Source organism: Candidatus Delongbacteria bacterium (assembly GCA_041675285.1).
Lineage (GTDB): Bacteria > CAIWAD01 > CAIWAD01 > CAIWAD01 > CAIWAD01 > CAIWAD01.
The window spans coordinates 114,014-171,684 of record JBAYTZ010000002.1 but is presented as its reverse complement, the minus strand read 5'-3'; the positions used below and the strand labels follow the sequence as shown (position 1 = coordinate 171,684).

At 69.6% G+C, this 57,671-nt stretch carries 48 protein-coding genes and 1 pseudogene (2 of these 49 running past the window's edge); 42 read left to right on the top strand and 7 right to left on the bottom strand.

Annotation, left to right across the window (positions count from 1 at the left end):
• The 35 genes and pseudogenes from WC326_02485 to WC326_02315 form a co-directional block, all read left to right on the top strand.
• On the top strand, positions 1-335 hold the 3' portion of the coding sequence (locus tag WC326_02485; GenBank protein MFA7329918.1) for a hypothetical protein. 271 nt of this gene lie to the left of the window's left edge; 335 of the gene's 606 nt are visible here — the last part of the coding sequence; its start codon lies off the left edge, out of view; its stop codon occupies positions 333-335.
• 8 nt (positions 336-343) lie between these two features.
• The gene (locus WC326_02480; GenBank protein ID MFA7329917.1) at positions 344-1,660 is read left to right on the top strand and encodes a PhoH family protein; all 1,317 of its coding nucleotides are present in this window, start codon (positions 344-346) and stop codon (positions 1,658-1,660) included.
• A gap of 20 nt (positions 1,661-1,680) precedes the next feature.
• Positions 1,681-3,225 (top strand): peptidylprolyl isomerase, encoded by a 1,545-nt coding sequence (locus WC326_02475; protein ID MFA7329916.1) that lies wholly within the window; start codon positions 1,681-1,683, stop codon positions 3,223-3,225.
• A 161-nt stretch (positions 3,226-3,386) separates the two neighbouring features.
• A pseudogene (locus WC326_02470) lies at positions 3,387-4,565 on the top strand (acetate kinase).
• Positions 4,566-4,798: 233 nt separating this feature from the next.
• On the top strand, positions 4,799-5,314 hold the full coding sequence (locus WC326_02465; GenBank protein ID MFA7329915.1) for a hypothetical protein: 516 nt from the start codon (positions 4,799-4,801) through the stop codon (positions 5,312-5,314).
• Positions 5,314-7,152: a HEAT repeat domain-containing protein gene (locus tag WC326_02460; protein MFA7329914.1), complete on the top strand. Its 1,839-nt coding sequence runs from the start codon at positions 5,314-5,316 to the stop codon at positions 7,150-7,152. Before WC326_02465 ends, WC326_02460 begins: the two co-directional genes overlap by 1 nt.
• A 319-nt stretch (positions 7,153-7,471) precedes the next feature.
• Positions 7,472-10,411 (top strand): T9SS type A sorting domain-containing protein, encoded by a 2,940-nt coding sequence (locus WC326_02455; GenBank protein ID MFA7329913.1) that lies wholly within the window; start codon positions 7,472-7,474, stop codon positions 10,409-10,411.
• A 168-nt stretch (positions 10,412-10,579) separates the two neighbouring features.
• Entirely contained in the window at positions 10,580-11,647 is a 1,068-nt protein-coding gene (gene dprA, locus WC326_02450) for a DNA-processing protein DprA (GenBank protein MFA7329912.1), read from the top strand.
• A 13-nt stretch (positions 11,648-11,660) separates the two neighbouring features.
• Positions 11,661-13,268, top strand: a complete 1,608-nt coding sequence (locus tag WC326_02445) for a S41 family peptidase (GenBank protein ID MFA7329911.1) — start codon at positions 11,661-11,663, stop codon at positions 13,266-13,268.
• 141 nt (positions 13,269-13,409) lie between these two features.
• Positions 13,410-14,021 carry a MotA/TolQ/ExbB proton channel family protein gene (locus WC326_02440; protein MFA7329910.1) on the top strand — a complete coding sequence of 204 codons (612 nt, stop codon included), beginning with the start codon at positions 13,410-13,412 and terminating at the stop codon, positions 14,019-14,021.
• 30 nt (positions 14,022-14,051) lie between these two features.
• A complete protein-coding gene (locus WC326_02435; protein ID MFA7329909.1) occupies positions 14,052-14,486 on the top strand; it encodes a biopolymer transporter ExbD in 435 nt (144 codons plus the stop codon).
• 3 nt (positions 14,487-14,489) lie between these two features.
• Complete coding sequence (locus tag WC326_02430) at positions 14,490-14,918, top strand: biopolymer transporter ExbD (protein ID MFA7329908.1); 429 nt, start codon at positions 14,490-14,492, stop codon at positions 14,916-14,918.
• Between the two features lie 5 nt (positions 14,919-14,923).
• Positions 14,924-15,589 carry an energy transducer TonB gene (locus WC326_02425; GenBank protein MFA7329907.1) on the top strand — a complete coding sequence of 222 codons (666 nt, stop codon included), beginning with the start codon at positions 14,924-14,926 and terminating at the stop codon, positions 15,587-15,589.
• A 190-nt stretch (positions 15,590-15,779) separates the two neighbouring features.
• Positions 15,780-17,918 (top strand): S8 family serine peptidase, encoded by a 2,139-nt coding sequence (locus WC326_02420; protein MFA7329906.1) that lies wholly within the window; start codon positions 15,780-15,782, stop codon positions 17,916-17,918.
• A gap of 135 nt (positions 17,919-18,053) precedes the next feature.
• Positions 18,054-18,422, top strand: coding sequence for an NADH-quinone oxidoreductase subunit A (locus tag WC326_02415; GenBank protein ID MFA7329905.1), 369 nt, complete (start codon positions 18,054-18,056; stop codon positions 18,420-18,422).
• Positions 18,413-18,901: an NADH-quinone oxidoreductase subunit NuoB gene (gene nuoB, locus WC326_02410; protein ID MFA7329904.1), complete on the top strand. Its 489-nt coding sequence runs from the start codon at positions 18,413-18,415 to the stop codon at positions 18,899-18,901. The genes WC326_02415 and nuoB overlap by 10 nt, the downstream gene beginning before the upstream one ends.
• 1 nt (position 18,902) lies before the next feature.
• Positions 18,903-19,472 (top strand): NADH-quinone oxidoreductase subunit C, encoded by a 570-nt coding sequence (locus tag WC326_02405; GenBank protein MFA7329903.1) that lies wholly within the window; start codon positions 18,903-18,905, stop codon positions 19,470-19,472.
• On the top strand, positions 19,465-20,679 hold the full coding sequence (locus WC326_02400) for an NADH-quinone oxidoreductase subunit D (GenBank protein ID MFA7329902.1): 1,215 nt from the start codon (positions 19,465-19,467) through the stop codon (positions 20,677-20,679). Before WC326_02405 ends, WC326_02400 begins: the two co-directional genes overlap by 8 nt.
• A 213-nt stretch (positions 20,680-20,892) precedes the next feature.
• Complete coding sequence (locus WC326_02395) at positions 20,893-22,518, top strand: 2Fe-2S iron-sulfur cluster-binding protein (protein ID MFA7329901.1); 1,626 nt, start codon at positions 20,893-20,895, stop codon at positions 22,516-22,518.
• Positions 22,519-22,584: 66 nt separating this feature from the next.
• Positions 22,585-23,664, top strand: a complete 1,080-nt coding sequence (locus tag WC326_02390; GenBank protein ID MFA7329900.1) for a complex I subunit 1 family protein — start codon at positions 22,585-22,587, stop codon at positions 23,662-23,664.
• Between the two features lie 30 nt (positions 23,665-23,694).
• Positions 23,695-24,384, top strand: coding sequence for a 4Fe-4S binding protein (locus WC326_02385; protein ID MFA7329899.1), 690 nt, complete (start codon positions 23,695-23,697; stop codon positions 24,382-24,384).
• A 38-nt stretch (positions 24,385-24,422) separates the two neighbouring features.
• Positions 24,423-26,006, top strand: a complete 1,584-nt coding sequence (locus WC326_02380; GenBank protein MFA7329898.1) for an N-acetylmuramoyl-L-alanine amidase — start codon at positions 24,423-24,425, stop codon at positions 26,004-26,006.
• On the top strand, positions 26,003-27,286 hold the full coding sequence (locus WC326_02375) for a cyanophycin synthetase (protein MFA7329897.1): 1,284 nt from the start codon (positions 26,003-26,005) through the stop codon (positions 27,284-27,286). The genes WC326_02380 and WC326_02375 overlap by 4 nt, the downstream gene beginning before the upstream one ends.
• A 17-nt stretch (positions 27,287-27,303) precedes the next feature.
• On the top strand, positions 27,304-27,867 hold the full coding sequence (locus WC326_02370) for a manganese efflux pump MntP family protein (protein MFA7329896.1): 564 nt from the start codon (positions 27,304-27,306) through the stop codon (positions 27,865-27,867).
• Positions 27,868-27,976: 109 nt separating this feature from the next.
• Positions 27,977-28,948: a helix-turn-helix domain-containing GNAT family N-acetyltransferase gene (locus tag WC326_02365; protein ID MFA7329895.1), complete on the top strand. Its 972-nt coding sequence runs from the start codon at positions 27,977-27,979 to the stop codon at positions 28,946-28,948.
• A gap of 57 nt (positions 28,949-29,005) precedes the next feature.
• Positions 29,006-29,833, top strand: coding sequence for an orotidine-5'-phosphate decarboxylase (pyrF, locus tag WC326_02360; protein MFA7329894.1), 828 nt, complete (start codon positions 29,006-29,008; stop codon positions 29,831-29,833).
• A complete protein-coding gene (locus tag WC326_02355) occupies positions 29,833-30,516 on the top strand; it encodes a hypothetical protein (GenBank protein MFA7329893.1) in 684 nt (227 codons plus the stop codon). Before pyrF ends, WC326_02355 begins: the two co-directional genes overlap by 1 nt.
• Positions 30,517-30,547: 31 nt before the next feature.
• Positions 30,548-31,129 carry an orotate phosphoribosyltransferase gene (gene pyrE / locus WC326_02350; protein MFA7329892.1) on the top strand — a complete coding sequence of 194 codons (582 nt, stop codon included), beginning with the start codon at positions 30,548-30,550 and terminating at the stop codon, positions 31,127-31,129.
• Positions 31,126-31,923: an MBL fold metallo-hydrolase gene (locus WC326_02345; GenBank protein ID MFA7329891.1), complete on the top strand. Its 798-nt coding sequence runs from the start codon at positions 31,126-31,128 to the stop codon at positions 31,921-31,923. The genes pyrE and WC326_02345 overlap by 4 nt, the downstream gene beginning before the upstream one ends.
• Before the next feature lie 69 nt (positions 31,924-31,992).
• Positions 31,993-32,178 carry a hypothetical protein gene (locus WC326_02340; GenBank protein MFA7329890.1) on the top strand — a complete coding sequence of 62 codons (186 nt, stop codon included), beginning with the start codon at positions 31,993-31,995 and terminating at the stop codon, positions 32,176-32,178.
• Positions 32,179-32,458: 280 nt separating this feature from the next.
• Entirely contained in the window at positions 32,459-32,962 is a 504-nt protein-coding gene (locus tag WC326_02335; protein MFA7329889.1) for a peptidylprolyl isomerase, read from the top strand.
• 188 nt (positions 32,963-33,150) lie between these two features.
• On the top strand, positions 33,151-35,535 hold the full coding sequence (locus WC326_02330) for a M14 family zinc carboxypeptidase (protein MFA7329888.1): 2,385 nt from the start codon (positions 33,151-33,153) through the stop codon (positions 35,533-35,535).
• A gap of 61 nt (positions 35,536-35,596) precedes the next feature.
• Entirely contained in the window at positions 35,597-40,429 is a 4,833-nt protein-coding gene (locus WC326_02325) for a C25 family cysteine peptidase (protein ID MFA7329887.1), read from the top strand.
• A gap of 12 nt (positions 40,430-40,441) precedes the next feature.
• Positions 40,442-41,041, top strand: coding sequence for a hypothetical protein (locus tag WC326_02320; GenBank protein ID MFA7329886.1), 600 nt, complete (start codon positions 40,442-40,444; stop codon positions 41,039-41,041).
• Positions 41,042-41,297: 256 nt separating this feature from the next.
• Positions 41,298-42,425: a poly-gamma-glutamate hydrolase family protein gene (locus WC326_02315; GenBank protein MFA7329885.1), complete on the top strand. Its 1,128-nt coding sequence runs from the start codon at positions 41,298-41,300 to the stop codon at positions 42,423-42,425.
• A 30-nt stretch (positions 42,426-42,455) separates the two neighbouring features.
• On the opposite strand, the gene WC326_02310 is transcribed toward WC326_02315, so the two are convergent.
• From WC326_02310 to WC326_02280, 7 genes are all read right to left on the bottom strand, one after another.
• Positions 42,456-43,658, bottom strand: a complete 1,203-nt coding sequence (locus tag WC326_02310) for a DUF6691 family protein (protein MFA7329884.1) — start codon at positions 43,656-43,658, stop codon at positions 42,456-42,458.
• Positions 43,645-44,181 carry a YeeE/YedE thiosulfate transporter family protein gene (locus tag WC326_02305; protein MFA7329883.1) on the bottom strand — a complete coding sequence of 179 codons (537 nt, stop codon included), beginning with the start codon at positions 44,179-44,181 and terminating at the stop codon, positions 43,645-43,647. The genes WC326_02310 and WC326_02305 overlap by 14 nt, the downstream gene beginning before the upstream one ends.
• The gene (locus tag WC326_02300; GenBank protein ID MFA7329882.1) at positions 44,181-44,900 is read right to left on the bottom strand and encodes a cytochrome b/b6 domain-containing protein; all 720 of its coding nucleotides are present in this window, start codon (positions 44,898-44,900) and stop codon (positions 44,181-44,183) included. Before WC326_02300 ends, WC326_02305 begins: the two co-directional genes overlap by 1 nt.
• On the bottom strand, positions 44,900-46,768 hold the full coding sequence (locus tag WC326_02295; protein ID MFA7329881.1) for a hypothetical protein: 1,869 nt from the start codon (positions 46,766-46,768) through the stop codon (positions 44,900-44,902). The genes WC326_02300 and WC326_02295 overlap by 1 nt, the downstream gene beginning before the upstream one ends.
• Entirely contained in the window at positions 46,765-48,216 is a 1,452-nt protein-coding gene (locus WC326_02290) for a tetrathionate reductase family octaheme c-type cytochrome (protein ID MFA7329880.1), read from the bottom strand. The genes WC326_02295 and WC326_02290 overlap by 4 nt, the downstream gene beginning before the upstream one ends.
• A 300-nt stretch (positions 48,217-48,516) precedes the next feature.
• The gene (locus WC326_02285; protein MFA7329879.1) at positions 48,517-49,884 is read right to left on the bottom strand and encodes an OmpA family protein; all 1,368 of its coding nucleotides are present in this window, start codon (positions 49,882-49,884) and stop codon (positions 48,517-48,519) included.
• A gap of 142 nt (positions 49,885-50,026) precedes the next feature.
• The gene (locus WC326_02280) at positions 50,027-53,110 is read right to left on the bottom strand and encodes a hypothetical protein (GenBank protein ID MFA7329878.1); all 3,084 of its coding nucleotides are present in this window, start codon (positions 53,108-53,110) and stop codon (positions 50,027-50,029) included.
• Positions 53,111-53,352: 242 nt separating this feature from the next.
• Between WC326_02280 and WC326_02275 the strand changes: the two genes are divergently transcribed.
• The 7 genes from WC326_02275 to WC326_02245 form a co-directional block, all read left to right on the top strand.
• Positions 53,353-53,874, top strand: a complete 522-nt coding sequence (locus tag WC326_02275) for a DinB family protein (protein ID MFA7329877.1) — start codon at positions 53,353-53,355, stop codon at positions 53,872-53,874.
• Between the two features lie 271 nt (positions 53,875-54,145).
• Complete coding sequence (locus WC326_02270; GenBank protein ID MFA7329876.1) at positions 54,146-54,799, top strand: hemolysin III family protein; 654 nt, start codon at positions 54,146-54,148, stop codon at positions 54,797-54,799.
• 3 nt (positions 54,800-54,802) lie between these two features.
• Complete coding sequence (locus WC326_02265; GenBank protein ID MFA7329875.1) at positions 54,803-55,444, top strand: trimeric intracellular cation channel family protein; 642 nt, start codon at positions 54,803-54,805, stop codon at positions 55,442-55,444.
• 428 nt (positions 55,445-55,872) lie between these two features.
• Positions 55,873-56,334, top strand: a complete 462-nt coding sequence (locus tag WC326_02260) for a DinB family protein (protein ID MFA7329874.1) — start codon at positions 55,873-55,875, stop codon at positions 56,332-56,334.
• Between the two features lie 130 nt (positions 56,335-56,464).
• The gene (locus WC326_02255) at positions 56,465-56,596 is read left to right on the top strand and encodes a hypothetical protein (GenBank protein MFA7329873.1); all 132 of its coding nucleotides are present in this window, start codon (positions 56,465-56,467) and stop codon (positions 56,594-56,596) included.
• On the top strand, positions 56,593-57,630 hold the full coding sequence (gene add, locus WC326_02250; GenBank protein ID MFA7329872.1) for an adenosine deaminase: 1,038 nt from the start codon (positions 56,593-56,595) through the stop codon (positions 57,628-57,630). Before WC326_02255 ends, add begins: the two co-directional genes overlap by 4 nt.
• Before the next feature lie 18 nt (positions 57,631-57,648).
• Positions 57,649-57,671, top strand: partial view of a PAS domain S-box protein gene (locus tag WC326_02245; protein MFA7329871.1) — the beginning only. Its footprint extends 3,352 nt past the window's final position; the window shows 23 of its 3,375 coding nt (coding positions 1-23); it begins with the start codon at positions 57,649-57,651; its stop codon lies beyond the right edge, outside the window.

The following is a 57,671-nucleotide window of genomic DNA, read 5'->3' as shown; positions in this document are numbered from 1 at the left end:
TCTCCCAGGCCGTGGCCTGGGGCGACGGGGACCTCAACGCCCTGCATCTGCCCTCCAACCGCCTGCTGAACCAGGTGGCGGGCCTGCACTGCGACGTGGCCCTGGACCTCAACGTGGACGAGGACCTGGGCTCCGCCTACGTGGTGGGCATGACCGGCGCGCAGATCCGCATCTCCCTGGGGGCGCGCCAGAACCGGCAGTTCTACAACGTCGAGCTGCGCGTGCCCGTCAACCGGGACGATCTGCGCCAGACCTACCTGGGGCTGACGCGCCAGCTGCACAACACCTTCTTCCGCACCGGCGGCGAAGCACCCACGGAGCTCTCCACCCTGTAGGAGAACGCATGAAACGCACGGTGATCCTCGACACCAACGTGCTGCTTCACAATCCCCTCTCGTTCCACGCCTTCCCGGGCGCCCACTTGGTGATTCCCATCACCGTCATCTCCGAGATCGACAAGTTCAAGAAGGGCGTCACGGAGGTCAGCCGCAACGCGCGCGAGGCCAGCCGCCAGATCGACGAGCTGCGCCGCGAGGGCAACCTGACCCAGGGCGTGAAGATGCCCGAGGGCGGGACGCTGGTGGTGGCGGGCGCGGGGCAGAAACTGGTCTTTCCCGAGGGGCTCAGCCCGTCCGTGGCCGACGACTGCATCCTGGCCATCGCGTTGCAGCACCCGGCCAGCCGGGGCTGGCCCAAGCTCTTCGTCACCATGGACGTCAACATGCGCATCAAGGCCGGCGCCTACGGCCTGGAGGCGACGGGCTACGAGGACCGGCGGGTCCAGACGGACGACCTCTTCCAGGGCTACCACCTGATCCAGGTGCCGGCGGGCTGGGTGGATGAGTTCTTCGCCACGGGCCACCTGGACATGGAGGAGAACTCGGGCCTGCAGCCCAACGAGGGCGTGGTGCTCCAGGACGCCGAGCGTCCGGAGCGCACGGCGCTGGGAGTCTTCCAGTCCCAGCCCAGCCGCCTGCAGCTGCTGCGCATCGACGACACCGGCCTGGGCCTGCGGCCGCGCAACCTGGGCCAGCATTTCGCCCTGCACTTCCTGCTGGACGAGAAGATCCAGCTGGTGACCTTGGCGGGCCGGGCGGGCACGGGCAAGACCCTGCTGGCCCTGGCCGCCGGACTGCGCCAGGTGCTGGACGAGGAGTCCGGCTACCGGCGGATGGTGGTCAGCCGGCCGGTCTTTCCCATGGGCAAGGAGTTGGGCTTCCTGCCGGGCTCGCTGGAGGAGAAACTCAGCCCCTGGATGACGCCCATCCACGACAACCTGGAGCAGCTGCTGGATTCCTTGGCCGCGGGCAAGAAGGGCCAGCGCACCAGCGAGGCCAAACTCCGGCAGTCCGGCGTGCTGGAGGTGGAGCCGCTCTCCTACATCCGCGGCCGCAGCCTGCCCAAGCAGTACTTCATCGTGGACGAGGCCCAGAACCTCACGCCCCACGAGGTGAAAACCATCATCACCCGGGCTGGGCACGGCACCAAGGTCGTGCTCACCGGGGATCCCGAGCAGATCGACAATCCCTACGTGGACGCCATGTCCAACGGCCTGTCTTATGTCATCGACCGCTTCCGTGGCCAGTCCATCAGCGCGCACGCCACCCTGAGCAAGGGCGAGCGCAGCCGGCTGGCTGGCCTGGCGGCCGAATTGCTCTGATGCGCGAAAGGTCCCTCCCCGTGAACCGAATCCTCCTTCCCTTGCTGCTCTGGCTGGGATGTGCCGGCGGCCTGCAGGCCGCCCCGATCTACGTCACGCGCGCCCAGGCCCGGGACTACCTGGCCGCCCAGGGCGTGTCCCCGGACCAGCAGGTCCAGGACGGCGTGCTGCAGGGCTGCCTGCAGGAGATCCAGGAGCACACGCTGCTGGCCCTGGCCTGGGAGCGCAACGGCCGCAAGCTCAACGCCGAGCAGCTGGCCCAGCTGGCCCAGGCGCGGGATGAGATCGCCGTGCAACTCTGCCGGGAGCGCCGCCTGCGCGTGGCGCCGCTGACGCCCAATCAGCTGCAGGACTACGAATTCCTCTCCCGCGCGCTCTACCTCACCAGCCACATCCTGGTGGACGAGAAGGCCCGGGCCGACGAGTTGGCGGCCCGGCTGCAACAGGGCGGGTCCTTCCCGGAGCTGGCCCGGCAATTCTCCAAGGACCAGGGCTCGGCCAGCCAGGGCGGCTCCCTGGGCCTGGTGAAACTGGGCCAGACCGTGATGGAGTTCGAGGAGGCCCTGCTGCGCCTGAAGCCCGGCCAGGTCAGCCCCCCGGTGGAGACGCCCTTCGGCTGGCACCTGATCCGGCTGGACAGCCTGCTGGAGCGGGAGATCGTCTTCACGCCGCAGGAGCTGAGCGAGCAGCGCGAGATCCTGGAGCGGCACGCCCGGCGCCGGGCGGAGCTGGAGGCCCAGCGTCAGCTCTGGCGGCAGCACCGCATCGAGCTGTTCCGCGACAAGGCCCTGGACCACGGCGTGCCCGCCGGCGACCTCGTGGCCCGCACGGCGGACACCACCCTCACCCGCGGCCAACTCGACCAGATGCTGCGCAAGGCCTTCGGCGCCAAGGAGAGCCTGGCCACGGACGGCCTGGGCTGGGACTTCCTGCGCTATTGGGTGGAGCAGGACGCCTGGCTGCGCGAGGCGCGGCACGACGGGACCTGGTCCAGCCAGGAGGTGAACGATCTGGTGGACCTGCGCGAGCGCCTGCTCAAGAGCACGCTCTGCGTGGTCGAGGACATCGTGCCGCTGATGAATCCCGCCGACGAGGACCTCTGGAACTACCTGAGCACGCACGAGCTGGAGTTCCTGGCCGAGCGCGCCTTCGGGGTCTGGATCTTCGAGTTCGCCAGCCGGGAGGCGGCGGAGGCCGCCCGGGCGCTCTCGCGCAAGGAGAAGCTCGATCCGGCCCGCCTGGCCAAGCGGCTGGGGCTGGACCTCCATCCCCAGGAGCTGTCCGCCGAGACCGTGCGCGGCCTGCCCGCCGCGCTGCGCAGCGAACTCATCGACCTGAACACCGACGAGTGGAGCGACATCTTGGACAACGGGCGCAAGGGCGCGGACCGGCGCTGGCTGTTCTACAACCTGGTGGGGCGGCGCATGCCGGACCTGGACGAGAGCGCCTCCCTCAAGCGCGCGGTGCTGGAGAAGGTGCGGACGGCGATGATCGACGCCGAGCTGGGCCGGCTGGTGGACGAGATGAAGCACCGCACGGGCCTGACGGAGGTCCGCTGGAAGTAGCCGCCTGGCGGTTTTCCGACCGCCCCGAGCGCTTTTTCTCGCCCCCGGGCGGCCCTTTTCCCGCGGCCCGCCTTGATCCGGCTTGGCGCGTGTGCAAGATTTCAAGCTGTCATGTTAACCAAATAACGACCTGGGCGGCCGCCCGGGACGAAAGGGCGCAGATGAAGATTCTCGTGCTGAACTGCGGGTCCTCTTCCCTGAAGTTCCAGCTCTTCGACATGCAGGAGGAGAAGGTCCTGCTCAAGGGCCTGGTGGAAAAAATCGGCTCCTCCCGGGCCATGCTGACCTTCAGCGGCCGGCAACCGGCACCCATCCGGGACGTGCTGGAGATCGCCGACCACGAGAAGGCCGTGCGCATCGTGATGGACATCCTGACGCACCCCGACCACGGCGTGATCCGCAGCATCTCCGAAGTGGATGCCGTGGGACACCGCACGGTCCACGGCGGCGAGGAGTTCAGCGACGCCGCCCTGATCACGCCCGAGGTGATCCAGGCCGTGGAGCGCTGCGTGCCTTTCGCGCCCCTGCACAACCCCGCCAACATCACGGGCATCCTGATGGCCCGCAAGTTGATGCCCGACCTGCCCCAGGTGGCCGTCTTCGACACGGCCTTCCACAGCCACATGCCGCGGATCAGCTACCTCTACGGCCTGCCCTTCGAGATGTACGAGAAGCACGGCATCCGCCGCTACGGCTTCCACGGCACCAGCCACGGTTTCGTGGCCCAGAAGGCCGCCGAGGTCCTGGGCAAGCCGCTGGCCAAACTCAAGTTGATCACCTGCCACCTGGGCAACGGCTCGTCCATCGCGGCCATCGACGGCGGCGTCTCCGTGGACACGAGCATGGGCTTCACACCGCTGGAGGGCCTGGTGATGGGCACGCGCTGCGGCGACCTGGATCCCGCGGTGGTGGGCTTCATCCAGGAGCGCGAGCGCCTCTCGCCCCAGGACGTGGACTCGCTGATGAACAAGCGCAGCGGCCTGCTGGGCATCTCCGGCGTCTCCAACGACATGCGCGAGCTGGAGGAGGAGGCCGGGCGCGGCAACGAGCGCGCCCAGCTGGCCCTGGAGATCTTCTGCCTGCGGGTGCGCAAGTACATCGGCGCCTACGCCGCGGAGCTGGGCGGGCTGGACGGCGTGGTCTTCACGGGCGGCATCGGCGAGAACGCCGTGGCCATCCGGGGCCGCATCCTGGAGCACCTGGAACACCTGGGCATCAAGCTCGACCCCGCGGCCAACCAGGCGCGCAAAGGGCTGATCAGCAGCGGACGCGTCAAGGTGCTGGTGGTCCCCACCAATGAGGAGCTGGCCATCGCCCGGGAGACCCGCACGGTCGTCCAGGGTCTGAGCGCCCGATCCGAGGCGTTGAACTCGGCGGACCTGGAGCGCGAGATCGCCGCGCTGGGCGTGGAGGAGCGGCGGGAACTGGTCCTGCTCTGGGCCGAGACGCGTTCCGGCGACCTGGCCACGCTGACGGCCCGCTTCAACAACCGCCTCAAGGTCGCCGTCAACCAGCAGGCCGTGCGCCGGCTGCTGGCCGGCATGGGATTGCTGGAAGCAGAGGAGTGTGCCCGATGAACCGCCCGCAGAACCCCGGCACCCCCGGCCTGCCCGAGACCGGCTGGATCCTGGCCCGCGTCTGGCTGGGCGCCCTGGAGGAGACGGCCCGCGACTTCCATGGCAACTGGCCCAAGATGTTCCTGGACCGGGCCTACGAACACGCCACGGCCAACTGGATCGCACTGATGGAGCAGGAGTACGACTTCGTCTTTCCGCGGCACGGCTCGATGATGGAGGCCCTGCGCGGCTACGTGGACGTCGGCCTGAAGGCGGGCGTGTTCCGCGACTCGTCGGACTTCCGCCTGAAGGAGATCAGCCCCAACAAGGTGGAAGTGACCATCTACCGGGACATCTACTCCCAGACCTACCGCGAGCTGCGCATTCCCGGCCAGTCCGTGCGCGAGATGACCAACGCCCGGCTGGGCGCCTTCCGCGCCGCGGTGAAACTGCTGGCCGGCATCGAGTGCGATTACGAGATCACCGCCATCCACTCCGACGGCGTGGTGGAAGGCTTCATCGAGAGGCTGTGATGAGTCCCAATTCCACAGGCCGTGTGCCGGCCGCGCTGAAGCGTTCCCTGCAGTCCCAGGACTGGCGGGAGCGGCGGCGCGCCGTGCTGGGACTTTCCGACGCGGATTCCGGGTCGGCCGCCCCCCTGCTTGAAGCCACCCTGGGCGATCCCTCCGACGACGTGCGGCACGCCGCCGTGGTGGTGATCGGCCGCCTGCAACTGCGGGGCTTCCACGACGAAGTACTGAAGCCGCGCATCCTGGGCTCCCCGGACGCCAACCTGCGCTGGGCGGCGGTGTCCACCCTGGGCCGGCTGGCCGACACGCGCGACATCATCCCCCTGACCCGCATGCTGCTGGACGAGGACTGGCTGGTGCGCAACGAGGCGCGCAAGGTGCTGGCCGAGGCCGTGGATCGGCTGGGCGAGGACGAGGACGACGGGGATGCGGTGGACACGCTGATCCACCTGCTCTTCCTGGAGAACGAGACCCTCCGGCCGCTGGTGATCCGCAACCTCTGCCGCCACGGCAGCCGGGCCTTGCCCGCCCTGCGCGAGGCTCTGAACGAGCCCTCGCCGGCCATGCTGGCGGGCGTGGTGCGCGTGCTGGGCCTGCTGGGCGACCGCCACAGCCTGGTCCGCCTGATCGAGCTGTCGCGCAGCGACGACCGCCGCGTGCGCCGCGCCGTGGCGGAAGCCCTCGGCCTGCTGGGCGGACGCGACGCCGCGCGGACCCTGGTGCGCATGCTGGCCGTGCAGCAGAACGAGGTCTGCGAGGCTGCCGAACAATCCCTGCTGCAGCTGGGCGCCGAGTCCCTGCCGCCCATTCTCGAGCTGCTGCAGCACGAGGACTGCACGCGCCTGCGCGTGCGCTGCATCCGCGTGCTGGGACACCTGCGCCTGCCCGAGGCCCTGCCGGCCCTGCGGGCGGGTCTGCGCTCCAGCTACTACCGGGTGCGCCAGGCCACCATCCAGGCCCTGGTGGCCTATGGTCCGGCCATCACCGACCAGTTGCTGCCGGGGCTCAAGGTCGCCGCGCCGGATGTCCAGCCCCTGCTGGTCCAGCTGCAGCGCGAGCCCAGCCAGGAAGGCCAGCTGCGCCTGCTGCGCGTGATCGGCGAGACGGGCAACCACGCCGCCGTGCCGTTCATCAAGGATTTGCGCGGCGGGTCCATGGGCGAAGACGGCCTGCTGCTGCGGCGCACGGCCAACCAGGCCCTGTTCCAGCTGGGCTGCGCCTCCTGGGAGCGCTACTGCCTGCTGGCCGTCCTGGGTCAGGTGGCGGGGGTCGAACATGCGGAAGACTTGATTCCGAGTCTGGATCATCCGTCGTATTATGTGCGCAACCGCGCCGTGCGCTCGCTGGCGCGCTTTTCCACGCCCGAGGTGGGCCGGGCCCTGGCCCGCACCGCGGGCAACGATCCGCGCTATTTCGTGCGCCGGACGGCCCTGCAGGTGCTGGGCGGCCTGAATGTGGACAAGGGCCTGCTGTACCGGACGGCCCACGCCGCCCTGCAGGACAACGCGCCGGGCGTCCGGGTGGAGGCGGTGCGCGTCCTGGCCCGGCTGGTGAACGACAAAGCCGTGCCCGCCCTGATCGAGGGCCTGCTGGACGAGGTCTGGAGCGTGCGCGAAGCCTGCGAGACGGCCCTGCGCAACTTCCCGGCCAAGGCCGTCAAGCCGCTGGTGCGCCTGCTGGACGAGGAGCGCGAGTTCATCCGCCTGCGGGCGGCCCGCCTGCTGGGCGAGTTGGGAGACCCGGGGGCCGTGCCGGCCCTCCAGCGTCAATTGAAGAAGGAAGCGCCGGGCACCCGTGTCCACGACGCGCTACTGAGGAGTGTGCATCGATTGCTGGCCTAGGACCTGAAGTCGAACCATTTGGATTCCGAAAAGGGAGAGGACTGCGGCTGTCCGGCCATCCGGCGGGCTTGGACCTGAGGGCCAGCTCCGACGGGCGGCTTGGAGGTCCCGCTGTCAATTCCTACTTCAAACCGGCTTCGGGACGCCGCTCCCGGCGCCGGCGGGGAATGTCCGCAAGTGGAAAGGCTGGGTCTCCATGCACGCAATGCGCACCGCCGGCAGGCTGAGCGGGATGTCCGCGGCTTCACCGGCCACCGCCGATCAACGGATTTCGCACCCTGCCCCGGCGCGACCGCGCGTCGCGTGGCGGGGTTTTTGGTTGCTGGCGGGTCTGCTCTGGCTGGTTTCCATGGCCGGGGCCCAGACCGTCCTGCCCGACACCCTGCGTCCGGCCACGGGCCACGCCTACCGGTTGTCGGAGTTCAGCGGCCCCTTCTGGGTGAACCAGCGCTCCGTCGTGCTGCCCGGCGACACCCTGTTCGCCGGCCCGGGCGACACGCTGCTCTTCAAGGCCGACACCCTGGGCCTGGGTTCCCTGATGATCCAGGGCACGCTGATCGTCGAAGGCAACCAGGACAGCCTGGTGGTCTTCACGGGCCAGCCCGACAGCCAGTTCAGTTGGCCGGGCATCCTGTTCCGTCCGCTGGCCGGGGACTCCAGCACCTCCGTCATCCAGTACGCCCACTTGAACGGCTCCAACACCACGCTCAACAGCAACAAGGTGGCAGCCTGGGGCCAGCCCTATTCGCTTGTCGTCCGGCGAACCTTGATCACCGACGGCAGCTTCGGCGCCGTGCTGTTCGCGCCCTCGTCCACGCGCTTCGAGAACTGCGTGTTCGACGACCAGCGCAACGTGTCGGTCTACGCCTCCAGCTGTCTGGCGGAGGTGGTCAACTGCGTGCTGATGCCCCACGAGGCCTACCCCAGCGCCAAGGCCATCAACTTCTACAACCCGCTGGTGGACCCGGTCTCGGTCGTCCACTACAACCTGTTCTATCCGGGCGTGGGCGCTTGGTGGAGCGAGTTCCTGCTCTCCAACAATACGGGGGACTCGCAGTACACGTATCACCTGCCGGACTCCACCAACCTGGTGGCGGACCCGCTCTTCCTGGCCGATCGGCCCTACCATCCGGATCCGGAGATTTCGCCCTTGGTGGACGGCGGCGACCCCGCCATCCTCGACCCGGACGAAACCGTCTCCGACATCGGCATCTGGTGGGTGCGCGGCATCGAGACGCCCCTGCGCATCCTGAGCGCGCCCTCCCCGTCCACCTGGGTGCAGGGCTACAACTTTCTCGCCCTGTTCGAGATCCAGTCCTATCCGGCGCCCGACTGGAGCCTGGTGGGCGCCCCGGAGGGCATGGCGATCTACACGCTGGGTCGCAGCCGGGCGGCGCTGAGCTGGCCGGTCAGCCAGCAGCAGCTGGGCGTCCACCGTTTCTGGATCCACGGCCAAAACCTGGCCAACGAGATCGTCTACCGCGACAGCCTGGAAGTCAACCTGCTGTTCCTGGAAAACCACCCGCCGCAGCTCAGCCTGGTCTCCCCCTGCGACGGCGGGGACTGCCTGGATCAGCGCGACGTGATCGTGGAGAGCCTGTCCACCGGCACCTCCACCCTGGTGCAGCTGCGCGTGGAGGACCAGGACGCCGCCCTGCTGGGCGGCCTGCAGATCTACCAGCTGGATGTCTGGGTGAACGGCGTGGCGGAGCCCACGCAGTTCGTCAGCCAGTTCCAGCGCGAATTCGTCCTGGACACCACGGCCCTGGTGCTGGATCTGCGCTTCTCCGACGGCGTGGCCCACGACAGCCTGCACTATGTGATCCACCCGCGCTACACGCTGCTCTCCGGCGACGTCTCGGGCGTGATCGGCGCGGCCACGGGCGCTGTCTTCCTGACCGGCCCCCTGCGCGTGCCCGCCGGGCAGACTCTGCGCCTGGAGGCCGGCAGCCAGTTGGTGGCCGGCGATCTGGAGAGTGGGGACTGGCTGCTGGACGTGGAAGGCGAGCTGCTGCTGGAAGGCAGCGCGGAAGCGCCGATCGTCTTCCGCTGCCTGGCCACCCAGCGTTCGGGCCAGGATCTGCGGCCGCCCTTCCTGCGCGTCCAGCAGGGGGGCCGGCTCAGCGGCTTGTCCCACGTGGAGTTCGAGGGTTTCTCCACCGCCGTGCAGTTGGAGCACCTGGACCAGACGGAACCCGTGCCGATCGACAGCTGCTCCTTCACGCGCGTGCGGCTGGGCGTTCTGGCCGTCAACACGCCCGTGGAGATCCGTCACTGCGTGTTCCATCCGCCCGCCGACAGCCTGCAACTGGGCAGCTCGAGCATCTACCTGGCGGGTTCCGCGGGCCACGTGATCCAGAACAATCTGTTCGTCAATCCCATCGTCGGCGTGACCGCGGTGGACGCCGACGCCCGGATTGCCAACAACAGCTTCGTCTGGGTGAAGACCCTCTCCTCGTTCGGCAGCTACCTCTGGCCCACCTACAGCCAACTGGGCTTCGGGCGCGTCCACGCCTTCAATTCCGCCCTGGAGATCCGCAACAACCTGTTCCAGTGGCGCGGCACGCACTACGGCGACTACCTCACGGACTCCCAGCTGGAAGCCTACGCCGCCTCCCCCACCCACGCCATCTGGCTGGATGAGGCCAGCCGGGTGCGCGCCGAGTGGAACTGGTACGACTGCCGCAACGCCTGGCTGCCCGGGGAGGGCGGCTACCAGAACCTCTCCTTCCAGACGGCCATCAACGACAGCACGCTGCTGCTGAGTCACATCCGGGCGGGCGCGGACAGCGCGGGCGTGGACGAGCAAAACGGCTACCGGCTCTTCGCCGACAGCCCGCTCATCGACGCCGGCGATCCCTCCGGCCTCTGGAACGACGCCTTCGACGCCAGCCGCTGCGACATCGGCTGGACGGGCGGTCCGCTGGCGCTGGAAAGCGAGTACACGGCGGTGAACGATCTGCCCGGCGAGGAACCCGGCCTCACGCTGCTGCCCGGGACCTTCCGCCTGAAGCCGGCCTATCCCAATCCTTTCAATCCCTTCTCGCGGCTGGAAGTGGAACTGGACCGGCCGGGCGTGCTGGATTTGCGGATCTACGACCTGCTGGGCCGCCAGGTGGCCGTGCTGGTCCACGATCGGCTGGAACCGGGCGTCTACGGCCTGCAGGTGGACGGCTCCGCCTGGGCCAGCGGATTCTATGTGGCCCGGGCCCGCTTCCAGGGCGAACAGCAGAGCACGCGCCTGCTGCTGGTGAAATAGCCGCGCGACAGTCGTCGAGCATGGGGCCGGCTCCCGCGGGGGCCGGCCTTTTTCGTGTCCCCGGCAAGCGGGCTGGACAGAGGGCGCCGCCGGTGCGCGTGGCGGGCGGCAGGCTGGAACGCGCGGCGGCTGGAGAGGGTTGGGGGGCCTTCTGGAATCGGAGGGCACGTGAGGGCGGAGGAATTGGCGCGGCTGTGCAGCGAAGAATTCACCCGGGGCCGGCGGCCGCGTCCGGGCCAGGGCGCCCTGCCGCTGGCGGGCCCGGGGGCCGCGGATTGGCTGGAGCGGGAACTGGATCCCCGGGGTCCCCGGCGGGCCAACTGGGAGGCGCTGGCCGAGGAACTGGGCCGCGGCTCGCTGGCGCTGGTCCGGCCCGGGGACGCGGCCTACCCGCCCCTGCTGGGCGCCATGGCCGCGCCGCCGGATCCTCTGTTCTGCAAAGGCCGGCTGGAACTGGCGCAGCGCGAGGCCGTGGCCATCGTGGGCACGCGCCGGCCGGACGAGCGCGGGCTGCGCTGGACGGCCCGGGCCGCCGAGGCCCTGGCGCGGCTGGGCCTGGTGGTGGTCTCCGGCGGCGCCGCGGGCATCGACGGCCAGGCCCATCGCCGGGCGGGGTCTGCGCAGACCGTGGCCGTGCTGGGCGCCGGCTTCGACCGGCCCTACCCCGCCGAGCACCGGGAGCTGTTCCGCGAACTGGGGGAGCAGGGGCTGCTGCTGAGCGAGTGGCCGCCCTGGACCGGCCCGGAGACCTGGCGCTTTCCCCGCCGCAACCGCGTGATCGCCGGGCTCTGCCGGGCCGTGCTGGTGGCCCAGGCCCCCGCCCGCTCCGGCGCGCTCTCCACGGCCCACCACGCCGTGGAGGAGGGCCGCGAGGTGCTGGTCTGCCCCGGCCCCTGGGACGAGCCCCTCTACGCCGGCTGCCACAAGCTGATCCGCCAGGGGGCGCGCCTCACCGCCACGCTGGACGACCTGTTGGAAGAACTGTCCGCTCTGCCTCTGATCCTGGCGCCCCTGCCTCCCCGTCTGCCGGAACCCTCCATCGCCCCGTCCGCCGGAGAGGGCGACCGCGAGCTCTGGGAGCTGCTGGAGCGACCCCTCTGTCGGGACGAACTGGGCGCGCGCCTGGGGCTGGCCAGCGGGCCCCTGGCCACCCGGCTGCTGGAGGCCGAGCTGGCCGGCTGGCTGCGCGCCCTGCCCGGCGACCGCTGGGCTCGTTGCAACTGGACGGGGGCCTGAGTAGATTGCCCGCATGAAAAAAATCGGTTCCCTCCTCTGGCTGGTGCCCGGCCTTCTGTTGCTGGGCATGTTGCTGATCCTGAGTCGCCGTGATCCGCACGCCTCCGTGCGCAGCCCCATCGAAGGCCTGGGCAAGCTCAACGCCGTGATGGAGATCATCCGCGATTTCTACGTGGAAGAAGCGGAGATGGACCGCATCGTGGACGGCGCCATCCGCGGCATGCTGGACGAGCTGGATCCGCACTCCAACTACATCCCGGCCTCCGAGCTGCGCGAGATCAACGAGGAATTCCAGGGCGAGTTCGAGGGGATCGGGATCTACTTCCAGATCCGCGACAAGCTGCTTACCGTCGTCTCGGCCATTCCCGGCACGCCCTCCGACCGGCTGGGCCTGAGCCCGGGCGACGTGATCATCGAGATCGACGGCAAGGCCACCTACGGCATCACCAACGAGGACGTGCAACGCAAGCTCAAGGGCAAGGGCGGGACCCAGGTGGCCATCAAGGTGCGCCGGGCCGGGCTGGAGGAGCCCCTGACCTTCCGCATCACGCGGGAGAAGATCCCCATCTACAGTGTGGAGTCCGTCTTCATGCTGAACGGGGAGGTGGGCTACCTGCGGCTGAATCGCTTCATGGCCACCTCGGCGGACGAGATCCGCGAGGCGATGGAGACCCTGAGCAAACAGGGCATGAAGAAGGTCATCCTCGATCTGCGCAACAATTCGGGCGGCTACCTGGAACAGGCCCAGAAGATCGCCGACCTCTTCCTGCCCGGCGGGCTGGTGATCGTCTCCACCGAGGGCCGCCTGCCGGAGTTCGGCAGCGTGCTCAAGTCCACGTCCGAGGACGACCTGCCGCCCCTGCCGCTGATCGTGCTGATCAACCAGGGCTCGGCCTCCGCCAGCGAGATCGTGGCGGGCGCCATCCAGGACCACGACCGCGGGCTGGTCGCCGGCCAGACCAGCTTCGGCAAGGGTCTGGTCCAGCGCCAGCTGGAGATGCGGGACTCCTCGGCCGTGCGGCTGACCATCGCCCGCTACTACACGCCCAGCCACCGGCTGATCCAGCGGCCCTACGACAAGGGCCTGGCCGTCTATTATGAGGAGGCTATGGACGAGGAGGATCCCAACCTCTTCGCGGACACCACGGCCGCCAAGCCGGTTTTCCGCACCCGGGCCGGGCGCAAGGTCTACGGTGGCGGCGGCATCACGCCGGACGTGCGGATCCGCAGCGGGCGCCTGACCCAGTACACCAGCCGGCTGCGCACCCAGCAGTCCTTCTTCGACTTCGCCAACCACGCCGCCACCACCGGGCCTCTGCGGCAGCGCCTGGAAGCCCTGGGGCAGGAGGCCTTCCTGCGCGACTGGCAGCCCGACGAGGCGCTGCTGGCCGAGTTCGTGCGCTTCGTGGGCGACAAAGTCAGCTTCAACGAGGAGCAGTGGCGCCAGGACCTGGTCTGGATCCGCGGCTACCTGAAGCGTGAGGTGGCCCGGGTGGTGTTCGGGCGGGATCCCTCGCTGCGCGTGGACCTGGCCATGGATCCCGCGGTGGCCGAGGCCCTGCTGCTCTTCCCGGAGGCCGAGCGCATCCAGCAGTTGGCCACGCGGAAAGCCGGACGTTGAACCGCGTGCGAGCCCGCTTGGGCAGTGCCCGCGTTGACTTTGGAAAAGGCGTTCAGTAGGTTCGTGCAGCTTTAACAACCTCGTCGGACCGCAGGCCCACGCCCGATCCCGAGGACAACCCTAGGCGGAGGACGCATTCCCATGCTCAAGTACTATGTCGATGGCGGCGTGTTCATGCACCCCATTCTGGTCATCACGATCTTCGCCATCATGATGATCGTGGTCAAGTCGGTGCAGCTCTTCATGGCTTCCCAGAACACCAAGAAGTTCATGGTGCGCATTCAGGAGGCCCTGAAGGAGGGTGGCGCGGAGAAGGCGGCTGAGATTTGCGCCAGCACCCGCGGCCCCGTGGCCTCCATCATGCATGCCGGCCTGATCCGCGTGGACCGGGGCGTGGAAGCCGTGGAGAAGGCCATCGTCAACGCCGCCTCGACGGAGCTGGCCCTGCTGGAGCGCGGCCTGGTCTGGCTGAGCACGGCCATCGGTCTGGCCCCCATGTTCGGCTTCACGGGCACGGTGTCGGGCATGATGAGCGCCTTCGAGGAAATCGCCAAGGCCAACGACATCAGCCCGTCCATCGTGGCCACGGGTATCGCCGAAGCCCTGCTGACGACGATCTTCGGCCTGATCTCGGCCATGATCGCCCAGTTCTTCTTCGCCATTTTCACGGCCAAGATCCAGGCCCTGGTGGTGGACATGGAGGAAGCCTCCGTGCAGCTCGTGGAGAGCCTGATCGAGCAGGAACGCAAGTAGTCCGCTCCGCTCGCCAATTCGAGGTTCACCATGGCGTTAAAACGCGGCACCAAGTACGAGGCCGAGATTCCGACGGCGTCTCTGCCCGACATCATTTTCACCCTCATCATCTTCTTTCTGGTGACCACCACGATCACCTCGGACAAGGGCGTGTCCCTGACGCTGCCTGAGTTCTCCGAGGGCACCGAGACGGTCAAGCTGAAGAAGGACATGGTCCTCAACATCCTCATCGCCGAAACCGGCGACATCATGGTGGACGCGGAGATCCTCGCCAACCGCGGCGAGCTGCTCAACCGCATCCGCACCAGCCTGGAGGAGAAGGGCAAGGACGCCGAGGGCAAGTACATCAAGATCGTCTCCATCAAGACCCAGGGCGGGACTCTCTACGACGACTACATGTTCGTCCTGGACCAGGTGAAGGCCGCCGGCGCCAGCAAGATTTCCATCGCCGAGCCGGAGGAATAGGCCATGCCTCAACTCAAGCGCCCTGCGCCCTACATCACCACCATTCCGTCGGCCTCGCTGCCGGACATCATCTTCACCCTGTTGATCTTCTTCATGGTGGTGACCAGCTTCAAGCAGTTCGACGGCTTGCCCGTCATCGTGCCCGAGGCCAAGACCACGGCCAAGATCGAAGTGGGCAAGCGGGACATCGCCTACGTCTGGATCGACAAGCGCGGGCAGATCGTCCTGGATGACCAGCTCTACAACGAGGAGACTGTGGCCGACCTGGTGCCCATCCTCTACGAGCGCCGGACCGCCAATCCCAAGACCGTGATCAGCCTCAAGGCCGACCGCGACTGCCGCATGAAGATCGTCACCGATGTGCAGCAGCAGTGCCGCAAGGCCTATGCCTTGCGCATCAATTACACGACGCGCTTCAAGGATCAGGGGTGAGTGCCATGTATGCAGAACGCAACCCCGAGATGGACATCCGGCGCAAGCTGCCCATGCTCACGGAGCTGGGGCTGGCCATCGCCATCACCATCTTCCTGCTGATGTTCATCATCTCCAAGCAGCTCTCCACGGATGTCAAGGTGCGGGAGTACGTGCCCGAGGAGATCCAGGTGGAGGAGATCGAGCGTACGGTGCAACAGAAGACCGTGCCCAAGCCCAGCCGTCCCACCTTCACCATCGCCGCGGAGGACGAGGAGGTTTCGGACGACGAGGCCATCGATTTCGCCGACGACGACAACTGGGACATCGCCCCGCCCCCGCCCCCGCCCTCGCCCGCCGGCGCCGGTGAAGGCGAGATCGTGGAGTTCTTCGCCGTGGAGGAGCAGCCCGAGCTGATCGGCGGCACCGCGGCCCTCTACAAGGCCGTCAAGTACCCCGAGATGGCCCAGCGCGCCTCCGTGGAAGGCCTGGCCCAGATCGTCTTCGTGGTGGGTCCGGACGGCAGCCCGCGGGATTTCGTCATCCAGGGCGAGCGTCCGGAAGGCCTGGGTTTCGGCGACGCGGCCATCGAGGCCCTGCGCAAGATGAAGTTCAAGCCGGGCCGCCAGCGTGACAAGGCCGTGGCCGTGCGCATGCAGCAGGTCATCAAGTTCGAGCTGACCGGCAACTGATCCGCTTCTTCGATCATGTGAACGGGTCGCCTTGGCGGCCCGTTTGCGTTTTGCTCGCTTTGGAAAGTGAATAGCGAAGGGCTGCCGGGCTCCGCGCGGTCTTTCCTAGTTTGGGGCCGGTCGAATTGGACATGCCGCGGGCGGACTCTCCGCCGGCAGCCCACACACAGCGTTGCTCGAAAGCCACCACATGCGCATCGGCTTGCTGATCCTCACCATGCTGGCGACTGGCAGCCCTTGGGCGGCCCTGACGCCCACCCTGCGCCAGGGTCCGGAAGCGGAGCGCCTGCGGGCGGAGCGCAGCGGGCCGGCGGGTCTGCTCAATCTGCAGCCCGGCTTGTACATGGCCGGGCTGAACGAACGCGACCGGCCCGTCTACTACGAAGCCCACACCCTGGTGGCGGCGCAGAGCATGCGTCTGGACGAGCTCTGGCCCGGCGGTTCGGCGGGCACGCAGTTGACCGGGGCCGGCATCCAAACCCTGGGCATGTGGGACGCCGGGGCCCCGCGGCCCACCCACCTGGAATACGTCGGCCGCGTGCTGCAGCAGGACGACGCCAGCAGCGTGGCCACCCACTCCACGGCCGTGGCGGGCATCCTGGTGGCGACGGGTCTGGGCGCAGGGGTGCGCGGGATGGCTCCCGCGGCGCAGCTCAAGTGCTGGGACTGGAACGACGACCAGACGGAGATGCAGAACGCGGCCTGGTCCGGGCTGCAGATCTCCAACCACAGCTACGGCGCCGCCGTGGGCTGGGGTCTGGTGGGCTCCACCTGGTACTGGTACGGCGACCCGGCCCTGGACTCGCACGAGGACACGGATTTCGGCTACTACAACTCCACCGCGGCCCTGATGGACGAGCTGACCTGGCTGGAGCCCCATTACTTGATGGTCCGTTCGGCGGGCAACCACCGCCTGGACACCGGTCCCGGTCCGGCCACCCCGCACTTCGTCTTCCAGAACGGCAGCTGGACGCAGAGCTTTGATCCCCGCGATCCCGACGGCGGCGGCACGGGCTTCGACACGCTGCCCCCGGAGGCCGTCTTCAAGAACGGCCTGGTGGTGGGGGCCGTGGAGGATCTGCCCCTGGGCTGGACCAATCCGGAAGGCGTGGTCCTCACCAGCTTCACGTCCTACGGGCCCAGCGACGACGGGCGGATCAAACCCGACCTGGTCTCCAACGGCACCTCGCTGATCACCACCTCCCGGGCGGCGGACTCGGACTACACGGCCTTCTCCGGCACCTCGGCGGCGGCCCCCACCGTGGCGGGCGCGGCGGCCTTGTTGTCCCAGTTGTACGCGCTGGGCCATTCAGGTCCGGCGGGCGCGCCCCAGGCACCCCTCTCGTCCACCCTGCGCGGGCTGCTGCTGCACACGGCCGACGAGGTCGGGCCCGGCGCCGGGCCGGACTACCAGGCCGGCTGGGGCATGGTGAACGCCCGCAGCGCGGCGGATCTCCTGCTGGACGACAACGCGCGCCGGCGGCGGATCCTCCAGGGCCGGCTCTCCGCCAACAGCCAGAAGTGGATCAACATGCGGACCCTGGGCGGCCCTGTGCGGGTCACCCTGGCCTGGACCGACTACCCGGCCGTGCCGCAGCCGCCCGCCCTGGACAACCCCAGCCCGCGGCTGGTCCACGATCTGAACCTCAGCCTGCACTCCCTGACCGGGCCGGAGGAGCGCCTGGCCTGGGCCCTGGACCCGACCCATCCGGATCGCCCCGCCCAGGCCCTCGGCAACCACCTGGACAACGTGGAACGCGTCGACTGGCAGCCCGCCGCCCCGGGCGAGTACTTCCAGCTGCGCATCCAGGCGGACGCGCTGCAGGCGGCCCAGGACTGGTCGCTGCTGTTGACGGGCCTGGAGCCCGTGGCCAAGCTGCGCTTCCAGTCCACGCGCTCGGTGGTGGCGCTGGGGGACACGCTGCTGCTGGAGGTGGAGCTGGACGGCGGTCTGGCGGTGCGCGGCATCGACCTGGACATGAGCTGGCCGGCGGGCGCCCTGCGGCTGATCGCCGCGGAGCCCGGGCCCGTCCTGCAGGACGGCGGTTTCACACCCCAGGTGACCGTGCTGGACGCGCGCCTGGACGGCGCCCACTTGGTGCTGGATCGGGTGGGGGACAGCCAGGGTCTGGATCTGCCCAGCGGAACCGTGGCCCGCCTGAGCGTGGTGGTGCAAACCTTGAGCCTGCTGCCGGTGGATTTCTCCAGCAGCCAGGTGATCAGCGTGACCGGCGACACCAGCCAGGTCGTGGAGTGGGAATCCATCCTGCTCAACGTGGGCAGCGACCCGCCGGACCTGGAACTGCGCCCGGGGGATCTGGCCCCCTGAACGCCGCCGGGCCCCGCCGCGGGGTTCGGCCTTCCGGCCTCAATCCCTATATTTTCCGCCAAAGCTGAGAATCCCTGCATTTCCAGGATCCTTGTGTCACCGGCGCCGGGCCGGCACTGAGCCGACGAGGACAGGATGACCGACTTCAATCCCAACGTGCTGGCCCTGGCCGTGCTCTTCGCCCTGGCCCTGGGCCTGGTGACGGTCATGTACCTGGCCGCCACCTACCTGGGTCCCAAACGCTTCAACCGCCTGAAGCTCCAGCCCTTCGAATGCGGCATGACGCCCGTGGGCAGCCCGCGCGAGGGCGGCCTCAACTCCCGCTTTTACTTGATCGCGATCCTCTTCGTCATCTTCGACATCGAGACCATCTTCCTCTATCCCTGGGCCGTGAGCTACAGCCGGCTGGGGCTCTTCGGGCTGCTGGAGATCCTGGTCTTCGTGGGCGCCCTGGGCGTGGGCCTCATCTACGTGCTGCGGAAAGGAATCGTCGCATGGAACTGAGCCCCGTCCAGCGCAGCCTGGAACTGGCCGAACCCTTCGTCACCACCAAGCTCGACAAGGTGCTGGGCTGGGGACGCAAGTACTCGATCTTCAACTATCCCTTCGTGACGGCCTGCTGCGGGATGGAGTACATGTCCGCCGCCTGCAGCCGCTACGACATGGACCGCTTCGGCGCCGGCCTGCCGCGCTTCAGCCCGCGCCAGAGCGACGTGCTGCTGGTGGTGGGCACCATCACGCACAAGATGGCCCCCGTGCTCAAGCAGGTCTACGACCAGATGTGCGAGCCCAAGTGGGTGGTGGCCTTCGGCGCCTGCACCATCTCCGGGGGACCCTACAACAACTACGCCGTGCTGCAGGGCATCGACCAAATCATTCCCGTGGACATCTACATCCCGGGCTGTCCGCCCCACCCGGAGATCGTGATGGACGGACTGATCAAGCTGCAGGCCAAGATCCAGCACCAGAAGCACGAGGTCTGAGATGAGCGGGACGCGGACGGAGCGGACCTTCCAGGCCACGGGCAGCTGGGCCGGCCCCGAGCTTACGGAGCGGATCAGCGAGCGCTTCGAGAGCGCCGTGCTGGGCTTCAGCGAGGCCTTCGGCGAGCGCGAGGTCACGGTGCGCCGGGAGATCTGGCCCACCCTGGCGCGCTGGCTCAAGGAGGACGAGGGCTTCGAGTACCTGCTGGACCTGACCGCCGTGGACTACCTGGGGCAGCGCCCGGTCCGCTTCGAGGTGGTGGCCCACTTCTACAGCCTGTCCGGCAACCGGCGCCTGCGGGTCTGCGTGCCGCTCCAGGAGGAGCGCGCCGAGCTGCCCACGCTCACCGGCCTCTGGAAGGCCGCCGACTGGTACGAGCGGGAGATCTGGGATCTCTACGGCATCCGCTTCGCGGGCCACCCGGACCTGCGCCGGCTGCTGTTGTACGACGAGTTCAAGGGGCATCCCCTGCGCAAGGACTACAAGATGAAGGCCCGCCAGCCCCTGATCGGGCCGGAGGCCGTGGGTGGCGGTGCGTCCCAGCCGCGGGAGGATGAAGCGGATGTCTGAGCAGAGCGGCGGAACCCCGCCCATCACGGCCCACTCCACGGAAATGACCCTCAACATGGGGCCCAGCCATCCCACCACGCACGGCATCGTGCGGCTCAAGGTGCGCACCCAGGGCGAGGAGATCACCGACTGCGACATCGAGATCGGCTACCTGCACCGCGGCTTCGAGAAGATGTGCGAGAACCACCCCTGGAACCAGTGCGTGGTCTACGTGGACCGGCTCAACTACGTCTCGCCGATCATCAACGACGTGGGCTACCACATGGCCGTGGAGAAGCTGCTGGACATCGAGGTCCCCGTGCGCGGCCAGTGGCTGCGCATGCTGACCAGCGAGCTGATGCGCATCTGCGACCACCAGACCTGCATCGCGGCCTCGTGCATGGAGCTGGGCGCCTTCACGGCCTTCCTCTACCTGATCAAGGGCCGCGACCTGATCTGGGAAGTGCTGGAGAAGATCTGCGGCGCCCGGGTGACCACCAGCTACACGCGCATTGGCGGGTTGGCCTATGAGCCCTACCCGGGCATGAAGGAGGAGATCCTCGAGCTCTTCACCGACCTGCGTGACATCAACCGCGAGATCGACCAGCTGATGAGCGACAACCGGATCTTCATCGACCGCACGCGCGGCGTGGGGGCCCTGGACCGCGCGACCTGCCTGAGCTACGGCTTCACGGGCCCCGTGGCCCGCGCGGCGGGGATCGAGTACGACGTGCGCGTCCAGCATCCCTACCTGTTGTACAACCAGGTGGACTTCGACATTCCGGTGTGCAGCGGCGGCGACTGCTACGACCGCTACCTGGTGCGGCTCCACGAGATGGAGCAGAGCCTGCGCATCGTCGAGCAGAGCCTGGCCAAGCTGCCGGCGGACGGCCCGGTCAGCGTTCCCGACGCGCGCTACACGGCGCCGCCCAAGGAGCAGGTCTACACGCGGATCGAAGGCCTGATGAACCACTTCAAGCACCACATGTGGGGCCACATGCTGACCCCGCCACCCGGCGCCGTGTATCACGCCGTGGAGGGCGGCAACGGCGAGCTGGGCTTTTACCTGGTGTCCACGGGGGGCGAGCAGCCCTGGAAGGTGCGCTGCCGGCCGCCCTGTTTCGGGATCACCCAGGCCCTGAAGGAGATGATCATCGGCCGCTCCATCGCGGACGTGGTCCCCATTTTCGGCTCGATCAACATGATCGGCGGCGAGCTGGATCGCTGAGACCGGCCATGAAGAGAACCACAGACTGCCCAGATGGGCCCTGGAACGGACGCTGCCGGCGGGTCCTGCCGAGTTCCCCCACCCACGCGCCCGCTTTCTGGCCCGGGTGTCTGTGGGTCTGTGGTTCTCTTGATGGCCGGCGCGAGTTGGCATAAGTAGTATGGACACGAGTGTCCCCTGGAATGCCCCGACGCCTGTGGAAGGAGTGAGGGAATGCCCAAGTTGACCGTCGACGGCCGCCCGGTGGAGGTTCCGTCCGGCACGCGCCTGATCGAGGCCTGCAAGCAGGCGGGCGTGGTGGTGCCGCATTTCTGCTACCACCCCGGCCTCAGCGTCGCGGGCAACTGCCGCATGTGCATGGTCGAGATCGAGATGGGCGGCCGCTCGCGCGTGGCCGCCTCCTGCGTGGAACCCGCGCTGGACGGCATGACCATCCGCACCGCCAGCGCCGATGTGCTGGACACGCGCCAGGGCGTGATGGAATTCCTGCTGCTCAACCATCCCATCGATTGTCCCTACTGCGACTGCGCGGGCGAGTGCAAGCTGCAGGACTACTACATGGAGTGGGGGGCCATCGACACCGGCAGCCGCCGGGAGACGGAACCCGTCCACAAGCCCAAGCGCCAGCCCATCGGACCGCACGTGATGCTGGACTCGGAGCGCTGCGTGCTCTGCTCGCGCTGCGTGCGCTTCTGCCAGGAGGTCACCGGCACCCACGAGCTGGGCATCGAGGAGCGCGGCAGCCACAGCACGCTGCATCTGGCCGAGGGCAAATCGCTGGACAACCCCTACTCGGGCAACGTCGTCGACCTCTGTCCCGTGGGGGCCCTGACGGACCGCGACTTCCGTTTCCAGCGCCGGGTCTGGTTCCTGCGCAAGGCGGACAGCATCTGCCCGGGCTGCAGCAAGGGCTGCAACGTGGAACTGCAGTTCGACGAGCAGCGGGACTACAAGAACCCGGAGAGCGGCCGGCGCGTGCAGCGCGTCAAGCCGCGCTTCAACGAGCAGGTCAACCAGTGGTGGCTCTGCGACCGCGGCCGCTACGGCTATCCCGCCATCGATGAAGGCCGGCTGGAGCAGCCGCGGGTGACCCGCGACGGCCAGCTGGCGGTCACGGACTGGGAGGACGCCTTGGGCGAGGCGGCGCGGCACCTGGACGACGAGTTGCGCCGGCACGCCGACCAGACCGCCGTGCTGTTCAACCCGGACATGAGCTGCGAAGACCTGCTGGCCGCACGCTCGCTCTTCCTGGACCAGCTCAAGGTGACGCGGGCGGACTATCAGCTCGAACTGGATCCCCGCGGCGCGGAGGACGGACTGCTGATGAAGGCCGACCTGCACCCCAACCGCGCGGGCTGCGCGGCGCTGGGGCTCAAGCGCGGCGCCTTCGCGGACGGCCAGTTGCTGGACGAGATCCGCTCCGGCCGCGTGCGCAGCCTGGTCTGTTTCCATTGGGACCTGCCCGGGCTGTTGGGCGCCGAGGCCCGGGACCTGCTGACGCGCCTGCGCTTCCTGCTGGTGATCACGCCCCGGGAGCAGGCCTGGGACAACCTGGCCCACGTGCAGTTGCCCGCCGCCGTGACGGCGGAGCAGAGCGGCAGCTTCATCAATTGCGACGGACTGGGGCAGCGCTTCCAGGCGGCCTTCGCGCCGCTGGGCGCGGCCCACCGGGGCGTGGATCTGCTGCTGGAGCTGGGGGCCCGGCTGGGCCGCCGGCCCGCCCAGGCCACGCTGGACGCGCTGGTCAAGCGTCTGGAGGCCGAAGTGCCGGCCCTGCGCGGACTGCCGTCGCCGCCGGCTCCGTCCCGGCACGTGTCGAAGGAGGCGGCCCCGCGCTAGGCAGTTTGGCGGGAGGTCCGCCACGCTGAGCGTGGCGGACCGGATGTCTCAACCAAGGGAGAATCCATGCTGTTCGAGATCCTGCTGGCGCTGGTCAAGGTGGTGGTGATCCTGCTGGGGGTCATCCTGCCGCTGGCCGCCCTGCTGACCTGGGCCGAGCGCAAGCAGAGCGCGGTCATGCAGGACCGCATCGGCGCCAACCGCGCGGACATCCTGGGACTGCGGGTCTGGGGCCTGTTCAACATCCTCGCCGACGGGATCAAGTCCTTCTCGAAGGAGGACTGGGTGCCGCCTTTCGCCAACCGCTTCCTGTTCAACATCGCGCCCTTCGTGGGCCTGTTCGCCGCCATGGTCACCTTCGCCGTGATTCCCTTCGGCCCGCCGCTGACCATCGGCGGCCGGGAGATCGCCCTCCAGGTGGCCGACCTGAACGTGGGCTTCCTCTACATCCTGGCCTTCGGCTCCATGGGCGTTTACAGCGTGGTGCTGGCCGGCTGGGCCAGCAACAACAAGTTCGCCCAGCTGGGCGCCATGCGCGGCATCAGTCAGATGATCAGCTACGAGGTGGTGCTGGGCCTGTCCCTGGTGGGCGTCGTGCTGGTGACGGGCAGCGTGCGCCTGCCCGAGATCGTGGCCGCCCAGGGCCAGCACTGGTTCGGCTGGATCCCCAAGTGGGGCGTGTTCACGCAGCCCCTGGCCTTCCTGCTCTTCCTGCCGGCGGCCATCGCCGAGACCAAGCGCGTGCCCTTCGACATCCCCGAGGGCGAGAGCGAGATCATTGGCTACAACCTGGAATACTCGGGGGCCAAGTTCGCCCTCTTCCTGCTGGGCGAGTTCATGGAAATCGTGGTGCTGGGCGCCCTGGTCACCACGCTGTTCTTCGGCGGCTGGCAGGTGCCCTGGCTGGCGGACTCGGGCTTCGTGTTCGGCAATGGCGCGACACTGGAACTGGCCCCGCTGGTGGTGTTCATCCTGCGCATCGGGTCCTTCCTGCTCAAGCTGCTGTTCTTCTGCTGGCTGCAGCTGCTGATCCGTTGGACCCTGCCGCGCTTCCGCTTCGACCACCTGCTGCGGCTGGGTTGGAAGGAAATGCTGCCCCTGGCCCTGCTCAACGTGGTGGTGACGGCGTTCGTGATGCTGAGCTAGCGGCCGCTTGGCCGCGGAAAGGGAGACGAGATGGCCCGCTTCGTGCGTGTGGACCGCCAGGCGACCCTGAAGACCGCGCTGTACTACCCGGCCGTCTGGACCGGGCTTTGGATCACGGCCCGCCATTTCTTCGTCAACATGGGCCGCCACACCCTCCACGCCATCGGACTGAAGGGGGGCAAGCCCGGCTCCACCACCCTGCAGTACCCGGAGGTGATGCGCCCCCTGCCGCGCGTCCTGCGCAGCAAGCACCGCATCAAGGTGCACGAGGACGGGCGCCCCAAGTGCACGGCCTGCATGCTCTGCGAGACCGCCTGCCCCGACTTCTGCATCTCCATCACGCCCATGGAGCACGACGGCAGCCCGGAGGAGAAGGCCCCGGCGGAGTTCCGCATCGACCTGGACCGCTGCTGTTTCTGCGGCTTCTGCGTGGAGGCCTGCCCCAAGGACGCCATCTACATGGACACGCAGATCATGGAGATCTCCAGCGACCGCCGGGAGAACTTCATCCTGCGGCTGCCGGAACTGTTGGATCCCAAGCCCCTGATCTGCACGGGACCCGAGTTCCGCGGCAAGCCCGTGGAGAAGGTGCTGCCGCACCTGGGCTGGCGCAACCTGGACCACGTCACCCCCGTCAAGGTGGACCTGCGCTACCGCGAGGAGCAGCTGGCCCGCCTGCACGCCGGCAATCCCGCCACGCGGCCCGCCGGGCTCGAATGACCGCCCGGCGCGGCATTCCGCGCCGCAGGGCCTGAGCAATGGACCACCTCCGCCCCGCCACCCGCCCGCCTGTCACACGGGGATCCGCGCCGGTCCTGCTGCTGGTCCTCTGGCTGCTGGCCGCAGCCCAGCCCGGGGCGCGGGCTCTGGCCGTCCTCTCCCCACCCGAACCCGACCGCGAGCTGCTGGTGACCCTTCCCGGCGGCGGCGAGGCCATTCTGCCCACCTGGCGGACCGGCCGCGCGCCGGGCGGCCTGCGCCAGTTCAGCCTGGACGACCTGCTGCGCCTGGAAGGCCTGCTGGCCGACGTGGACGGCCCCGCCTGGACCCTGCAGGCCCGGGGCCATCGCGTCCGGGTGGTGGAGGGCCTGCGCTTCGTGGAAGTGGACGGGACGCTGCTCAGCCTGGACCAGGCTCCCGTGAACGGACCGGACGGTCTGCTGGTGGAGTTGGAGCTGCTGCGCCGCCTGCTGGCGTCGGGGCTGTTGCAGGGGCGGCTGGACGAGGGGCGCGACGAACTGGCCCTCCAGCCGCTGCCCGTCGCGCTGGAGCGCGAGACCGTCCCTGGCGGCGAGCTGCTGCGCCTGCGGCTGCCGGAGATCCCGGTTTTCGAATCCGTTCCCGGGGCGGGCCGGCTGGACCTGCGCCTGCCCGACCTGGACGAGCTGGCCGGATTGGAGGATCCCGCGCGCCTGAAGCCGGGCGGCGATCCGCTGATCCGCGGCCTGACGGCCCGGCGGGACGGCGGCGAGTGGGTGCTGGGTCTGGCCCTCTCGTCCCAGGCGGAGCTGGTGGACGTGGAAGAGGTGGAGGCGCTGGGGGAGATCCAGGTCCTGCTGCGCCGGCGGGGGGCCGTGGTGGCGGCCGGGCCGCTGCACGAGCCCGCCCCGGAGGAGGAGGCTCCCGCGCCCGCTCTGACCGGCCTGCGCGAGGAACTCACGCGCATCGTCATCGACGCGGGCCACGGCGGCCACGACCCGGGCGCTGTCTCACGCTGGGGCAAGAGCGAGAAGGACTTGACCCTGGCCATCGCCCTGGAACTGCGCGAGCGGCTCAGGCGCGAACTGCCCGGCGTGGACGTGCTGCTCACCCGCGAACGCGACGAGTACCTGCCCCTGGGCGAGCGCACGCGCCGGGCTAACCAGGCCCAGGGCCAGCTCTTCGTTTCCATCCACATCAACGCCGCCAAGGACCGGCGCGCCCGGGGCCACGAGGTGTTCTTCCTGCGGCCGGGCATGAACGAACACGCCCGCCAGGTGGCCCTGCGCGAGAATTCCCAACTCGACTTCGAGGGTCCGGATGCCCAGGGCGAGCGCCCGCCCGAGGACTGGATCCTCGCCTCCATGGCCCAGTCCGGCTGGGCCGAGGAGAGCCGGGGCGTGGCCCAACTCCTCTCCCGCCACCTGGGCCGGATCACCGAGCGCCGCCGCCGGCCCGTCCAGCAGGCCGGTTTCCAGGTGCTCGTGGGGGCCAGCATGCCTGCCGTGCTGGTGGAGTGCGGCTTCCTGACCAACGGCGAGGACCACCGGCAGCTGGCATCGGGCGAGGGCCAGCGCGCCCTGGCCCAGGCGCTGGCCGCGGGGCTGAAGGAACTGCACGCGCTCAGCGCGGGGCAGCCGTGAGCTCCGCGACCTGGGCGGAGATCTGGCGCGCCGTGGACGCCCGGGCGCGCTTCGGCATGCTGCAGGGCCTGGAGCGGATGGCGGACCTGCTGGAGCGGCTGGGCCACCCGGAGCGCGCCCTGCGCTGCGTCCAGCTGGCCGGCACCAATGGCAAGGGCGCCGCGGCCTACGCCCTCTGGCGGCTGCTGGAGGACGCCGGCGAGCCCGCCGGGCTCTTCGTCTCGCCGCACCTGCTGCACGTGTCCGAACGCATCCGCCTGCGGGGCGGCCCCCTGGACGAGGCCGCCGCCGGCGGGGCCTGGCGCGAACTGGCGCCGCACGTGGAGGCGGTGGGGGCCTCCTACTTCGAGACGTTGACGGCCCTGGCCCTGTTGGCCTTCGCCCGGGCGGGGTCGCGCTGGGCCGTGCTCGAGTGCGGGCTGGGCGGGCGGCTGGACGCCACCAGCGCCGTACGGCCGGAGCTGTCTCTGCTGACCAGCGTGGGCGCGGACCACCTGGCCGTGCTGGGTCCGACCCTGGCGGACGTGGCCCGGGACAAGGCCCACGTAGCGCCCCCCGGCGGCGTGCTGATCAGCGCCGTGGACGAGCCCGCGCTGTGCGAGATCGTGGCTCGGGTGGCCCGCGAGCGCGGCGCCGAGGTTCTGCAGGTTTCCCCGTGCCCGGCGCCTGCCGCCGAGGAACGGCTGGGGGAGCGCGTGCTGCTGCGCGGCCGGAGCGGGGCCGGATTGCTGCTGCCCGAGGACACCTGGAGCTGGCGCGCCGCCGCCGGACTGGCCCTGCGGGCGGTCGAGCAGCTGGCCGTGATGCGGCCCGGGGATCCCGCTGTTGTGACACGCCTGGAATCCGGCGAGTGGCCCGGGCGCTTCCACGTGCTGCGCCGGGATCCGCCCCTGGTGCTGGATGTGGCCCACAACCCGCCGGCCCTGGCGCGGCTGACCCTCGAACTGGCCGCCCACTGGCCGGGAGCACGCTTCCACGTGCTGCTGGCCGGGATGGCGGACAAGGCGCTGGCGGACAACCTGCGCGTCTTGGCGCCCGTGGCGGGTCCGCTGCACGTGCTGCTGCCCGCGGGCCACGGCCGGGCCGCCTCCCGGGAGGACTGGCGGGCCGCCGCCCGGGCGGCCGGAGTGGAGATCGAGGGCTGGCTGGACGAGTCCGCCCTGCGCGCGCTGCGATGCCGGGTGGAGGAGAAGGACGAGCGGGAGCCCTGGCTGGTCACCGGATCCTTTCTGGGCGTCGCCGCCTGGCTGGGGGCCGTGGAGTTGCCCCGCGGATTGTAGACGAAGGAGCGCGGCGGATGGAGTGGCTGGAGATGATCCTGCTGGGCGTGGCCCTGGCCATGGATGCCCTGGCCGTTTCCCTGGGGGCCTCCACCCTCTTGCCGCCCGGGCGCCGACCCGCCTTTCGCATCGCCTTCCACTTCGGCCTGTTCCAGGCCTTGATGCCCGTGCTGGGCTGGCTGGCCGGTCTCACCCTGGCGGACCTGATCCGCTCCGTGGACCACTGGGCGGCCTTCTTTCTGCTGCTCTGGATCGGCGGGCGCATGTTGCGCCAGGCGGGAGCCGAGGAGCAGGAGTCCGCCGCCGGCCGGCCGGATCCCTCCCGCGGCTGGACCCTGCTGGCCCTCTCGGTGGCCGTGAGCCTGGACGCCCTGGCCGTGGGCCTGAGCCTGGCCTTCTTGCGCGTGAGCATCTGGCAGCCCGTGCTGGTGATCGGCCTGATCACCGGGGCGCTCTCCTGGCTGGGCGTGCGGCTGGGCCGCCGGCTGGGCCACCGCTGGGGGCCGCGCATGGAGCGGATTGGCGGGGCGATCTTGATCCTCATCGGCCTGCGCATCCTCATCAGCCACCTGCTGGCCTGAGCCCATCCTCCGGAATCGCGTGTCACACGACGTGTCCGCGTCCGCCTTGCCGGTCCTGCCCTCGATTGATAAAATTCCGAAAGAACTTTCCTGAAATCGTGGAGCCGGGATGAGGCAGGACCTGGTGCGCGACTTGGGCGAGCTGGCGCTGGCGACGCGCCTGCGCCGTCTGAGCGAGCGGCTGCTGGCGGGCGTGGACGAGCTCTACCGGGAATTGGGTCAGCCCTTCGAGGGGCGCTGGTTCGGACTGGTCCAGGCCCTGGCCCGGGAGGACGGCCGCGGCGTGGTGGAACTGGCCGCCGAGGTGGGGCTGAGTCACACGGCCGTGGCCCAGCTGCTGCGCGAGCTGGACGCGGCGGGCTGGACCGGGCGGCAGCCGGATCCCCGGGATGCCCGGCGCCAGCGCGTGCGGGTGACCCGCGCCGGCCGGCAGCGCCTGACGGAGCTGGCACCCGTCTGGGAAGCCGTTCGCCGGGCCACGGCCGGACTGCTGGCGGAGGAGGCCCCGGACCTGCTGGTCCGTCTGGAAGCCCTGGAGGAGCGGCTGGAGCGGGCTCCCCTGGCCGATCGCATGTTGCAGGAACTGGGCCGGCCGTCTCGGCGCCGCCTGCGCGTGGTCGCCTACCGACCGGCCTACCGCCGGCTCTTCGCGGAACTCAACCTGGCCTGGCTGAACGAACACTTCACGCCGGATGAGCAGGACCTGCGGCTGCTGGCCGATCCCGCCGGCCGCGTGCTGCGCCGGGGCGGGCGGATCCTGGTGGCCCTCTGGGAGGAGCAGCCGGTGGGAGTCTGCGCGTTGCTCCGACACGGCGCGGGCGACTACGAACTGGCCAAGCTGGCCGTGGATCCGGCCCGACGGCGGCGCGGCGCGGGCGAGGCCTTGGTGCGTGCGGCCTGCGCCGAAGCCCGCGCGCTGGGCGCCACACGGCTCTGGCTGCTCACGCATCCCCGGTTGGTGGACGCGCAGCGCCTCTACCTGAAGCTCGGGTTCCAGCTGGCCGGGACGGACGATCAGGCCCACGCCCGGCCCTCCCTGCGCCTGGAGCGGGTCCTGGACCCGGCTGAGGATTTCTCGTAACGCGGCGCGTGGCACCGGCCGGCGGGACGGAGCCGTCGAGCCTTGCTACCTTGCGCCATGCAATTCCTCACAACCCATCTGGCCCGCTGCGGCACCCGCCTTTGCCTGGGCCTGGACCTCGACCCGGAGCGCATCCCCGACCGCTACCAGAGCCTGCCGGATCCCCTGGGGGCCCTGGGCGCGGACATCGTGGAGGCCACGGCGGACCTGGTGGCCGCCTTCAAGCCCAACGCGGCCTTCTACGAACAGCAGGGGCCTGCCGGCTGGCAGAGTCTGACGGAGCTGGTGGCCCGCATCGGGTCGCGCGCCTTCGTCATCGTGGACGCCAAGCGCGGTGACATCGGCAACACCAGCGCGCGCTACGCCCGGGCCTTCTTCGACCGGATGGGCGCCCACGCGCTGACCCTGGCGCCCTACATGGGCCGCGACAGCGTGGAACCCTTCCTGGCGGGGCGCGCGGCGCCCGTGGACCAGCTGGGACCGGGCATGGGCGCGTACGTGCTGGCCCTGACTTCCAACCCGGGCGCGGCGGACTTCCAACTGCTCCCGGTGGACGGCCGGCCCCTCTACTGGCGCGTGCTGGAGATGCTGGAGCGCTGGAACTCCGGCTGGGCGGCGGGTCGCCTGGGCGCCGTGGTGGGCGCCACCCGGGCGGAGGAACTGGCCGCGGTGCGGCAGGCCTTTCCCGCCCTGCCGCTGCTCATCCCCGGTGTGGGCGCCCAGGGTGGCGACCTGGACGCCGTCCAGGCCGCGCTGCGGCTGGGCCATGGACCGGCGCTGATCAATGTCTCACGCGACGTGTTGTACGGCCGGGACCCGGTGGCCGAACCCGAGGCCGTGCGCGAACGCGCGCGGGACTACGCCCGCCGGCTGGACCTGCTCTGATGGACAACCCGCCGCGCCCGGGGACGGCCATCTTGCTGGCCGTGGGTGGCCAGACCTGGCGCACGGAGCTGGCGGGCCTGGAGCAGGGCGCGTTGCAGCTCAGCCTGGGCGAGATGCCGCCGCTGGAACTCCTGCGGTTGGATCCAGGCACGAAGGTCAGCTGCCGCTACCACGATTCCCAGGCGCTCTGCATTTTCGACACCACCGTGCGCGGGCAGCTCCACGAAGCGGAGCGCCACCTGCTGGAGCTGGAGGCTCCGCCGCAGGTGGCCCGCAACCAGCGGCGCCGTCACCTGCGGGTGAGCCGGCGCGTGCCCATGACCCTGCGTCTGCCCCTGCGCAACGAGGCCCTGGGCAAGGTCCGGGGCCGGGAGTTCGTCATGACCTGCTGGGTGGAGGCCGTGGCCGTGAACATCAGCGCGGGCGGCATGCGCATGCTCCTGCACGTCCCGCGCCAGCACAGCGTGGCCCAGCACCGCGACGCCCACGTGCGCTTCGAACTGGGCGGCGAGGTCTTCCGCGACCGGCGGCTGACCTTCGTCCGCCGGGACTGGAGCACGGACGACGTGGTGCTGGTCTACGAGTTCGCCGACTTGAGCCGCGACGAAGCCGAGCGCATCGAGGGTTTCAACCTGAACTGGCTGCACCAGCAGTCCCAGAGCGGTCGACCGGAGAGCGAGTGACCCCGAGAGACTCCCAACGAAAGGCAAACGAATGACTCCCCTGGACATGCTGCTGGAGAGCCGGGCCCTGCTGGAGGGACACTTTCTGCTGACCAGCGGGCGCCACAGCCCCAACTACTTCCAGTGCGCCCTGGTGCTGCAACACCCCGTCTACGCCCGGACTCTTTGCGGGCTGCTGGCCGAGTCCTTCCGCGCCCTGGAGCCCCAGAGCGTGATCGCGCCGGCGGTGGGCGGCATCGTGGTGGCCGTGGAGACGGGCCGACAGCTGGGCGTGCCCGCCCGCTTCGCCGAACGCCAGGAGGGCCGGATGACCCTGCGCCGCGGCTTCCAATTGGAGCCGGGCGAGCGCGTGCTGGTGGTCGAGGACGTGGTCACCACCGGGGGCTCCGTCCAGGAGGTGATCGACCTGGTGGCCGCCGCCGGCGCCGTTCCGGTGGGCGTCGGGGTCATTGTGGACAGATCCGCTGGCAGGACTTGTTTTATTCATCAAGGACGTGCATTACATTTGGCCGCCTGTCACACTCAGGATGTTGTTTCCTACGCCGCCGATGACTGTCCCCTCTGCCGGATGGGCTCTGTTCCCATCAAGCCCGGCAGCAGGGGGTTGGCGTGAGCCTTCGGGCTTGCGTCCTGGCCTCGGGTTCCGCGGGAAACGCCGTGCTGGTGCGGGGTGGGCAAGGCGCGTTGCTGGTGGACGCGGGTCTGGGGCTGCGCGATCTGGGACGCCGTCTGGCCGCCGTGGAGTGCGATCCGGACGAGTTGGCCGGCATCCTGTTGACACACGAGCACAGCGACCACGTGGGCTGTGCGCCTTCCCTGGCGCGGCGACTGGGCATTCCGGTCTGGTGCAGCCGGGGCACGGCGGCGGCAACGGAGCGGTACTGGACGGATGTGACACGTCCGCTGCCCGTGCGGGCGGGCGAGGTGTTCGAGGTGGCGGGTCTGCGGGTGGAAGCCTGGGCCTGCTCGCACGATGCGCGGGAGCCGCTTCAGTTCGGAGTGGAGGAAGGTCCGGCGCGACTGGCGGTCTGCACCGATCTGGGCTGTGTCACGGACGTGGTCCGCGAGTCCCTGCGGCGCCGGCACTTATTGATCCTTGAATCCAACCACGACCAAGGGCTGTTGTTGAAGGGGTCCTATCCGGCCTTTCTCAAGCGTCGGATCCTGGGCGATCGCGGTCACCTTTCCAATCAGCAATGCGCGGATGTCTTGTGCCACGTGGCCGGACCCGAATTGCGGCATGTGATCCTGGGCCACTTGAGCCGGGAGAACAATCGACCGGAATTGGCTCTGGAAGCGGCGGGCCGGGCTCTGGAAAGCTCGACCCACGGGTCGATTCGCCTGGATTGTGCCAGGCAGGATCAGGTTGGAGATTGGCTTGATGTTTTTTCCGGGCAGACATGCTAGGTTGTGTCGGCCCTTCTTGACCTGGACTCGTCAAGCGAGAAGGCTGTTCTAATCAAAAGGAGAACTTCCATGCGGAAGACGCTGTGCGGTGCATTGGTTGTTGCGCTGGTGCTGGCGGTTGGCTGCGGTTCCAAGCCCGCCGAGGAGCCGGTCCCGACCCCCGAACCCGTGGTTGAGACCCCGGCCCCTGTGACCGTGGACACGATGGCCACGGCTCCGGCCACCACGGATACCACTGCGGCGGCCACCCACTGAGCCTGCCGAGGTCGAGGCCTCACCGCTTCGACCTGGATCCGACCTCTAGACGGCGGTTGGCCTTGTGCTGACCGCCGTTGCTTTGTCAGTCAAGAATCGCAGTAGGAGAATCATCATGAACCGGTTGTGGCAGGGGCTGACGCTGGTGCTGGTGCTGGGATGCTGGCTGGGGTGCGGAACGGCCCCCCGGGCCGGCGAACCGCAGGAACAGGTGACACAACCCGCCGGTGCCGCTTCCGCGGACGTGGCGACCACTCCGGCAACCCCGACGGGAGAGTCCATGAACAAGCAGTTTCTGCTCAAGACCAACCTGGGCGAGATCGTCCTGGAGCTGGACTACGAGAAGGCGCCCAAGACCTGCGCCAACTTTGAGAGCTACGTCCAGAAGGGACATTACAACGGGACCGTGTTCCACCGCGTGATCAGCAACTTCATGATCCAGGGCGGCGGAATGGATTCCACCATGGCCGAGCGGGCCACGGATCCGGCCATCGAGAATGAGGCCGCCAACGGCCTGAAGAATCTGCGGGGCACCATCGCCATGGCCCGGACCAACGCCGTGCACAGCGCCACCAGCCAGTTCTTCATCAACGTCGTGGACAACGATTTCCTCAACCACCGCAGCCCCGATCCCCAGGGCTTCGGCTACTGCGTGTTCGGTCACGTGGTGAAGGGTTTGGAGACGGTGGACGCCATCAAGTCCGTGCCCACCGGCAGCAAGGGCATGTACCGCGACGTGCCGCAGCAGCCCGTGGTGATCGAGTCGATCACGCGGCTGCCCTGAGAGCGTTGGCCGAGCCGGGTTCAGCCGGCCGGTCGCGGCTCTTAACACTCGACAGGATTCCCGTTCGCCCATCCGACCTTTTCCACCCGGAAAGGGGCGGATGGGCGGGCACATTTTTTGCAGGCGCGGCTGGTTTGCAAGACGGCGCAGGGTCCGCAGGCGGGCCGGCGAAGACTCCCGGAGGATTCATGCGGCAGCAAGACGTTCCCCGTTCCCGTGCCCGGCTGGGCCTGGGCCTGGCGCTGCTGGCGGCCCTGGCCGGGCCGGCCCGCGCGGCGCTGGACGATTTCTATTACAACAACGTGGAAATCCACGCGGAACTGGCCGCCCTGGCGGCCCAATACCCGGAGTTCGTCCGGATGGACTCGCTGGGTCACACCTACGAGACCCAGCAGGCCATCTGGGGCGTGAAGATCAGCGACAACGTCGCGCAGGAGGAGGACGAACCCGCCTTCTGGGTGGGCGGCCAGGTCCACGCGGAGGAAATCCTGGGCGTCCACGTCTCGATGGAGTTCGTCCGCCGGTTGGTGGAACTGGGCAGCCAGGGCCATCCAAGCTGGGCGCCGCTGCTCGAGGCGCTGGAGATCCACGTGGTGCCCACCTACAACCCGGACGGCATGGATGTCGTGATCAGCGAGCAGGACATCACCTACCGCAAGAACCTGCACTCCTTCGCCCCGGACGGGCACTGCCACATCGCCCAGGGATCCGGCGGCGACAGCTGCGGCGTGGACCTCAATCGCAACTACGCTTGCTGGTGGAACCACAGTGACGGACTGTGGAGCCAGGATTCGGACGTGGAGCAGTTCGACTACTTCCGCGGCCCCGCCCCGAACTCCGAGCCGGAGGTCCAGGCCATCGTCGGCCAGATGGAGCGCGAGCGCTTTGTGGCCGGCGTGGGCTACCACAGCGCCCGCACCTCCGCCAACCACGAGATCGTGATTTTCCCCTGGCATTGGGAGGATGGCACCGCCTACACCAATCCCGCGCCCGATTTCAACATGTGCACGGCCGCCGCCTCCGGCATGGCGGCCGTCATCGACGGCTACAACTACCACCCCTACCGCAACGTGGCGGGCGGCGGCCGGGTGGGCAACTACCACAATTTCGTCTACAGCCAATACGGCGCCCTGGGCTTCACCATCGAGATCGGCACCCAGGGCTCGGTGGGCATGCAGCCCCAGAACCAGGCGAGCATCGACTTCATCGTGGACGAGAACATCGACGGCCTCAACTGGCTCTGCCGGCGGATCATCGGCTACGAGGTGGCGGCGCCCGGGCTGGTGGCCCACGTGCGTGACGCGGCGGGCCAGCAGCCCCTGGCCGCACGCCTGCGCATCGCCGAGGTCATGCATCCGGACTGTGTGCCCTGGTACCGCACAGATCCCCGGCACGGCGCCTACTACCGCCTGCTCGCACCCCAGGTCTACAACGTGAGCGTGCGCAAGCACGGCTATCTGGGCCAGGACAGCCAGGTCGCGGTGGGCAACTCGCTGCCCACGACGCGCGACTGGGCCCTGCAGGCCCTGCCCCGCCACACGCTGGGCCTGGCCTTTCGCGCTCTCGAGAACGGTGCGGACCTGCTGCCCGAGCGGCTGGAACTGCGCGACCTGAACAGCGACACGCTGTTGGTCTGGCCGCAGCCCGGCGCCTTCAGCGCCCAGCTGCCCCAGGGGGCCTACGAGCTGACGGCCTGGCTGCCCGGGCGCATCCCCGTCCACCAGAGCCTGCTGCTGGACCACGACCTGGAGCTGAGCTTCCCCGCCGCCCAGCGCGTCAACGAGAACGACACGGCCTTCACCCAGGAATTCCCCGAGCTCGCCTCCTTCGTGCAGGAAGGCGCGAATTGCGGCTGGACCCGGGCCTGGGGCGACAGTCTGGGCTGGCAGTTCCAGGACGCCCCGGGCCGCTGGAGCGCGTCCAACACGAACTGCCGCCTGGCCAGCGCCCAGTCCTGGCTGCTGGACGTGCCCGTCCGCGACGCGGTGCCCGGCGCGTTGGAATTCGTCGAGTATCACGAGCTGGAGGGCGGCTACGACAGCGCCTACGTCGAGCTGTCCCGCGACGACGGCCTGAGCTGGAGCGTGGTGCGCAGCTGGACGGGTCCCGGCCAGCGGATCACGCGCCACAGCGTGCCGCTGGGGGTCGAGTGGGCGGGCGGGCCCTTCCGCTTCGCCTTCCGCGTGAAGACCAACGGCGTGATCGAGGACGCCGGCCTGCACCTGAGCGACATCCGCCTCAGCTGGAACGGCAACGCCGCCGTGCTGAACCCGGGCACGCGCCCGGCGGAGTTCGCGCTGGGCGCCTTCCCCAATCCCTTCAACCCCGTCGCCACCCTGCGCTTAAGCGTGCCCACCCAGGCCACGGGCGCCAGCGCCCGGGTGGTCCTGTTCGACCTGGCGGGTCGCGAGGTGGCCCGGCTGGCCCCGCGCGGCGGCCTGGGCGCCGGCGTGACGGACTTTAGCGTGGACGGATCCGCGCTGGCCAGCGGCCTCTACTTCGCGCAGGTCACGGTGGAGCGGGGCGGCGACACGCTCTGGCAGGGCGTGCAGCGCCTCACCCTGCTGAAGTGAGCGCGCCCGGCCACCCGACGACTACGACGACGACGACGAAACCCGAGTGCAGGGAGAGCCCATGAGCAAGAGCCGATTCCTCCAGGCCCTGATGTTGGCCGGCGCCCTGGCGCTGGGCGGACGCTGCCTGGCAGGCACGCCGCCCCTGGCCGAGAACCAGGATCCCGCGCGGATCACCTCCACCGAGAGCCTGCTGAGCGGGCCGGCCCGGCTGGAGGTCCGCCCCGCTGGAGCGGCCACCACGCTGGACTGGCAGCCGGGCGAGGTCTGGCGCGTGGAGCAGCGCGACGGCACCTCGCGCTTCCTGACCAGCGGGCCCGCCCGCGAGGGCGAGAGCACGGGCCTGCCGCTGCTGCCGCGGGAGTCGCGCTGGCTGGAAGTCCCCGCCGGCGGCGAGGTGCGCGTGGTGGTGGAGGAGTTGACCCTGCGCCCCCTGCCCGGCGTGACGCTGGGGCTGGGCCGCGCCGAGGAGCAGGCCAACACGCTGCCCGACGGCGACCGTGCGGCGCTGGAGCCGGAATCCGCCGCGGGCCGCGCGGCCCTGGCGGCGGCGGGCTTCGACAAGCCCGTTCTGTTGGGCGAGCCCGTGATCTTCCGCGACCTGCGCCTGGTCTCCCTGACCCTGCATCCCGTGCTCGTGCACGCCGGCAGCGTGCAGCTGGTGGAGTCCCTGCGCCTGCGCCTGGAGTACGGCACCGCGCCCGCCGGCGAGCCGGTGGGACCCCTGGCCTGGACGGCGGCGCCGGCCGTGGGCGGCAACGAGCTGCGCGCCCTGCACAGCTGGTCGGGCAACATGGAGCGGATCTACGACGACCTGGTGCCCAACCACGGCCAGTTCTACAGCCAGGTGGACGAGAGCGTCTTTCCGATCTACCTGATCACCGGCTCGCCCAACTACCTGAACGATCCGGCCAACATGGCCGAGTTTGTCAAGTGGAAGCGCGAGAAGGGCTTCGACGTGCGCATCGTGCCCTTCGACCAGATCCCCGGCGGCGGGACGAGCATCAGTTTCGGCGCGCTGCGCGACTGGATGCACACCCAATGGGAACTTTTGCGACCCGAGTACCTGCTGCTGGTGGGTGACGTGGACGGTGAGGCCGCCTGCCCGGACAGCGTGGTCCAGGCCCACACCGGCGACTACGACGTGAGCGACCACTTCTACGCGCTGCAGGAGGGCGAGGACTACTTCCCCGAGCTCTTCGTGGGGCGCTTCAGCGTGGACAGCATTTCGCAGCTCTTTGTGATGGCCCAGAAACCCGTGATCCACGAGAAGAGCCCGCTGGTGGCCTCCAGCGACTGGCTGACCCGTGGGCTGGTGGTGAGCTGCAACTACAGCGACACGGGCACGCCGCCCGTCAGCCCCAACGAGACCAGCCGCTGGGTCATCGACAAGTTGCGCGCCAACGGCTTCACGCTGACGGCCCAGGACAGCATCTTCTACCCGCCCGTCACCGACGGCGGCGGGCTGATCAGCTCCGCGCTCAACCAGGGGCGCGGCATCGTCAGCTATCGGGGTTGGGCCAATTCCAACGGCTGGATCTACCCCGCTTTCGACCGCGACGACATCGAGGCCCTGGGCAACGTGATGCGGATGCCCGTGGTGGGCAGTTTCGTCTGCCAGACCGGCGCCTTCGGACAGGGGGCCGGCGACGTGGTGGTGGAGGATCCCTGCTTCGGCGAGAAGTTCGTGCGGCTGGGCAGCCCCGGCGACTGGCGCGGCGCCGTGGCCTTCGTGGGTCCCAGCGACCTGCACACGCGCACCCAGTACAACAACCCGGTTTGCAGCGGCTTCTTCAACGCCATCTTCGACCTGGACATCACGAGCATTGGGCCGGCCCTGCTGAACGGCAAGATGGAGCTCTACAACGGCTACCCGCGCGAGCGCACCGACCGCTTCAGCAGCTACTTCTACTTCCACATCTACAACGTGCTGGGCGACCCGGACCTGAAGATCTGGCGCGCCATCCCCACCAGCCTGGCGCTGGAGTCGGACGCGCTCCTGCGGCCCGGCCAGTCCGTGCTGGAAGTGAGCGTCAATGACCACCAGGGGCAACCCGTGGACGGCGCCACGGTGACCCTGACCGCCGGCGCGGACGGCGGCCTGCTGCTGGCCCGCGGCGTTAGCCGGGCCGGCCACCTACTATTGAACGTGGATCCCGGCCTGTTGGCGACCGGACTGGCCGCCGTGCTGACCGCCGACCACATCGACTACATGCCCGCCCAGCGCGAGCTGAGCGTGACGCCTTCCGCGGCGGCCCTGGAACTGACGGGCTTGAGCGTGGGCGAGGAGACGCCGGACGGCAGCCTGCTGGCCGGCGAGACCCTGAGCGTGCGGCTCAGCCTGCGCAACAGCGGCAGCGCGGCCCTGCCCGCGGGCAGCGCCAGCCTGCGCGATCCCGCCCTCTGGGAAAGCCTGCCCGACTACTTCAGCCTGTTGGACGGCGAACTGGCCATCCCAGCCCTGGGCGCCGGCGAGCAGGTCACCACCAGCGAGGCCTTTCAGCTCCGCCTGGCCGCCGACGTGCCCAACCTGGCCCCGCTGCACCTGGTCACCGACCTGGCGGCCGGCGCCTACACGGGCGTCGCCGACGGTCGCTTGAGCGCCGCCAACCTGGCGCTGGAACTGGTCTCGGCGCAGTGGCGCTCGGGCGCGGCCCAATTGCTCACGGGCCAACTGGACACCCTGGACCTCGTGCTGCGCAACACGGGCGCCTACGCGCTGCCCGGCGCCAGCTTGAGCCTGCTCAGCGACGACCCCCGCGTGCTCGTGGTGGACGGGCCGCTCAGCCTGCCCGCCCTGGCCCTGGGCGCCGATGCGGCCGTCGCCTTCGCGCTGGAGGGCGGGGCCGGCCTGTTCACGGGCCAGGCCCTGACGGTGCGGGTCCAGGCTGAAGAGGGCGGCCGGTTGGCCGAACTCAGCCTGCCGCTGCCCGTGGGCTCCATCCTGCCCGAGGATCCCTATGGTCCCGACGCCCACGGCTACTACGCCATCGAGAGCGGCGACTTCGACGTGCGCATCCGGCCGGAGTACGACTGGGTGGAGCTGGATCCGGCCTACGGCGGCTCCGGCGCGCAGCGCCTGCTGCTGGGCGACGACGACGTGACCACCATCGTGCTGCCCTTCCCGGTGACCCACTACGGCCGGACGACCGACCGCCTGAGTGTCTGCTCCAACGGCTGGGTCGCGCTGGGCGACACCTGGATCAACGATTTCCGCAACTGGAACCTGCCCAGCAGCCTGGGTCCGCCCAACCTGATCGCCGCCTTCTGGGACGACCTGAAACCCCAGCGCGTGGACGGCACCAACGACAGCACCTACGTGCCTGTCTACTGGCGCCACGACGCGGCCGAGGGCCGGGTGGTGATCTCCTGGAGCCGCACCTGGAACCGCTACAACTATCTGGCGGAAGGCCAGCCCAAGCAGGAGTTCCAGCTCATCCTCTACGACCAGACGGCCCGGCCCACGCCCACGGGGGACAGCGAGCTGCTGGTGCAGTGGAAGGACGTCACCGATCTGGACCAGGACAACAACTTCGCCACCTGCGGCATGGAGAACTTCGGCCACGACATCGGCCTGCAGGTGAGCTACTCGGGCTATCCCTCGCCGGGCTGCGTGGAGATCGCCTCGGGCCGCGGCGTGCTCTTCACCACGCGCCAGCCGCTGCACGACTCGTCCTACCGGGTGCGCATCCTGGAGCCGCAGCCTCAGCAGTGGCTGCGCACGCGCCAGCCCGTCCTGCGCTGGGACCACGCGGACTTCGCCCAGATCCTGCAGCGCACGGACATCGAATATGAAGTGGTGGTCTCGTCGGCCACGGCCGAACTGCTGCGCCGGACTGTCAGCGCGGCGGGCGAGCTGGACCTGGCCGCGCTGGGCCTCAGCCTGCCGGAGAACCAGCCCCTCTTCCTGGACCTGACGGCCCAGGTGGACACCACGCACTACGTCTCGCTCCAGGGCCGTCTGAGCTTCGCCGTGGACGCCACGGCGCCTGCGCTGAGCGCCGCCCTGCTGGCCTCCAACCTGTTCCCCGGCCACCTGGAACTGGGCCTGCTGAGCAGCGAGGCGCTGGCCTCCCTGCGGGCCGTGGTGTTGGGCGGGGCCGGCCAGGAACTGCTGGAGCTGGAGCCGGATCCGGGCTCGACGGGCATCTCCGGCGGCCGCGAACTGCGCTATCTGCGCGCCCAGCTGGCCGAGGGCGCCAGCGTGCTGCGCCTGGAGGCCGTCGACCTGCACGGCCTGGACGTCCTGGAGGAGCTGCCCCTGGCCGCCGTACCCTTCCTGGCGGGACGGCTGGATCTGCCGGCGGCGGAGCTGGGCCTGGAGTGGAGCGGCGGCAGCGGCTGGGCCGTGGCGCTGGGCGTTCGGACGGCGGACGACGCGCGGCTGCTGGAGCTGCCGGGCGGGTTGCATGCGTTGGAGCTGCGGCTGCCCGCGGGCGTGGACTTCGCCGAGCTCACGCTGCCGGCCCCGGAGGGGACCGTGCTGGCCGCCCGGCTGGACGGCCAGTGGCGCGCGCTGGAACAAGAGCGCACGGGCGCCGGCCTGCGGGCCCGGCTGGAGCAGGACGCGCGGGTGGGCCTGATGCGGGCCGGAAGCGTGGAGGGGCCGCTGCCCGGCACCTTCCGCCTGACGGGCAACTATCCCAATCCCTTCAACCCCGAGACCTGGATCCGCTTCGAGCTGCCGCAGGAGGGCGAGCCGCAGCTGGTCATCTACAATCTGGCGGGCGCCCAGGTCTGCCGGCTGGCGGTGGGCCGCCTGCAGGCGGGCTCGCACCAGGTGCGCTGGGACGGCCACGACGCGGCCGGCGCGCCCGTGGCCAGCGGGCTCTACCTGGCCCGACTGGAGTTCGACGGACAGGCCCAAACCCAGCGCATGCTGCTGGTTCGCTAAGGAGGTGGGCGCATGAACAGCGTGAAGCACACGGTTCGACTGGGCGTGGCCCTGCTGGCCCTGGGATTGGCAGCCGGCTGCGCGGACGACGACGAGTCCGGCGCCCCGAATCTGGGAGCGGCCTGGAGCGCGTACGAACAGGGCGACTGGCAGGCGGCGGGGGAGGAGTTCCTGGGCGCCGTGGACGCCGATCCGACGGCCGCCGAGGCCTGGTGCGGCCTGGGCTGGAGCCGTGCGGCCCTGCAGGCCCAGGGCGGGTTCGGCGACCAGCGCGAAGGCGTGCGGACGGCCTTTGAGCAGGCCGACCGGCTGCGGCCCGACTACGTGGACGCCTGGGCCGGGCTGGCCGAGTTCCACAACGCGGCCAACGACACGGTGGCGGCGCTGGAGTGGGCCCTGGACGCGGCGGAGGCCGGCGGCTCGGGCTACCAGTTCGCCCACCGCGGCGCGGTGACCCACCGCTCGCTGCGCAAGATCGCGGCCTGGAGTCTGTTCAAACTGGGACGTTATTCCGAGTCCGGAGCGCAGGTGCGCACGGTTCTTTCCGGCTTCCAGTATGCCGGCGGGGCGGATTCCCTCGAGGTCCTGCTGGCGGGCATCCACTCGCTTTGAGCGCGGCCGGCCGGCGGCACTTTGAAAAGAGTGGATTTTTCTCTTGGGCGGGCTGAAGACAAGCCCTATGCTTGCCGATGGAAGAGCCAACATCCTTAAACAAGGAGGGTCGCCAATGGTCGAAGAAATGTTTGCCCATATCGCCCAGCCTTGTGCGGAGACCGAATAGGCTCCGCAACTCGAGTCGCAAGACTCAAGTGATGCTGACACTGAGACCCCGCTTCGGCGGGGTCTCTCGTGCGCTCTGCGAGGAAGAATGGACCGCTATCCAAACTACCGCGAACTGGCCCGCCACGAATCCCTGGGCAGCGACTTCTGGCCCGAGCGCCGGCGCCGCGCCAGCCGCGTGCTGGTGCTGGCCCCCCACGGCGGGCGGATCGAACGCGGCACGGCGGAGATCGCCCGGGCCATCGCCGGGCGCGAGTTCAGCTACTACGCCTTCCTGGGGATCAGCCCGTCCCACAACCAGCGCCTGCACCTGACCAGCCACCACTTCGACGAGCCGCGCGCGTTGCGCCTGACGGCGGGGCACGAGATTGTGCTGGCCGTCCACGGCTGCGGCTCGGGGGGCGGCCAGGAGCACGTCTACCTGGGCGGACTGGATCACGGGCTGCGCGACGAGCTGGCCCGGGCCCTGGCGGCGGCGGGCTTCCAGGCCACCAGCGCGGGCCACGCCTGGCGCGGCGAGGATCCGGCCAACATCTGCAACCGTGGCGCCCGCGGAGCGGGCGTGCAATTGGAGCTGACCCAGGAGCTGCGGGACAGCGAGCGCCTGCCGCTCTTCGTGGACACGGTGCGCCGCGTCCTGTTGGAGCGGGATGGAAAACGGGAGGACGAGATGCGGGGACGAACCGGTTGGCAGGGAGTTCGAGTGCTGGCGCTGCTGGGACTGCTGGGGGTGCCGGGCTGCCAGGGGCTGCCCACGGGCGCTCAAGTCGTGCAGGGCTTCGAGGCGGCGCGCTACCTGGGGGTGTGGCACGAGATCGCCCGGCTGGACCACCGCTTCGAGCGCGGGCTCAGCCACGTGACGGCCGAGTACATCGGCGACGGCGAGCGGATCCGCGTGGTCAACCGCGGCTACGACGCCCGGGCCGGACGCTGGAAGCAGGCCGTGGGCCGCGCCCTGCCCGTGGGCGATCCCAGCCAGGGCCGGCTGAAGGTCTCCTTTTTCGGACCCTTCTACGGCGCCTACAACATCCTGGAGCTGGATCCCGACTACCGGCTGGCGCTGGTGAGCGGCCCGGGCACCCAGTGGCTGTGGATCCTGGCCCGGGAGCCCCAGGTGCCCCGGGCCGAGCTGGAGCCCCTGCTGGAGAAGGCCCGCGGGTTGGGCTTCCCCGTCGAGCAGCTGATCTGGGTGGAGCAGGGCGAGCCGCGTCCCTGAGTTCCGGCCCGCGCCGGCGCGGCGAAGAACTTAGCCGCAACCACCGCTCTTCTTGCCGCCCCCGGCCAGCTTGACCTTGGATTCGAACTCCGGCTTGCTGGAGTGGTGCATGTCGGGCCAGGCTGCGGGCCAGCGTTCGCCCAGCGCCACGGGCACGACCCAGCGCGCGTCGTCCGCCCCCGCCCCGGGCCGGGCCTGCAGGCCGCCGCCATAGCGGGCCAGCCAGGCGTTCAACCCGCCTTCCAGCAGGTAGACGTTGGGCACACGCCGGGCCTGCAGCTCGCGCCAGACCTCCGTCGCCCGCTCCTCGCCGTTCCCCGTCAACACCAGCACGGCGCCCTCGGGCAGGCCGCCGCGGATCAGCCGCTCCAGCCCGTCGGCTTCCAGCCGCACGGCGCCCCGCAGGTGGAAGAGGTTGTAGTCCGCTTCGCCGCGCACGTCCAGCAGCTGCAGGTTGACGGTCGGGTCCAGCATCAGGCTGGCCAGTTCCGCGGGCTGGATCTGCACCCGGCGCTCGCGCAACCGGGCCTGGGCCTCATCCAGTCCCGCCCAGCGCTCGCGCCAGTCGGGCTGGCCCACCAGCACCAGCCCCGCCGCGGCCGCCAGCAGCAGCCAGGGCCCCGCGACGGCCAGGCGCGTGCGCGGCTCCGACTGGCCCGTGGACCAGTCCTTCAGACGGTTGGCGCCCCAGAACATCCCCAAGGCCATCAGCACGACGGCCAGGGCCACCCAGCCCGCGTCCACGCCCGCCAGCTCCGGCAGCGTCAGGCGCCCGGCGGAACCGCTGTTGGCGAAGGCCGCGATGCCGTCCGCCGTCTCGCCGAAGACCGTGATGCCCGCCAGGGCGCCCAGCACGAAGAACAGCCCGTCGAGTTTGAAGGTGGCCAGACTGACCAGCGAGGTGCCCGGACAGTAGCCGCCCAGGATGAAGCCCACGCCCATCACCAGGCCGCCCGCGATCCCGGGCCACCAGTAGGTCGGGTTCACCCACACGTCCTCGTAGGAGAGCCAGCCCAGCGCCGTGGCCCAGAAGATGAGCAGCATGGCGCTGACGATGGCCGTGAACATCACGCGCAACACGGCCAGGTCCTTGAAGTAGAACTGGCCGGCCAGGCGCCGGGAGTCGCCGAACCCGGCAGATTCCAGCACCCAGCCGAAGGCCGTGCCGATGAGCAGCAGGACCAGCGTGCTGCCGGCCTTTCCCAGCTGCAGGGCGAGATCAAGCGGAAACATGCGTGCCTCCCGTCCACAGGCGGCGCGCGAACCAGGCCACGCCGTAGCCTCCGGCGAACACCGACAACATGAAGGCCCAGGAGCCGGCGGAGAGCACGGCGCCGCCCGAGAGGGCCTGTCCCGATGTGCAGCCCCGGGCCAAGCGGGCACCGAAGCCCATCAGCGAGCCGCCCAGGAAGGCCCAGAACCAGCGTTGCCGCGGCCGGATCCCCGGGCCCCGATAGGTCTCAACGCCCAGGCGGCGGTGGAACCAGCCGGAGAGGAAGCCGCCCAGCAGCACGCCGGCCAGCTCGATCACCAGGTAGTTGTCCAGCGCGTTGCGGCCCGAGCCGGCCAGTTTGGCCAGGTAGGGCGTCTCGTCCACGTGCGCCGGGGCCAGCAGGTCCGTGGCGAACGTGGTCAGCCGCTGCAGGCCGCCGGAGGCTCCCAGCCCGTTGCTGGTGAGCGCGAAGGCCAGGAAGAGCAGCACGCCCAGCAGCAGGCCGGCGGCGTAGGAGTTCCAGTAGCGGGGTGCGGAGTCCATCATTCGTCTCCCTGCGTCGTGCTGGTGTGGTGCGCCTCGATGCGACCCACCTGGGGCAATCCGTAGCGCCGGGCGGGGGCGGGCTGGCCCGCGGGCTGCTTTTCACTGGCGTGCAGCTCCTCCCAGCCCACCAGCATGGCCTTGATGTTGGCCAGGGGCGTGTGGCCGGTGGTGGCCAGGTAGATGTGCATCAGCAGGAAGGCGGCGAAGGACCAGGCGATGAGCGTGTGCACGGTGCCCAGCCAGGCCAGTCCGCCCAGTCCTTCGGTGAGCAGCGGCCAGCGCTGGGCGCCCCAGATCAGCAGGCCGGTGACCAGTTGGGCCGGCAGCAGGAGGTTCAGCACCAGCAGGTAGGTCACTTTCTGCAGCGGATTGAGCTTGTTGTCCGGGTCCTTCTCGATGGGATGGGGCTCGCCGCGGAAGATGCCGCGCAGGTAGTAGGCGGCCTGCCGCCAGGCCATGTCGAAGAAGCCGCGGGGATGCGGGATGAATTGCAGGATCTCCTCGGTGAAGATGTGGTAGAGCAGACCCAGCACGGCGTTGGCGATCAGCGCAAAGCCCAGCAGGTTGTGGAGCGTGGTGGCCGTCTGGAAGCCCAGCAGCGACCAGGTCTGCGGGTGGTGGATCTCCACGCCCGTCCACATCAGCAGCAGGATGGCCACTGCCTGCAGCCAGTGCCAGATGCGTTCGTGGAGCGTGTAGTAGTAGATGCGGGCCATCAGATGCGCTCCTTTCGGCGGGAGGCGCGCCAGCGCAGGCCCCCGTGCAGGCCGGCGCCGCCGAGCACGAGGCCCGTCAGCAGCAGACCCAGGTGATCCGTCGTGCCCAGGCCTGCGGCGCCCATCACGTAGGGTGAACCGTTCCGGCGGCCGGGCTTCAGCCACAGGCTGCCGTCCGCGTGGCGCTCCAGGGTGGCGTCCGCCAGCCCTCCCCCGTCCCACACGACGTCGGGCAGCACCTCGCCGGGCACCCAGGCGGCCACTTGGTAGGCGCCCGTCACCCGGCCCTGGGGATGGTGGCAGTCTGTGCAGGCCCGCAGGGCGTGCGTGCCGCGGGTGACGCCGTGGTGCAGCGGCTGGGGCCGGAGCTGGGCCACGATGCGCGCGTCCGTCAGGCCGGCGGCCACCAGCTGCGCCTGGATGGCGCCGACCTTGGCCGGGTTGTCCAAGCGCCGCTCGGCGGCCTCCGCCCGGCCGTCGTGGTTGGCGTCGAAGGGCGCCAGGCGCGCCGGTTCGGCCTCCAGGCCCTGCCAGGCCCGGCGCAGGATCTCCAGCGGCACGGGTTGGGGAGGATCCCCCGCCACCCAGAGCCAGACACTTTCCAGCAGCACGGGCTGCAGGCGCGCGCGGCCGTAGTCCACGGCCTGGGGCAACAGCAACGGCCGGGCCCCGTGCTGCAGCAGGCGAAGATCCGCCGGGTCGCCCGCACTCCCGCGCCAGCTCTCCAGCGGTTGGCCCGCCTCGTCCAGGGCGGTCCAGTCGAGCTGCAGCCGGGCGCCCGCCGGCAGGTCGGGGATGTGGCAGGCTTCGCAGCTCAAGGCCTGCAGGTGCAGGCGCGTATTGGGCAGCCAGGCATGCTCGGTCTCGGCGCTGTGACACACGGTGCAGGTCAGTCCGGCGCCATCCGTCTCCTGGCCGCTCAGCCAGCCGCCCACCAGCCGGTGGGAGGGGCTGTGCAGGAACTCGCCGGGATCCAGCCCGCGGGTGTCGGCCAGCAGGTGCGCCGGGCTGTCCTCCCGCGGCAGGGCGGCGCGGGCCGGATTGTCCACGGAGGCGTGGCAGTCCGTGCAGCTCAGCAGACGCTCCGCGTGCACGTCCCAGCTGCGGTCCAGGCCCTGCTTGCCGGCCAGGTTCAGGCCGGAGTCGCTGACGCGCTGGGGACTGTAGATGAACGCGGCGGGATCGCGCCGCCAGCCCGCCGCCCCCGCCAGGCTCAGGGCGTCGCGCTCCTGCCAGACCAGGCCGTGGCACTGGCCGCAGCGCTCGTCGTCCGGATCGCCCAGGGGCAGAAGATCGATGGGCCATTGGCCCTGGGCGTCGAAGGCCTCCCGGCGCCAGCGCCAGCCGCCGGCCGTGGTCTCCAGCAGGCCGGTGGGCAGCAGCGCCGCGCTGGCGGCCCAGGCCGGCCGGTCCAGACGCAGGGCCTCCCGGCGCCCTTCCACGCTGGCGGATGCCAGGTGGCAGAGCAGGCAGTCCTCTTCCAGGCCCAGGGCCAGGGCCGGACCGCCGCCCACGTGGCGCGGACCCACCCGCCTCAGCCAGTCCGCGTCGGCCTCCGGACCCGCGGGCCCGGGGGCGTAGAGCAGCGGATCCCAGCGGTCATAGGGCGCGGGACCCCGCTCCCAGGGCCGCGCCTGGCGCCGCTCTTGGTCGGTGAATTCCAATCCGGCGCCCAGCCAGCCGTGGACGCTGCTCTCGTGGATGGCCTCCACGTCGTGGCAGCCGCCGCAGGTCTGGTCCGGCGAATAGGGCGCGCCGCTCTCCAACACGGGCCGCCCGGCGCTGTCCAGCAGGACGAAGGCCGGATGCAGGCCGGCCAGCACGGGCGTCGCCAGGGCCAGCAGCGCCAGGGTCAGCGGACGCTTCATCGGGCGACCCTCCGGCGGCCACGGGCCGGCTGGCCTTGCCGCCCTCCGTGGGTGAGCGGATCCCCCCGGTAGCCCAGCGCCTTCCAGTTCATCCGGCCCGGCTTGCCGTGGCAGTCCTGGCACTGCAGGGCCTTGGAGGACTCGGTGACCATGTGGGAGAGAGGCCAGAACATCTCCGTCGGGGCGAAATCGTAGCTGCCGGAGTAGGGCAGACCGGTCTTCTCGCAGCCCAGGCGGGCGGCCTTGTCCCAGTCGAAGTCTGTCCAGTAGCCGCCTTCGCCGTAGGTCTTGGGCACCAGCAGGGTCTTGTGCTTCGTGTCGTAGATCTGCTTGCCCGTGTGCAGCTTGAAGGGCCAGATCCGGGCCTTGGGGTCCCGGATGTCGCCCAGGGGTCCGGCCAGCCGGGTGGGCCGACTGGGGTCGATGCGCTCCCCCAGCAGGTAGTGGGTGGAGCTGCCGTTGTACCAGGCGTAGACGGGCGTCACGTCCTCCTCCCAGATGAAGCTGCCCTTGATGGCCTTGTAGCGGTGCGGGTCGCCCAGGGCCGCCTCCCGGCGGGCGTCGCCGGCCGTTGACCAGTCCCAGTCCAGCTTGGTGCCTTCGTCCACGGCCATGCTGGGGATGTGGCAGGTCTGGCAGGCCAGGGCGTTTTCGTGGGCGTTCAGGCGCTGGTCCTTGTGCGCGCCGGTGGAGTGGCACTTCAGGCAGGAGAGGTGGTTGTGATCGTCCACGCTGACCGACATCACGCGCCCGGGCAGCTCGTGGTGGCTGCCCGCGTGGCAGTCCACGCACTGGAAGCCGTGGCCGCCCATGTGCACGTCGACGCGCGTCTCCGGATGCAGCAGGCTCTGGTCCAGGTCGCCGTGTTTCACGGCGTCCCCGCCGCCGCCGTTGAAGTGGCAGGAGCCGCAGTTCTGGCGGGTGGGCCGGCCCACGCTGCGCGCCGCCGCCAGCAGGTCCACGTCGGCTTCGGGCTGCCCGGCCAGTCCCTTGCGGTAGCCCCCGCCCGTGTGTTCGTGGCAGACCAGGCAGTCCACGTTCTCGGCGCGGCTGAAGTCGAAGTGCTCGTCCTCCCAGCCATAGCCCGCGTGGCAGCTGGTGCAGCGCGGCCAGTTGCCCTGGATGCCGATGCAGAAGTTGTTGAGCAGGTTCTTCTTGCCGATGGCCTCGCGCCGGCCGCCGGGCAGGGGGACGGGATCCCCGACCCAGTTCCAGTGGGCCGTGCCCATCACTTCGCGCGCCGCGTCCGGGTGGCAGCGCAGGCAGGCCCGGGTCACCGCCGGACCGTCACCCAGCGGCGTCTGGAAGAAGCTCTCATGATCGGTGTGCGGCCGGGACGGGGCCGGTCGGCGCACGGCGGCGGAGACCGGGACGGCACTCAACAGCAGCAGTCCCAGGCCGAGCGCTCGCAGGCCGCGCGACCAAGGCAGATGGGGAACAGACAACATGCGGATTCCTGAAATAATTGATAGCATGAAAATTCACGGGACATGATAACACAGGCTGTCAAGAAAATCACCAGTGAAGCTGAGACTTTCTCATCAGCCGGCTGGCGAATTGCTCGAAGTCAATGATGATGAACAGCATCAATCAGGAACTTCGCCACGTCTCCAGGAATTGGTTCATAATATGAATTGATAATTCATTTTCAAAACAGGGGGTCGGCAGGCAGCGCGGGCGGATCCGACAAGAAAACGCCCCGCCGCCAGCTGGCGACGGGGCGAGGAAAGGCCGGTGAGAAGCTGCGGCTACTTGAGGCGCAGGAACTCGATGCGGCGGTTCTGGGCGCGGCCTTCCGGCGTGGCGTTGTCCGCCACGGGCTGGTCCGGTCCGAAACCCTTGGTCCGCATGCGGGCGGGCTCGATGCCGCGCTCCACCAGCCAGGCCATCACCGTGTCGGCGCGGCTCTGGGAGAGGCTGCGGTTCATCTGGGCCTTGCCCTGGTTGTCCGTGTGGCCCTGGATCTCCACCTCGATCTCAGGATTCTCCTGCAGGGTGCGCAGCACCTTGCCCAGCGGCTCGGCGGATTCGGGCTTCAACGTGGACTTGCCCGAATCGAAGTTGATGCCTTCCAGCACGATGGACTTGCCGGCTTCCACCTGCACCTCGGGCTTCTTGTCCGGGCAGCCGTCCTCGTCGCGATAGGCGTTGACCGTCTCGGGCTCGTTCGGGCACTTGTCGTTGACGTCCAGGATGCCGTCGCCGTCGTTGTCGGGATCGGGGCAGCCGTCCTCGTCCTGGAACTGGTCGACGTCTTCCTTCTCGTTCGGGCACTTGTCCTTCACGTCCAGGATGCCGTCGCCGTCGTTGTCGGGATCCGGGCAGCCGTCCGCGTCCTGGAACTGGTCGGCGTCTTCCTTCTCGTTCGGGCACTTGTCCTTCACGTCCAGGATGCCGTCGCCGTCGTTGTCGGGATCCGGGCAGCCGTCCGCGTCCTGGAAGCCGTCCTGATCCTCAGGCTCCGTCGGGCACTTGTCCAGCTTGTCGATCAGGCCGTCGCCGTCCGTATCCCGGGGCTTGCCCGGCACCCAGGCCAGGCCGGCCGTCACCGTGTACCAGCCGTCGTCGGCGTCGCCGCCTTCCCAGTCGTCCAGGAAGTCGGTGGTGCTGGTGTGGTAGAGGGCTTCCAGGTTCAAGGCGAAGTTGTCCGTGAGGTCGTGGCTCAGTCCCACGCCGAAGGGCAGGGCCAGGGCGCTGACGTCGCTGTTCTTGCTCCAGTCGTGGTAGGCCGGATGCTGCTCGTCGTTCTCCGAATCCTCGGCGTTGAAGCTGACCCACTCCAGGCCCAGGCTCAGGTAGGGGTTGACGGCCATCTCACGGAAGGGCAGCCACTTCAGCCGACCCATCACCGCGGTCAGCGGCGTCTTGAAGCCGACGTTCTGGTCTTCGGCGCGCAGGTTCGTGCCCGCCACCACCAACCCGCCCGCCAGCTTGTCGGAGAACCAGTAGTGCGCGGCCAGATCGCCCAGGGGCATCCAGTCGCCGTCGTCGAGATCGCCCCAATACGAGGCCACGCCCACGTCCAGCCCCAGTTCCACCTTCTTGGCGCGCTCAATCGCCTGGGCGCTGAGGGAAGATCCCAGCAGCACGCACAATCCCGTTGCAACCCAGTTCATGGGTACACTCCTGTGGTTTATCACTTGGTGTTGTTCATGTCTCGCGCCCCGTTGGAGGGGACTCGATCCGGTGCGACGGTCTCAAGAACGCAATTCCGCTCTTCGCATGGGAGTGATCGGGGTCACAGCGGGCGGAAGACCCTCAGCCCACGATGACGAAGGTCCCCACCTGCACGTTGCCCTTTTGAGTCGGGGTCTGGTCCTCCACCGAGAAGTAGTAGAGGCCTGGCGCCACCTGCTGGAAATTGCGGTTGTTCAGGTCCCAACTCTCGGAGTGCGGACTGGCCCAGCGCAGGTTGGCGTCGCCCTGGAGGTTGTGGGGCAGGATCTGCACCAGGTCGCCGGCCACCGTGTAGATACGGATCAGGCACTTCTCGGGCAGGTTGAAGAAGTCCAGCCGCCGGTCCTGCTGCGGCAGGTACTGCGGGTCGCCGTCGTCCTGATTCTCCCAGGCCAGGCCGTCGCCGCCGCCGAAGCCGACCATGTAGCGCGTGGTGTAATCCTGGTCCAGCCGGTAGGGATTGGGCACCACGCCCACCTTGCGGCTGGCCAGCCCGGAGGGCGCCAGGCGCTGGGCGTTGGCCGTGCGGGCGCTCTCCAGGGGTTCCGTGCCGGTGAAGAAGTCGCCGTAGTCGTAGGAGGTCACGGCGTACCAGCGCGGGAAGAGCGAGCGCACCGGCGCCAGTCGCAACTCATAGACCGTGTAGTCCGCGGCCACGTCGTACTGGCTGTTGCCGTTCTCGTCGCTGAAGGGCTCGCCCGCGTCGCGCTGGCGGTTGGCGTCCAGGTCCTGGAAGGGCTCGCCCGCGTCCCACTGGCCGTTGCCGTTACGGTCGCTGTAGGGTTCCGGGCTGTTCCAGACCAGGTCGCCGTTCAGGTCCTCGAAGGGCTCGGTCCAGCCGTGGGGGCGGCGAATGGCCTCCAGACCGTTGTTGGGGCCCACCGCCTGGCGGTTCCAGTTCTCCTCCGTCGAGTCGGGCGGCGCCTCGCCGAAGCCCCGCGAGTCGGGCAGGCTGCGCAAGAGGCCCTCGCGGTCGAAGTAGGCGTAGTCCACCCGATCGTACTCGGCCAGCAGGGCGTAGCGGCCCTCGAGGTTCTCGTCGCCCACCCAGACCCGGTAGCCCTCGAAGTCGCGCAGGTGGCTGAAGGGATCCACGTAGCGCTCGGCGTTGTCCTTCCAGCGCAGCACGATGGCCTCGTCCTCGGTGGAGGCCAGCACCACGGGCGGCGGCGGCGGCGGCGGCCCCTGGAAGTCGGGAATGCCGTCGCCCCGGTCCAGCAGGCCATTGAGATTCAGGTGCCCGATGAACCAGTCGCAGATGTCGCTTCCGCCCAGGCTGATCCGCCGGCGTCCGCCGGCGCCGTCGTTGACCCAGGCGTGGCCGGACTGGCTGAACTTGGGGCCGGCCCAGACGAAGCCCGAGTCCGCCACGAAGTTCTGCAGGCTCCAAAGCAGCTCGTCCTCGCCGGGATCCAAGAGGCCGTTGTTCTCGCTGCCGTCGGCGTCGGGTCCGCGATACCAGCCCATGAAGTGCCCGAAGTACCAGACCGCGGCGCTGTCCTGGTCCCCCGGCAGGACGGCGTAGAGCCCGTCGCTCCCCGCGTCCTCGCCGTACCAGCCGTCCCCCGTGTCCGGCACGCCGTCCCCCTCGTCCAGATCCTGGGTGGCGGGGACGCCGTCCTGGCCGAAGTCGAAGACCGGCGTGTCCACCAGCTCGTTGTCGTAGATGCGCTGGGCCCAGAGCGCGCTGTTCTCCAGCGAGCGGAAGTCGTAGAGGTCGGGGTCCAGCGTGCCGTCGGCGGCCTGGGGCGCGTTGGGCGCGTGGAAGTTGAGGCCCGCCACCAAGGCCACGCTGAAGCTGAACTTCTCGCCGGGGTTGAGCCGGTAGACCCAGTTGCCCTGGCCGTCCACGTGGTCGTAGACGCCCATCGGACCCCAGCTGATCAAGTAGCGCGTGTCGTAGCCGTTGGCCACGTCCGCCGCGTCGTAGGAGCCCGCCGCCGGGTCGCTCCAGGGCTCCGTGCGCAGCAGGCTGCCGTCGCCCGCCCGCCACTCCTGCGGGTGGGCCAGGATCCAGGGCGTGTCGTCCACGCTCCACTGGTTGTAATCGAATTCGCCGTTGGAGAGGATGAAGTACTTCTCGCCGTCGCTGGTGGGCGTGCCGCGCAGGAGGCTCCAGTTGCCGCGCGGCGTGCCGCCCCAGCTCTGCCAGGCGGGGCCGAAGTCCTGGGCCGCGCTGAGGCTGGAGGTCCACCAGTTGAACGAAGTGCGCAGTTTGGGATTGGGGCTGCGCAGCACGCGGAAGCCCGTCACGTGGGGCGAGGTGAACTGGTTGCCCTGGTCGATGTCCGCGTCGCGGCCGTCGTTGTCGGCGATCCAGGCGGTGTTGACGGCGATCCACTGGCCGCGCGCGCTGTCGTAGGCCTGTTCGATGAAGCCCGCGATGTCGTCCAGGTTCTTCTCCTGGTAGCCGCGCCGACCCACGTCGCCGTCCACGTAGAGGCCCACGAAGAGGTTCTTCAGGTAGCGCGAGGCCACGTTCTCCACTTCGTAATCGATGATCAGCAGCCGGCTGGCGTACTCGTAACTCCAGGAGTAGCTCTTCTGGGTGATCCGCAGGCCCAGCGGGCGGTGGGTCACGCCCTCCACCGGCGGCGTGAATTGGTTGTCCACCAGCGTGTCCGTGTAGGCGGCGATGAAGTCCTGCTCGCTCACCGCCAGTTCGCTACTCACCGGGTCGCCCAGCCGGTTGTAGGCCCCCGTGCGCGTGGAGCGCTCGAGGATCGGCGTGCGGTCGTCGGGGTAGAATTCGTGGGCCTCGCCGGCCACGTAGCCGTCGGCGCCCGTGCTGACGCGGGCGGTCTCCAGGCCGCTGGGCTCGACGATCAGCGCGCCCACCCAGAGCCCCGCCGCGAACAGGTACTGCACGCGGCTGCCGCCGGGCACCTCGCACTGGGGCGCCCAGTCCAGCGCCTCGGCGTCCAGGTAGGCGTCCTCGTCGTAGTCGTTGAAGTTGCCCAGCCAGCCCCAGTTGTTCACGGTCAGCCAGATGCTGCCGAAGCGGTGGGTGCGGTTGTCCAGCCAGGGCAGCGCGTCGGTGCGTTGCTCCTTGTGGACCGTTCCCTCGCGGATCAGGTAGTCGGCCCGCGCGGGCGAGGCCAGGGCCGCCAGCAGCGCGAGCCACAGACTGAAGACGGGAAGGAGCACGGAGCGTGAGGCCGGCATGGAACCCCCGGTGAGGATGGCGTTGCCTGAAAGTAGGAAGCTGGGCGCCGGAATGCTGCTCGCCCGGCGTCCCGCAACCTGTCAAATGGCTGACCAGCCCCTTTCCGGCTTGTCCTGGCCGTGGCGGGGTGGAATCTTGCGGGCGCGTGCGGGTCTGTCCCACCCCAGCCGCAGATTGTGGACGATTCGCAGCGACTCCCGACGACGAGCGTCGGGACAACCCAACCGGAAAGGACACCCCGATGACGTGGAAGGATCTGCTGCAGGCGGAAGTCGACGACACTTACCGCCGCACTCTCGGATTGCTGGAGCTCGTGGACGACGGCGCCCTGGACTGGAAGCCCGCCACCGGCGAGAACTGGATGAGCACGGGCCAGCTGCTCCACCACCTCACCAACGCCTGTGGCTTCTGTTTCAAGGGCTTCGTGACGGGGGACTGGGGCATGCCGGCGGATTTCGATCCCAGCACGGCCTCCCACGAGGACATGCTGCCGCCCGCCGAGCGGCTGCCCGCCGTGGCCAGCGTGGCCGAGGCGCGCCGCCTGGTGGAGGAGGACCAGGCCCTGGCCCTCGCCACCCTGGCCGGCGTGAGTGAAGAGGAGCTGGAAACGCGGCCCGCCCCGGCGCCCTGGGATCCCTCCCAGGTGCTGCTGGGCCACCGTCTGCTGCAGATGGTCGAGCACCTCAAGCAGCACAAGGGCCAGCTCTTCTACTACCTCAAGTTGCAGGGCCAGCCGGTCAACACCATGCATCTCTGGGCCTAGGATCCGGGCGCGGGCGGTTGGCCCTTGGCTGACCGCCCGTGGCTGACCGCTCGTGATCCATCACCACAGAGGCACAGAGGCACAGAGCTTTTGGTGGACTCGGCCTGAAGGTTCGTGGAGATGTGGCCGGGACTGGTGCGGCTGGGGTGCGGCGGGGTTGAATCTGGACCGTCAGTCAGAAATGCACGGGCGTGGGCCTTATCTTGGTTCCGGAACCACGAACCAGGAACCGGCGCCACGGGGCGCCGCCGGCCACAATCGGAAGGACCCGATGGCGCAGCCTGTCCGACCCCTGATCCTGCGTGAAGAGATTGCCAGCAGCGTCATCCACGGCGTAGGCTTGGTCTTCGCCCTGGCGGGCCTGGGCGTGCTCACGGCCTTCGCCAGCACGCGCGGCACGCCCTGGCACGTCACGGCCTGCAGCATCTACGGCGCCACGCTGATCCTGCTCTTCGGCGCCAGCACGTTGTACCACGCCGTCACCCAGCCCCGGGTCCGCGCCGTATTGCGCGTCATCGACCACAGCGCCATCTACCTGCTCATCGCCGGCACCTACACGCCCTTCACGCTGGTCAACCTGCGCGGTCCCTGGGGCTGGTCGCTGTTCGGCGTGGTCTGGGGCCTGGCCCTGCTGGGGATCATCTTCCAGACCCGCCTGCTGCGGACCCACCTTTGGGCGGGCCTGTCCATTTACCTGCTGATGGGCTGGGCCATCGTGGTCGCCGTGCTGCCCCTGCTGCGCCACGTGGCACCCGGCGGCTTGGCCCTGCTGGCGGCGGGCGGGCTCGCCTACACGCTGGGCAGCGTGTTCTACGCCTGGAAGAGCCTGCCCTGGGGGCATCCCATCTGGCACGTCTTCGTGCTGGCCGGCGGCGTGCTGCACTACTTCGCCATCCTGTTCTACGTCATTCCCCTGGCGGGCTGAGCCGTGGACACCACCCTGCTGCACAACTGGTTCGCCCTGCTGGGCGTGGCCGTGTTCGCCGCCTCGGCGGCCCTGGCGGCCGGCCGCAAGCGCTTCGATCTGATCGGCGCCACCTTTCTGGCTGGCGTGACCGCCCTGGGCGGCGGCACTCTGCGCGACCTGCTGCTCGATCTGCACCCGGTCTTTTGGATCCGGGAGCCCGTCTACCTCTGGGCCACCGTGCTGGCCACCGTGGGCAGCCTCTTGGCCGTGCGCTTCACCCAGCCACCCTGGCGCCTGCTGCTCATCGCCGACGCGCTGGGCCTGGCCTTTTTCAGCATCGTGGGCGCCCAGGTGGCGGAGTCCGCGGGCCAGTCGGGCATCGTCGTGGTGGCGATGGGCCTAATGACCGGCGTGGCCGGCGGCCTCCTGCGCGACGTGCTCTCCGGCGACGTGCCCCTGCTCTTCCGCCCCACCGAGACCCTCTACGCCACGGCCAGCATCGCCGGCGTCTCGCTCTATCTGTTCGTCCAGAGCACGGGACTGAGCCGCCCGGCCACGGCCTGGCTGGCCATGCTGACCATCCTGGCCCTGCGCCTGACGGCCATCGCCCTGAACCTGCGCCTCCCGGCCCTGGAGGTCCCCGCACCCGACGAACCGGAGTAGATCCCGAGGACCGGGAGCTCACCACAGAGTCACAGAGGCACAGAGGCAGAAGATGGACTGCTCTTGGCCTGGGTCGGGCGTGACACGTCCGACCGTTTGCTTGAGCACGAAAACACGAAGACTCAAAGGTGTTTTGTGTCATGTGAGGTGAAGGCCTTCAGGCCTGAATCAGAACCAGGTGGTGACGCCGTCAGGCGGAACCAACTACGCGGTTGCAGGAAGAACGAACGGCCGCCAGCGGAAGGCCACCGCGAGGTGGCCTGACTCTGGCGGTTGAGAAAAAGCGCCTCTTTGGCTCCACCTTTCTGGCGCAAGCAGAAAGGTGGAAAACAAGGCCCCCGGCAGACTAGCAAGACGCATTGAACCCCCATCCCTGCCTTCCCCCTTGCAGCGGGAAGGGGTCGCTACCAGGATGACAGGAGGATGCCATGGAACCAGCGCCGCGCCCCGGCGCCCTCGGGGCCTTGATTGATGAGCTGCAGCGCGCCCTTGCCGAGGTGGAGGCGCTCCTGCTGCCCCTGGACGCTGCCGCGCTGGATCGGCCCCGGGCTGAAGCGGGCGAGTTCCGCACCGTGCGCGAAGTGGTCGAACACGTGCTCTACTCGGCGCATGTGTATCACAACCTGCAGCGCCAGGCCTTCGGACTGCCCGAAGTGGACTGGAGCCCGCCCGGGCCGGACGCCGCCGAGCTGGTTGCCCGGCTGCGCGCTTTGCCCGCCGAGGCCTGGGACCTGCTGGCGGACAAGACCGACTGGACGGACGAGCAGGTGGAGGCCCTGCGCATCCACGCCGGCTGGGGCACCGTCTACGACCTGGAGCAGCTGCTGGAGCACGCGCTGGTCCACGTGCTGCGCCACCGCCGGCAGCTCGAGCACTGGCTGGACGGCTGATCCGGCGCGCCAAGGACGTGCTGCTGCTGCTAAGCTGTAGCGGCCGCGCTTTGTGCTGGAGCCGCCGCCCGCCAGTCGCCATCTTGTCCCCGGAGGCAGTTCTCCCCCCCCGGAGACCTCGGAGGTCGGCTTGTCACGGCTGTTCCCACTACCACTGGGCCTGTGCGGGCCGCTGGGCTGCACGGCACTGGATGACTCCGACCAGGGCGGGGACCTCGCCCGGCCCGCCGGACTGACCCTGCGCGTGGGGCCCATCTCTTGAGCACCGCCACCCATCCCCTCAGCGACGCCCAGTGGTGCGCGGCCCTGCCCAAGGTCGAATTGCACGTGCATCTGGAGGGCGCCATCCCGCTGGACGCGCTCTGGGCCTTGATCGAGAAGTACGGCGGCGACCCGGCCGTCCCCGACCGCGCGGCCCTGCGCCGGCGCTTCGTCTACCGCGACTTTCCCCACTTCATCGAAACCTGGGTCTGGAAGAACCGCTTCCTGCGCGAGGCCGAGGACTTCACTTTCAGCGCCGAGGCCGTGGCCCGGGATCTCCGGGCCCAGGGCCACCTCTACGTGGAGGCCTTCTGCTCGCCGCCTGACTTCGCCCGCACCGGCTTGACGCCCCAGCAGATCCTGGCCGCCCTGCGCCGCGGGCTGGATCGGGTTCCCGAACTTCCCGTGGCGCTGATTCCCGACCTGGTGCGGGACGGCGGCCCGGAGCGTGCCGCCCGCAGCCTGGAGCAGGTGGCCGAGTGTCGCGAGCTGGGCGTGATCGGGATCGGGCTGGGCGGCAGCGAGGCGGAGTTCCCGCCGGAGTTGTTCGCGGCGGTGTTCGAGCGGGCCCGCCGGCTGGACCTGCACACCTCGTGCCACGCCGGCGAGGCCGCCGGGCCGGCCAGCGTGCGCGGGGCGCTGGAGGTGTTGCGCGTGGAGCGCATCGGCCACGCCACCCGGGCGGCGGAGGATCCCGCCCTGGTGGACGAGTTGCTGCGGCGGGGCGTGGCCCTGGAACTCTGCCCGCTTTCCAATCTGCGCACCGGCGTGGTGGCTTCGCTGGCGGCGCATCCGGCGCTGAACTGGCTGCGGCGCGGGCTCAGGGTCTCGCTGAACACGGACGATCCCGCCCTGTTCCACACCTCGCTGGCCGGCGAATTCGAGGCCCTGCTCGGTCTGGGGGCCACGCGCGCCGAGGTGCTGGAGTTTCTGCGGCGGGCCCTGGACTCCTGCTGGCTGCCCGCGGACGGGCGCCGGGAACTGGCGGCGCGCTGGGCGGCGCGCCTGGCTGAACTGGTAGCGACGGGCGCCTGAATCAACGACGGAGTGCGCATGTCTCCATCGCAACGAGCCTG

What these genes read in the sequence shown, in the direction of transcription:
- WC326_02480 (MFA7329917.1), top strand. Translation starts at nt 344, where the DNA reads ATGAAACGCACGGTGATCCTCGACACCAACGTGCTGCTTCACAATCCC.
- WC326_02465 (MFA7329915.1), top strand. Translation starts at nt 4,799, where the DNA reads ATGAACCGCCCGCAGAACCCCGGCACCCCCGGCCTGCCCGAGACCGGC.
- WC326_02460 (MFA7329914.1), top strand. Translation starts at nt 5,314, where the DNA reads ATGAGTCCCAATTCCACAGGCCGTGTGCCGGCCGCGCTGAAGCGTTCC.
- WC326_02445 (MFA7329911.1), top strand. Translation starts at nt 11,661, where the DNA reads ATGAAAAAAATCGGTTCCCTCCTCTGGCTGGTGCCCGGCCTTCTGTTG.
- WC326_02440 (MFA7329910.1), top strand. Translation starts at nt 13,410, where the DNA reads ATGCTCAAGTACTATGTCGATGGCGGCGTGTTCATGCACCCCATTCTG.
- WC326_02435 (MFA7329909.1), top strand. Translation starts at nt 14,052, where the DNA reads ATGGCGTTAAAACGCGGCACCAAGTACGAGGCCGAGATTCCGACGGCG.
- WC326_02430 (MFA7329908.1), top strand. Translation starts at nt 14,490, where the DNA reads ATGCCTCAACTCAAGCGCCCTGCGCCCTACATCACCACCATTCCGTCG.
- WC326_02425 (MFA7329907.1), top strand. Translation starts at nt 14,924, where the DNA reads ATGTATGCAGAACGCAACCCCGAGATGGACATCCGGCGCAAGCTGCCC.
- WC326_02420 (MFA7329906.1), top strand. Translation starts at nt 15,780, where the DNA reads ATGCGCATCGGCTTGCTGATCCTCACCATGCTGGCGACTGGCAGCCCT.
- WC326_02415 (MFA7329905.1), top strand. Translation starts at nt 18,054, where the DNA reads ATGACCGACTTCAATCCCAACGTGCTGGCCCTGGCCGTGCTCTTCGCC.
- nuoB (MFA7329904.1), top strand. Translation starts at nt 18,413, where the DNA reads ATGGAACTGAGCCCCGTCCAGCGCAGCCTGGAACTGGCCGAACCCTTC.
- WC326_02405 (MFA7329903.1), top strand. Translation starts at nt 18,903, where the DNA reads ATGAGCGGGACGCGGACGGAGCGGACCTTCCAGGCCACGGGCAGCTGG.
- WC326_02400 (MFA7329902.1), top strand. Translation starts at nt 19,465, where the DNA reads ATGTCTGAGCAGAGCGGCGGAACCCCGCCCATCACGGCCCACTCCACG.
- WC326_02395 (MFA7329901.1), top strand. Translation starts at nt 20,893, where the DNA reads ATGCCCAAGTTGACCGTCGACGGCCGCCCGGTGGAGGTTCCGTCCGGC.
- WC326_02390 (MFA7329900.1), top strand. Translation starts at nt 22,585, where the DNA reads ATGCTGTTCGAGATCCTGCTGGCGCTGGTCAAGGTGGTGGTGATCCTG.
- WC326_02385 (MFA7329899.1), top strand. Translation starts at nt 23,695, where the DNA reads ATGGCCCGCTTCGTGCGTGTGGACCGCCAGGCGACCCTGAAGACCGCG.
- WC326_02380 (MFA7329898.1), top strand. Translation starts at nt 24,423, where the DNA reads ATGGACCACCTCCGCCCCGCCACCCGCCCGCCTGTCACACGGGGATCC.
- WC326_02370 (MFA7329896.1), top strand. Translation starts at nt 27,304, where the DNA reads ATGGAGTGGCTGGAGATGATCCTGCTGGGCGTGGCCCTGGCCATGGAT.
- WC326_02365 (MFA7329895.1), top strand. Translation starts at nt 27,977, where the DNA reads ATGAGGCAGGACCTGGTGCGCGACTTGGGCGAGCTGGCGCTGGCGACG.
- pyrF (MFA7329894.1), top strand. Translation starts at nt 29,006, where the DNA reads ATGCAATTCCTCACAACCCATCTGGCCCGCTGCGGCACCCGCCTTTGC.
- WC326_02355 (MFA7329893.1), top strand. Translation starts at nt 29,833, where the DNA reads ATGGACAACCCGCCGCGCCCGGGGACGGCCATCTTGCTGGCCGTGGGT.
- pyrE (MFA7329892.1), top strand. Translation starts at nt 30,548, where the DNA reads ATGACTCCCCTGGACATGCTGCTGGAGAGCCGGGCCCTGCTGGAGGGA.
- WC326_02340 (MFA7329890.1), top strand. Translation starts at nt 31,993, where the DNA reads ATGCGGAAGACGCTGTGCGGTGCATTGGTTGTTGCGCTGGTGCTGGCG.
- WC326_02335 (MFA7329889.1), top strand. Translation starts at nt 32,459, where the DNA reads ATGAACAAGCAGTTTCTGCTCAAGACCAACCTGGGCGAGATCGTCCTG.
- WC326_02330 (MFA7329888.1), top strand. Translation starts at nt 33,151, where the DNA reads ATGCGGCAGCAAGACGTTCCCCGTTCCCGTGCCCGGCTGGGCCTGGGC.
- WC326_02325 (MFA7329887.1), top strand. Translation starts at nt 35,597, where the DNA reads ATGAGCAAGAGCCGATTCCTCCAGGCCCTGATGTTGGCCGGCGCCCTG.
- WC326_02320 (MFA7329886.1), top strand. Translation starts at nt 40,442, where the DNA reads ATGAACAGCGTGAAGCACACGGTTCGACTGGGCGTGGCCCTGCTGGCC.
- WC326_02315 (MFA7329885.1), top strand. Translation starts at nt 41,298, where the DNA reads ATGGACCGCTATCCAAACTACCGCGAACTGGCCCGCCACGAATCCCTG.
- WC326_02310 (MFA7329884.1), bottom strand. Translation starts at nt 43,658, where the DNA reads ATGTTTCCGCTTGATCTCGCCCTGCAGCTGGGAAAGGCCGGCAGCACG.
- WC326_02305 (MFA7329883.1), bottom strand. Translation starts at nt 44,181, where the DNA reads ATGGACTCCGCACCCCGCTACTGGAACTCCTACGCCGCCGGCCTGCTG.
- WC326_02300 (MFA7329882.1), bottom strand. Translation starts at nt 44,900, where the DNA reads ATGGCCCGCATCTACTACTACACGCTCCACGAACGCATCTGGCACTGG.
- WC326_02295 (MFA7329881.1), bottom strand. Translation starts at nt 46,768, where the DNA reads ATGAAGCGTCCGCTGACCCTGGCGCTGCTGGCCCTGGCGACGCCCGTG.
- WC326_02290 (MFA7329880.1), bottom strand. Translation starts at nt 48,216, where the DNA reads ATGTTGTCTGTTCCCCATCTGCCTTGGTCGCGCGGCCTGCGAGCGCTC.
- WC326_02285 (MFA7329879.1), bottom strand. Translation starts at nt 49,884, where the DNA reads ATGAACTGGGTTGCAACGGGATTGTGCGTGCTGCTGGGATCTTCCCTC.
- WC326_02280 (MFA7329878.1), bottom strand. Translation starts at nt 53,110, where the DNA reads ATGCCGGCCTCACGCTCCGTGCTCCTTCCCGTCTTCAGTCTGTGGCTC.
- WC326_02275 (MFA7329877.1), top strand. Translation starts at nt 53,353, where the DNA reads ATGACGTGGAAGGATCTGCTGCAGGCGGAAGTCGACGACACTTACCGC.
- WC326_02270 (MFA7329876.1), top strand. Translation starts at nt 54,146, where the DNA reads ATGGCGCAGCCTGTCCGACCCCTGATCCTGCGTGAAGAGATTGCCAGC.
- WC326_02260 (MFA7329874.1), top strand. Translation starts at nt 55,873, where the DNA reads ATGGAACCAGCGCCGCGCCCCGGCGCCCTCGGGGCCTTGATTGATGAG.